Below are 57,671 nucleotides of genomic sequence, written 5' to 3'. Positions count from 1 at the left end.
AGCGACACCACCGAATCGAACCCGCGCATCACCCCCGTCGTGGTCGGCGACTCCCGATTCGACGATGACGACGAGCTGCTCGACGGGCTCAATCCCGAGCAGCGCGAGGCGGTCGTGCACCGCGGCCCCGCCCTGCTCATCGTGGCCGGCGCCGGCAGTGGCAAGACGCGCGTGCTCACGCACCGCATCGCGAGCCTCATCCGGAACAACGAGGCGTGGCCGAGCCAGATCCTCGCCATCACCTTCACCAACAAGGCTGCCGCCGAGATGCGCGAGCGGGTGGGGCACCTCCTCGGCCAGGTGGCCGAGGGCATGTGGATCTCCACGTTCCACTCGGCGTGCGTGCGAATCCTCCGCCGGGAGGCCGAGAACTTCGGCTTCACCAAGAGCTTCACGATCTACGACTCGCAGGACTCCAGGGCGCTGGTCAAGCGCATCATCAAAGACCTGCAGGCCGACGCCTTCGGCTTCACGGTGGCGCAGGTCACCGGCAAGATCTCCAAGCTCAAGAACGAGCTGAGCGACGCCGACAGCTATGCGCGCCAGGCCAACTTCTCCGACCCGCAGGACGCGATGTTCGTGGAGGTCTTCCGTGCCTACTCGCGGGCGCTTCGCGATGCGAACGCCTTCGACTTCGATGACCTGATCAGCCAGACGGTGTTCCTGTTCCGCGCGTTCCCCCAGGTGGCGGAGAAGTACCAGCGCCGCTTCCGGCACATCCTCGTGGACGAGTACCAGGACACCAACCACGCGCAGTACGCCCTCATCCGCGAGCTCACCCGGCCGCCGGAGTCCAACGAGCTCTCCGGGCTCTCCTCGTTCGGCGGCGGGGGCGCCTCGCTCACCGTGGTGGGCGACTCCGACCAGTCGATCTACGCGTTCCGCGGTGCCGACATCCGCAACATCGTGGAGTTCGAGCGCGACTTCCCCGGTGCGCGGGTGGTGCTGCTCGAGCAGAACTACCGCTCCACCCAGAACATCCTCTCGGCCGCGAACGCCGTGATCTCGAACAACTTCGACCGCAAGGACAAGAAGCTCTGGACCGCCGTGGGCGACGGGGAGAAGATCGTGGGCTTCACGGGCTACTCGGGGCACGACGAGGCGCAGTTCGTGGCCGACGAGATCGCGAAGCTGCGCGAAGGTGGGATGGCCTACAACCAGATCGCCGTGTTCTACCGCACCAACTCGCAGACGCGTGCTCTGGAGGAGATCTTCATCCGTTCGGCACTGCCGTACCGGGTGCTCGGCGGCACGAAGTTCTACGAGCGGGCCGAGATCAAGGATGCGATGGCGTATCTCACGAGCGTGGCGAACCCGTTCGATGCCCTCGCCCTCCGCCGCATCCTCAACACCCCCAAGCGCGGCATCGGCCCCGCCACCGAGACGCAGCTCGCCTCGTTCGCCGAACGCGAGGGCATCGGCTACCGGGACGCGATGCGCCGGGCGAGCGAGCTCGGGCTCGGGCCCAAGGTCACGGCCGCCATCCTGCAGCTGGCCGGGCTGCTCGACGAGGCGACGGCGCTCGCCGACCCCGAGCGACCCGGCGGTGAGGCGCCGGTGAGCGAGGTGCTCGCCCTGCTGATGGAGAAGAGCAACTACGTCACGATGCTCCGTGCCAGCCGCGACCCGCAGGACGAGGCCAGGGCCGAGAACGTGGAGGAGCTGCTGGCGGTGACCAAGGAGTTCAACCGCAACAACCCCGATGGCACGTTGATCGACTTCCTCACCGAGGTGTCGCTCGTGGCGGCGGTCGACGACCTCGACGACTCGAGCGGAACCGTGTCGCTGATGACCCTGCACACGGCGAAGGGGCTCGAGTACGACGCGGTGTTCCTCACCGGTGTCGAAGAGGATCTGCTGCCGCACCGCATGTCGGCGAGTGAGCCCGGTGGGCCGGCCGAGGAGCGCCGGCTGTTCTACGTGGGCATCACCCGTGCGCGGAAGCGGTTGTTCATCTCGCTCGCGATGACGAGGGCGCAGTTCGGCGAGACCGCCGTGGCGATGCCGAGTCGCTACCTGCAGGAGATTCCGGCCGAGCTCATGGACTGGATCCAGTCGCCCGGGATGGCGACCTCGCGCGGCGGCACGGAGCCCCGCGCGCTGAACGCCTCGCGCGGCCGTTCGTACGGCGGCTCCGGCGGTGGTTCGGGATCGCGCTGGAACAGTGACTCGACCTTCGGGCTGCCTCCCGCGCCACCCAGGCAGAAGACCGAGTGGGCCAACCGCGTGACCGGTCAGGTGCGCGACAACGGCGATCTCGAACTCGTTCCCGGTGACCGCATCACGCACACCGACTTCGGCGAGGGCCGGGTGAACCAGGTCACGGGCGAGGGCTCGAAGCGCGTGGCGCACGTCAGCTTCGAGTCGGCTGGGCCCAAGAAGCTCCTGATCAAGATCGCCCCCATCGAGAAGCTCTGACCCTCGGAGACGCGGTTGCATCGTCGCGGCCGTCATGAGCGTCGCCGAAGTGCCACGCCGAGTCCGGCGAGGCCGGCCATGATCGCGACGATCGTGACCGCGGTCGTGACTGCGGAGGGTGGAGTCGTGCCCGTGCGCGGGAGCTGTGCTCGAGCGCTCGTGGGCGGAGCCTCGGGAGGCGCCGACGGTGGAAGCACGGGCGGGACGATGGCGGGCGGTGCGTCGGCCGGGGGAGTGACGGGCGGCGACGAAGGCGGCGGAGAGATCGGCGGCGACCGGAACTCGAGCGACTCCGACTCGTGCACCCGCGTGTCGGAGAAGGGTGGCACGAGCGGCTCCGTGAAGGCCGCCGACAGGGTGGGCTCGTGCAGGGTGTTCTCGGGGGAGGCGCCGCCCGAAGCTCGGCTGGACGCGGCGCCGGATGAGCCGGGGGAGGCGAACACGAAGTAGTAGAAGCCGGGGGTGGTGACCGGGATGCACGGGGACTCGTGGGTGCCGTCGGCGGCGACCATCGTGGTGACCTCTCCCACCACCGGGGAGCTGCGCCAATCCGGCGGGGTCTCCCCGGCCGGTGGAGTCTCGGTGAGGGGGCCTATCAGAGTGGAGACGACGGCGATGGGGGTGGTGCCCTCAGGGAGCCCGCGGATAGCGAGAGCGTCACTCACGCATCCGGGAGCATCGAGCCGGTGCTGCGATGCCACCGTGCTCACCTCCGGCGAGGCCGGCACGAGGGTGGTCTCGGGGGCCGCGCCGAACTCCGAGGTCCAGGGCCGAAGCCTGTCGCCGCCCTGCGAGCGAGGTGTGCGCGCGGGATCGATCGAGTCCGTCCAGACGTAGTACCCCGGCGTGGTGAGAGTGCACGGAGGCGTGCGGTAGGTGCCGGGGCCACCCTCGATGCGGAGCTCGACGGTGCACACGCGCGGCGCATCCGCGGGAGCACGCGGTGACGGCTCCGGCAGGCTGCCGAACGGCCCCCAGAGCACGCTCTCGACCACAACCGGAATGGGCTGCAGCGAGCCGTCGCGCGCTTCGAACACACCCCACTCGGAGCCGGTGGGCGACTGCGGATGCGCCGAGACCGTCAGGATGTCGGTCAGCTCTGCGCCGGGGGCCGCCACGGCCTCGCTCGTGGCCGTGACCACCCGGGGTGCGAACGGGAGCTCGCTCGGGGCGCTCGCCGTGGCGGAAGCCTCCGCCCGGGCGTCGTAGGGCTCCGTGACCAGGAGGCTCTGCGTGTCGCCCGTGCTGCGGCCGAGTCGGTAGTCGGCCCCGAACGGCAGGCCCTCGAAGACGACGTCGATGGACACCTGCTCGGTCGCCCCGCGCTGGTCCGGGACGATGGCGAGGGCCACGCCATTGCCGATCGCGCCCGTCCTCCGGCCGTCGGGGAAGGTCGCACCGCGGAGGGTGGCCGATCCGGTGAACGACCCCGGCGCGGGTGACCGGGCACCCCCGAGGTGGTCGACGACGAGATCGGAGACCACCCGGCCGCCCGGCCCGTCGAGGTCGAGCGTCACCGAGGCCGAGACGCCGCGGGAGGCCCCGCCCGCGCCGTCGGCGACGCGCAGCATGTGGTTCGCGGCGGAGACGACGAGGTCGGCGTCGGCGTTGGCCCGCTGAGCGAAGAACGCCTGGTCGCGTCCGGCGAGGCCCGTGATCGTCCAAGTCGCGAGCTGCGCGGCGGCGGCCGTGAGCGGATCGCCCGGAGCGCCCCACTCCCGGGAGATGAAGGCGAGCCGTGCCGAGTCGTCGGCGCCGAACCACGCCGCCGAGGTGCCAGGGAGGTAGTCGACGGCCGCCCCGAGCGGCGGGGGCTTCTCGACGTCGATGCAGTAGCCGTGCCGCCCGTCGTCGAGCAGGTAGTTGCCGAGCCAGGAGGTGTGGTCCTTCGACCAGAGGACCCCCTGGCCGTGGGAGACGGCCTCCGCGGCGAAGGCGGTGCTGCTGCCGAGCGCGAGCGCGAGCGGTGCCGTCAGCAGGCCGGCGATGAGGAGGCCGACGAGACGGAGGACATGGAGGAGGGGGCGAGAGCGAGGGCGCGGGTTCATGCGGACAGCTTCGCGAGGAGACCCCGACCGTGGAGCGCTGACGCCCCTTCTGTGGAGGAACGCGTCCCGGAAGCCCGCTGGGGAGGAGCAGACGACCGCGCGGCAGCACGCGCTCCGGGGGGTAGAATGCTAGATGGTGTCCGGAGCGATGGAGGGGGCATCCCTTTCGTCGCGCCGTTTGTCATGTCCCGTTTTTCCCTCCGGGACGACGAGTTGAAAGCGGATTGGAAGACCAGCGTGGATCTATTCGAGTACCAAGCCCGAGACCTCTTCGAAAGCTACGGCGTGCCGGTTCTGCCCGGCATCATCGCCGACACTCCTGAAGACGTGAGGGCCGCAGCCGAGAAGCTCGGCGGCGTCACCGTGGTGAAGGCCCAGGTCAAGGTGGGCGGCCGCGGAAAGGCCGGCGGCGTCAAGGTCGCGAAGGACGCCGATGCGGCCGAGGAGGCCGCGAAGTCGATCCTCGGCCTCGACATCAAGGGCCACGTCGTCAAGCGCGTCATGGTCGCCGGTGGCGCCCGCATCGCCCAGGAGTTCTACTTCTCGGTGCTGCTGGACCGGGCGAACCGCTCCTACCTCTCGCTCACGAGCTACGAGGGCGGCATGGAGATCGAGCAGCTCGCCGTCGAGCGCCCCGAGGCCCTCGCCCGCATCGAGGTCGACCCGATCAAGGGCATCGACCTCGAGACCGCGAAGCAGATCGCCGTCGACGCGAAGTTCCCGGAGGAGCTGATCGAGAAGGTCGCCCCCGTCTTCGTGAAGCTGTGGGAGGTCTACAAGGGCGAGGACGCGACGCTGGTCGAGGTCAACCCGCTCGTGCTCACCGAGGAGGGCGACATCATCGCCCTCGACGGCAAGGTCTCGCTCGACGAGAACGCCGGCTTCCGTCACCCGGGCCACGAGGCGCTCGAAGACGCCGACGCGGCCGACCCGCTCGAGGCCAAGGCCAAGAAGAACGACCTCAACTACGTCAAGCTCGACGGCGAGGTCGGCGTCATCGGCAACGGCGCGGGGCTCGTGATGTCGACGCTCGACGTCGTCTCCTACGCCGGCGAGAAGCACGGCGGGGTCAAGCCCGCCAACTTCCTCGACATCGGCGGCGGAGCCTCCGCCCAGGTGATGGCCAACGGTCTCGACGTCATCCTCGGCGACCCGCAGGTCAAGAGTGTGTTCGTGAACGTCTTCGGCGGCATCACCGCCTGCGACGCCGTGGCGAACGGCATCGTCGGCGCCCTCGAGGTGCTCGGCGACACCGCCACCAAGCCCCTCGTGGTGCGACTCGACGGCAACAAGGTCGAGGAGGGCCGCGCCATCCTCGAGAAGGCCGCGCACCCGCTCGTGACCCTGGCCCTGACCATGGACGACGGCGCCGACAAGGCCGCCGAGCTCGCCCACGCTGCGAAGTAAGTAGAGGACGAGAGACATGTCGATTTTTCTGAACAAGGACTCCAAGGTCATCGTGCAGGGCATCACCGGCGGTGAGGGCACCAAGCACACCGCCCTCATGCTGAAGGCCGGCACGCAGGTCGTGGGCGGCGTCAACGCCCGCAAGGCCGGCACCACCGTGAGCCACACCGACAAGGACGGCAACGCCGTCGAGCTGCCCGTGTTCGGCACGGTGAAGGAGGCCATCGAGGCCACCGGCGCCGACGTGTCGATCGCGTTCGTGCCGCCGGCGTTCTCGAAGGACGCGATCGTCGAGGCGATCGACTCCGAGATCCCGCTGCTCGTGGTCATCACCGAGGGCATCCCGGTGCAGGACTCGGCCGAGGCCTGGGCCTACGCCAAGGCGAAGGGGAACAAGACCCGCATCATCGGGCCGAACTGCCCCGGGATCATCACCCCCGGCGAGGCGCTCGTGGGCATCACCCCCGCGAACATCACCGGAAAGGGACCGATCGGCCTCGTGTCGAAGTCGGGCACCCTGACCTACCAGATGATGTACGAGCTGCGCGACCTCGGCTTCTCGACCGCCATCGGCATCGGCGGCGACCCGATCATCGGCACCACGCACATCGACGCGCTCGCCGCGTTCGAGGCCGACCCCGAGACCAAGGCGATCGTGATGATCGGTGAGATCGGTGGAGACGCCGAAGAGCGTGCCGCCGACTTCATCAAGGCCAACGTCACGAAGCCCGTCGTGGGCTACGTGGCCGGCTTCACCGCCCCCGAGGGCAAGACCATGGGCCACGCCGGCGCCATCGTCTCCGGCTCGGCCGGCACCGCCCAGGCCAAGAAGGAGGCCCTCGAGGCCGCCGGCGTGAAGGTCGGCAAGACGCCGTCCGAGACCGCCGCACTCCTCCGCGAGGTCTACGCCGCGCTGTGATATTCCCCGGTGGGACCGTGCTTCGCGCGGTCTCACCGGGCCGCGGTTCTGGTGGGCCGCGCCGCCGCCTCTGCGGCGCGGGCGACCTGTTCGCGTGCGGCCGCGCGCTCACTCCGGGTCGTCGGGTACGGCCCGTCACGACGACAGCGGGGCCTCTGGCTGCGGGGGTCTGACAGAATCGTTGCGTGACGAAGGTGAATGAGGCGGCGGCCGTCGGGGGGCTGTGGCGGCGGCTGCGGCATGAGTTCGTGACGCCCGAGTCGATCTACGGGACCATCATCGTCAGCGCCCTGATCGTGCTGATCGAGGACGGCGAGACCGACTTCGACATGATCACCTCCGTCTCGGTCACGGTCTTCGTGTTCTGGATCGCGCACGTCTTCGCCGCGACCGTCGCCACGCACGGCCGGCGCAACGGGGTCGAGATCCCGGTGGGGGAGGCTCTCGCTCGCGCCGTGCGCCACGCGGCCGGACTGCCCGTCTCGGCCATCCTGCCGATCCTCGTGCTCTCCTTGGGAGCGAGCGGCGTGCTGCCCGAGCGCCTCGCCTACCAGCTGGCGCTCCTCGTGAGCGTGCTGCTGCTCGCGGGTCTCGGCACCCTCGCCTTCGCCGAGCGCGGTGCCCGCTGGTACGCGAGCATCGCCGGCGGGCTGGCCACGGGGCTCGTGGGACTCGCCGTCATCATGCTCAAGGTCATCCTGCACTGACGGCGGGTCTTTCGAGTGCTCCCTGACAGGGGGCGCGTGCCGCACGGGAATGGCGCGGCTCGAGAGGTAGGCTCGCCACGCATGAATCGCCCAGTCACCGCCCTGCTCGCCGCTCTCGACGCCCTCATCGTCGTCGCGATCGGAGTCGGCATCCCGCTCATCCCGCTCACGCTGCTCTGGGCCATCCAGTTCGAGCTCGCGGTCGACTGGCTCGACTTCTGGAGAGCCTCCGGCGACCTCTGGCTGCTCGGCAACGGCGTCGACCTCTCGCTCGCGATCGATCCGGCGCTCGCCCTGCAGCTCGGCGTCGCAGGCGCCGAGGTGCCGTTCACGGTGGGCATCGCACCGCTCGGCCTCGCGCTCGTGACCGTGCTGCTCGGAGTGCGCTCGGGCCGCCGGCTGGGCGGCACCCCCTATCCCGTCACCGGTGGCGCGGCCGGTGTGCTCGCCGTCGCCGGCCTCGGCCTGCTCGTGGCGCTCGGCTCCACCGCCGAGGGCGCGGCGCCCGCTCTGCCGCAGGCCGCCGTGCTCCCCGCCCTCGTCTACGCCCTCGGGCTCGTCGTGGGCTACGCGACGAACCCCCGGCGCGTCGCCTCTTCTGAGTTCGGCCCGGCGTCGGTCCTCCGGATGCGCGGGCGCACGGCGGTGGAGCGTTTCGACGAGCGGGATCGCGGCCTGCTGGGGCTGGCACTCCGGGCAGGGACGATCGCGGCCGCCGCGGTCGTGGGCTTCTCCGCCCTCGCCATGGCCCTCATCCTCGTGACGAACTTCTCGCCCATCGTCGCCCTCTACGAAGGGCTGCAGGCCGGGGTGCTCGGGGGAGTGAGCCTCACCCTGGCGCAGCTCGCGCTGCTGCCCAACCTCATCGTGTGGACGGCGAGCTGGTTCGTGGGCCCGGGCTTCGCCTTGGGCACGGGGTCGGCGGTGTCGCCGCTCGGCACCCAGCTCGGCCTGGTTCCCGCGCTGCCCGTGCTCGGCGCCCTGCCCGAGGGAACTCCGGCTCTCGGCTTCGTAGGGCTGCTCGTCCCGGTGGCCGCGGGCTTCCTCGCCGCCGCCGTGCTGCGACCGGCGCTCACACAGAGAGTGCAGGGGCGGGCGGGGGCCCTCCGGCGCACCCTCGCCACCGCCGCGCTCGCGGGAGTGGTCGGAGCGGGCATCCTCGCCCTGCTCGCCCTGGCCTCCCAGGGGGCCGCCGGGCCCGGTCGTCTCGCCGACGTGGGGCCCGATGCCGGGTGGGTTCTGCTGTGCGCCTTCGGCGAGTTCACCGTGGCGATGCTGCTCGGCTTCGCCACCGGGGCCGTGCGCCGAGCCGACGTGAGCCGGAGTGCCGCGGCCGATACACTGTGACGGTGCTCTCGCTCCTCGTGCTGATCTCCGGGGGAGGCTCCAACCTCCGGGCGCTCCTCGAAGCCTCGAGCGATCCCGGCTACCCCGCCCGCGTCATCGCGGTGGGGTCGGACACGGAGGCCGACGGCCTCGCGCACGCCGAGGAGTTCCAGATCCCGAGCTTCACCGTGCTGCCCACCGCCTTCGAGAGCCGGGCCGCCTGGGGAGACGAGCTGCTCGCCCAGATCGATCGCTGGTCGCCGGACCTCGTGGTCTGCGCGGGCTTCATGCGCATCCTGCCGCCGGCCGTCGTGACGGCCCTGGCTCCCCGCATCATCAACACCCACCCCGCCCTCCTCCCCGCCTTCCCGGGTGCGCATGCCGTGCGCGACGCCCTGGCCGCGGGGGCTCGGACGACAGGGGTCACCGTGCACGTGATCGACGAGGGCGTCGACACCGGGCCCGTCATCGTCCAGCGCGAGATCGCCGTCCTCCCGGGCGACACCGAGCACGAGCTGCACGAGCGCATCAAGGTGGTGGAGCGCGAGCTGCTGGTGCAGGCCGTGCGCGACATCGCCGAAGGACTAGTCGATCTCAAGGAGACAGCAGCACGATGAGTGGCCCCCAGCACGACCCGAGCCTCTACACCCACCGCGACGTCGTCCCCGCCACGCGGGCGCTCATCTCGGTCAGCGACAAGACCGGGCTCGTGGAGCTCGTGCAGGCGCTCGCCGCCGCGGGGGTCGAGATCGTCTCCACCGGATCGACCGCGAAGGCCATCGCCGACGCCGGCGTGGCCGTCACCGAGGTCTCGAGCGTCACGGGCTTCCCCGAGTCGCTCGACGGTCGCGTCAAGACCCTGCACCCGGGCGTGCACGCCGGCATCCTCGCCGACCTGCGCCTGGAGTCGCACAAGCATCAGCTCGAGGAGCTCGGCATCCGGGCCTTCGATCTCGTGGTGGTCAACCTCTACCCGTTCCGCGAGACCGTCGCCTCGGGCGCAGCGCCCGACACCGTGATCGAGCAGATCGACATCGGCGGCCCCGCCCTCGTGCGCGCCTCGGCCAAGAACTTCGCGAACGTGGCCATCGTGGTCTCGCCGGAGCGCTACTCCGCCGTCATCGAGGCGATCGCCGCCGGGGGCACCTCCCTCGGCCTCCGCCGGGAGCTCGCCGCGCTGGCCTTCGCACACACCGCCTCGTACGACACCGCCGTGGCCGGCTGGTTCGCCGAGCAGCTCGGCCAGACCGAGTCCCGGACCGAGACCCCGATCGGGTCACCGGATGCGGCCACCGACGCGCAGTTCCCGGCCGAGCTCGCAGTCTCGGCCACGCGCACCGCCACCCTGCGGTACGGCGAGAACTCGCACCAGCAGGCCGCCCTCTACTCGCGCCCCGAGGGCCACGGCATCGCCCAGGCCGTGCAGCTGCACGGCAAGGAGATGTCGTACAACAACTACGTCGACGCCGATGCCGCCGTGCGCGCGGCTTTCGACTTCGCCGCACCGGCTGTGGCCATCATCAAGCACGCCAACCCCTGCGGCATCGCCGTGGGTGCGGCCTCGGCGCCCGATCGGATCGCCGACGCGCACGCCAAGGCGCACGCGTGCGACCCCGTCTCGGCGTTCGGCGGCGTGATCGCGGCCAACCGCACCGTCACCCTCGCCATGGCCGAATCGGTCAAGGACGTCTTCACCGAGGTGCTCGTGGCCCCCGCCTTCGACGCCGACGCCTTCGAGGTGCTGAGCACCAAGAAGAACCTGCGGCTGCTCACGCTGCCAGAGGGCTTCGGCCGCGAGGCCGTGGAGCTCCGGCAGCTGAGCGGCGGGTTCCTCGCGCAGACCCCCGACGGCTTCGAGGGTCTCGACCGCTCCACCTGGACGCTCGCCGCCGGCCCCGCGGCCGACGAGGCCACGCTCGACGACCTCGAGTTCGCCTGGAAGGCCTGCCGCTCGGTGAAGTCGAACGCCATCCTGCTCGCGTCGCGCGGCGCATCCGTCGGTGTCGGTATGGGTCAGGTGAACCGGGTGGACTCGTGTCAGCTCGCCGTGAGCCGGGCGGGCGATCGTGCCGCGGGTTCCGTGGCCGCCTCCGACGCCTTCTTCCCCTTCGCGGACGGCCTCGAGGTGCTTCTCGCCGCAGGCGTCAAGGCGGTCGTGCAGCCGGGCGGTTCGGTGCGTGACGCGGAGGTGGTCGAGGCCGCCGAGAAGGCGGGGGTCACCATGTACTTCACCGGTGAGCGTCACTTCTTCCACTGAACTCCCCCCGATCCGAGATTCGTCCAGCCAGCTCCGCTTAAGGTCGTGACCATGTCTTCCTACCGGCTCCGCTCGGTCATCGCCTCGATCGTCGCGGCCCTCGCAGTGGCCCTCGTGGCACTCGTGGCGGCAGATCTGGCGTACTTCATCCAGAACGCGCAGAACCCGCAGGTCTTCGCGGTCTACACCGAGTACTTCCTGAACTCGACCCTCGTGCTGTTCCTGTTCACCGCGGTCTTCGGGCTGGTCGGCGCCTTCCGGCACTGGTACACGTCGGCCATCGCGGGGGTCGTCTCCGGGGCCCTCGCCGCCCTCATCGGCACCGGTCTGTCGGCACTCGCCGCCGGCATCGCCTTCGCTGACCTCCTCGCCCCCCTCGTGGGCACGCTTGTGGGGAACAACCTGATCTTCGTGCTCGGGGCGATCGTGGCCTCGGTGGCCATCGCTCCCCGGATCCACGCGCGGGTGGGCCTCAGCGAGCAGGAGGAGGTGCTGCGCAAGAAGTACGTGCTCGTGCGGCGCCCCGCGAAGAGCCTGCAGGACGGCCTCGTGACGCACATCGAGCGCGAGACCGTCGACGTCGAGCTCGCCGAGCGGCAGTGGGAGTCCTACGTGGCCGCGCTCACGGGCGCCGGCTGGGACCCGGTGGAGGTGGCGCCGGCCGGCGACCTGCCGGACTCGGTGTTCGTGGAGGACACCGTCGTGATGTTCGGCGCCCTGGCCGTGCTCACGAGCCCGGGCGCCGACGAGCGGCTCGACGAGATCGACGGCGTGGAGGAGAGCCTCACGGCCCTCGGCCTCGAGGTGCTGCGGATCGAGCGCCCCGGCACCCTCGACGGCGGCGACGTGCTGAAGATCGGCACGACCATCTTCGTGGGGCGCGGCGGCCGCACGAACTCCGACGGCATCCGCCAGCTCCGCAAGATCCTCGCGCCGCGCGGCTACTCGGTGGTGGCCGTGCCCGTGACGAAGGCCCTGCACCTGAAGAGCACGGTCACAGCCCTGCCCGACGGCACCGTCATCGGGTACCGGCCCCTCGTCGACGACCCGTTCGTCTACGACCGCTTCCTCGAGGTGCCGGAACCCAGCGGCGCCCATGTGGTCATCCTCGCCGACGACACGGTGCTCATCGCCTCCTCCGCCCCCGAGTCGGCCCGGCTGATCGAGGGGCTCGGCTACCGCGTGATCTCGGTCGACATCTCGGAGTTCGAGAAGCTCGAGGGCTGCGTGACCTGCCTCTCCGTGCGCATCCGCTGACCCCGCTTGCGGGGGAGGGGCCGGGAACGTATTCTGTAAGGCTGCTTACGAGGAAACGGACCATGCCAGAGCCCACGAACCCCCAGTCGGCCGTGGGAACGGTCGCCGTGCTGTCGCGCCTGCGACCCTACGTGCGCGAGGCCCTGCCCCGCATCTACGCCGCCATGGTGGTCTCCGTGGTCGCGAGTGCGGTGGCGCTCGCCATCCCGCAGGTGCTGCAGTGGATGGTGGACGGACCGCTCGCCGACGGCGATCCTGGACCGATCTGGGTGGCCGCGGGCATCGTGCTGGCCCTGGGAGTGCTCGAGGCCGTGCTCATCGGTGCCCGGCGAGCCCTGGTGCTGACCCCGGGCACGCACGTCGAGGCGCGGCTGCGCAACAGCCTCTACCGACGGCTGCAGAACCTGCCGGTGGCGTTCCACGACCGCTGGCCGAGCGGGCAGCTGCTCTCGCGCGCCGTGAGTGACCTCAACCTCATCCGCCGCTGGCTCTCGTTCGGTCTCGTGCTGCTCGTGGTGAACGTGCTCACCATCATCGGCGGCGCCGTCATCCTGATCGCGCTCAACTGGGTGCTCGGGCTCATCTTCGTGGCGGCCGCGGTGCCCGTCATCCTCTACAGCTTCAGTTTCGAGCGCAAGTACTCCGACGTGGCCAGGCGGAGCCAGGACCAGACCGGCGACCTCGCGACGAGCGTGGAGGAGTCCGTGCACGGCATCCGCGTGCTCAAGGCCTTCGGCCGCGGACGCTACGCCCTCAAGCGGTTCGAGTCGCAGGCCGAGCAGCTCCGCGGCACCGAGATCGAGAAGGCCAAGGCGATCGCAGGCATCTGGCTCTACCTCACGCTCATCCCGGACCTCGCCTTCGGCGTGTGCCTCGTGGTGGGCGTCTGGCTCGCCTCCACCGGGCAGTCGTCGGTGGGTGAGCTCGTGGCGTTCTTCGCCACCGGCACCGTGCTGCTGTTCCCCATCTGGTCGCTCGGCTACTTCCTCGCCATGACCCTCGACGCGAAGACCGCCACGCTGCGCTTCTTCGAGGTGATGGACGCCGAGAACACGATCATCGACCCGGAGCAGCCGGCGGCGGTGTCGCGCGGCCGAGGCGAGCTCGTCTTCGACGACGTGCACTTCCGCTACCAGGATGCGCCCGCGACGTTCCCCGACCTCGTCGACGGCGTCTCGCTCACCGTCCAGCCCGGAGAGACCATGGCGCTCGTGGGGCTCACCGGTTCGGGCAAGTCCACGCTCACGGCGCTCACCACCCGGCTCTACGACGTCACCGGCGGTTCCGTGCGGGTCGACGGTGTCGACGTGCGCGATCTCGCGCTCGACGACCTGCGCTCCCGCATCGCCATGGCGTTCGAGGAGGCGACGCTGTTCAGCCGCACCGTGCGCGAGAACGTGCTGCTGGGCCGGCCCGACGCCTCGGAGGAGGATCTCCGCGAAGCACTCAACATCGCCCAGGCGTCGTTCGTCGACGACCTGCCCGCGGGGCTCGACACGAAGGTGGGGGAGGAGGGACTCAGTCTCTCCGGCGGCCAGCGGCAGCGACTCGCGCTGGCGCGGGCGATCGCGGCGCGCCCCGAGATCCTCGTGCTCGACGATCCGCTCTCGGCGCTCGACGTCGACACCGAGGCGCTCGTGGAGGCCGCCCTCCGGCGCGTGCTCGCCACCACCACGGCGCTCATCGTGGCCCACCGGCCCTCGACCGTGGCGCTCGCCGACCGGGTGGCGCTGCTGGAGAACGGCCGCATCACGGCTGTGGGCACGCACTCCGAGCTGCTCGCCTCGAGCGCGCACTACCGCTTCGTGATCTCGAGCTTCGACAGCCCTGAGGTCCCCGCCACCGAGGAGGTGTCCCGATGAGCGACTCGACCGATTCCCGCGACTCCACCGTCTCGGGTGTCGCGGGCGAGGAACGCGACGACTTCTCGCGCGACGAGAGCCGGCAGATCCGCCGCCGCTCCCTGCGCCTGCTCGGCTCGCTCATCCACCCCCTGCGGGCGCGCCTCGCGCTCAGCATCGTGGTCGTGGTCATCAGCACGGTCTCGCAGGTCGCCGGCCCCTCGATCATCGCCTATGGCATCGACACGGGACTGCCCGCCCTGCTCGCGAACGACTGGATGCCCGTGGGTCTCGCTGGCCTCGCCTACCTGCTGGCCGGCATCCTCGGTGCCGGACTCATCGCCTGGTTCACCGTGCTCTCCGCACAGATCAGCCAGGCCATCCTGTTCGACCTGCGCCGGCGGGTGTTCCTGCACACCCAGCGGCTGAGCCTGGAGTTCCACGAGAGCTACACGTCCGGCCGCATCATCTCGCGGCAGACGAGCGACCTCGACGCCATCAGCGAGCTGCTCGACTCCGGCATCAACCAGCTCGTGCAGGGCGTGCTCTACATGGTGCTCACCGCCGTCGCGCTCTTCCTGCTCGACGTCGAGTCCGGCTTCATCCTTCTGGTGGCCCTCGTGCCGCTGGCCATCCTCACCCGCTGGTTCCAGGTGCGGTCGCAGCGGATGTTCCGGCGCACGCGCGTGGCGTCGGCCCGGCTGATCGTGCGCTTCGTCGAGACCATGACGGGCATCCGCGCCGTGAAGGCGTTCCGCACCCAGAAGGCCGACGCGGCGGAATTCGCAGGCCTCGTCGAGGACAACCGCGAGGCCAACGCCAAGGTCATCCGGCTCTTCGGCATCTACGACCCCGGCCTCGTGCTCATCGGCAACGTTGCGGTGGCCGTGGTGCTGCTCGTCGGCGGCTTCCGGGTGATCGACGGTGGCATGGAGATCGGCGTGCTGCTGGCCGCGGTGCTCTACACCCGCCGGTTCTTCGACCCGATGGAGGACATGGCGATGTTCTACAACAGCTACCAGAGCGCCACGGCTGCGCTGGAGAAGATCTCGGGGGTGCTCGAGGAGCGGCCGAGCGTGCCCGACCCGGAGCATCCGGTCGACCTCTGGACCTCGAAGGGCGCGGTGGAGTTCGAGGCCGTGGCGTTCGGTTACGTGGCGGGCCGGCCGATCCTGCCCGAGTTCGACCTCGACATCCCCGCAGGCCAGACGATCGCGCTCGTGGGCTCCACAGGTGCCGGCAAGTCGACGCTCGCCAAGCTCATCTCCCGGTTCTATGACCCCACGGCCGGGCGCATCACCCTCGACGGCATCGATCTGCGGGAGCTCCACCCGAAAGATCTTCGGCGTGCGATCGTGATGGTGACCCAGGAGGCTTATCTCTTCTCCGGCACGGTGGCCGACAACATCGCGATCGGCCGCCCGGAGGCGTCGAGGGACGAGATCGTGGAGGCCGCGAAGGCCGTGGGTGCCGACGAGTTCATCCGCGGGCTCCCGAACGGCTACGAGACCGACGTGAACAAGCGCGGCGGGCGGGTGTCGGCCGGCCAGCGGCAGCTGATCTCGTTCGCGCGGGCCTTTCTCGCCGACCCGGCCGTGCTCATCCTCGACGAGGCGACCGCCTCGCTCGACATCCCGAGCGAACGGCTCGTGCAGGAGGCGCTGCAGACCCTGCTCGCCGACCGCACGGCCGTGATCATCGCGCACCGGCTCTCGACCGTCTCGATCGCCGACCGCGTGCTCGTGATGGAGCACGGGCGCATCGTGGAGGACGGCACGCCAGACGAGCTGATCGCGGGCACCGGGCGCTTCGCCCAGCTGCACGCGTCGTGGCGGGAGTCGCTGGTCTAGGGCCGCAGGCCCCGAAAGAGAGGGGTCAGGGCTTCCAGGCGAAGAACTGCGAGCCGTAGAGGAAGGCGACGTGCCAGCCGTCCTGGCAGGTGATCTCCTCGGGCGGCGGCAGGGTCTGCGGCCACCAGGTGTCGTCCAGCGGCGCCGTGTTGCCGGCGACCGAGGCATCGCACGCCGTGCCGATGGCCTCGGGTGCGGGGTCGCCGAACTGCATGATGGCGGCGCCCGTCTCGGCGTTCTCCTTGATGCGGATGCCGACGGCGTCCTCCGGCACCCAGGAGGGGATCTCGATGGTCGCGTCGGCTCCGCGGGCATCGGCGACGGTCGGGTAGAGCTGCGATTCGACCGGAGGGGTGATGGCGCTCGCGAGGGAGCAGCCGGAGAGCGCGGCCAGGAGGCCTGCCGCCGTGATCCCGGCGAGGAGTGCGCGCTTGGTCATCTGCTGTGGTCGGTCCTCTCGTGCAGAGCGGCCGGATGCGACGGCCGCCACCGTGCTACAGCGTAGTCGACCGCATAACCCGGTTCCCGCGAGATCGCCCGGAGCGGGGTTCCCTCGCTGTCGTAGTGCAGACGGGCGGATGCCTCGTGCCCGATGGGAGGGAGGCCCCCGGCGCGCACGACGCGCCACCACGGATGGGCGTGGCCGTAGGAGCGCATGATGCCCCCGACGGCTCGCGCTCCTCGGCTGCCGAGCAGGGCGGCGACGTCGCCGTAGCTCAGCACCTGGCCCGCGGGGATCGAGTCGACCACCTCGAGCACGTCGTCGACGAAGCTCACGCCTGAGCGGTGGCGCCGTCAGGGCTCACAGGGTGAGTGCGGCGATGGTCTCGCCGTAGGGCGTCTCGCCGATGGTCTCGAAGCCGATCCGCTCGAAGAAGGCGGCCGGACCGTCCTCGCCCGGCTCGAACATCACCGTGATGCGCTCGAAGCCGCGCGAGCGCGCCTCGTCGGCCAGCGCGAGCACGGCGAAGCGGCCGACGCCGCGGCCCTGGGCGCTCGCGGCCACGTTGATGCGCCAGATGCAGCCGCGGAACACGTCCTCGGTCGCATCCGGATCGAAGTTGCCCATGATGAAGCCGACGACCTCGTCGTCTTCGAGCACCACCCGGGGCCACGCCGTGTTGGGGTTCACGTAGGCCTCGGCGATGGAGTGCGACACCGGTGCCACGTACTGCTCCTGGCCGGGCTTCAGCGTGAGGGTGTTCGCCGCGACGATGTTCGATGCCGCGAGTTCTTCCAGCCTCAGTTCGCTCATGCTGACAGGGTATCGGCTGCCCTCCGGCCGCGCCAAGATATCTCGATGTCGAGATAACTGGAGGACAAGGTAAACTGGCTGACGGCCCACTTTCGAACAGCTGTCAAGGAGCTGAATTGCAGAAGATCAAGGTTGAAGGCACGGTCGTCGAACTCGACGGCGACGAGATGACTCGCATCATCTGGCAGGCCATCAAAGACACGCTGATCCACCCGTACCTCGAGGTGAACCTCGAGTACTACGACCTCGGCATCGAGTACCGCGACCAGACCGACGACCAGGTCACGATCGACGCGGCTCACGCCATCCAGAAGCACGGTGTGGGGGTCAAGTGCGCCACCATCACGCCCGACGAGGCCCGGGTGGAGGAGTTCGGCCTGAAGAAGATGTGGAAGTCGCCCAACGGCACCATCCGCAACATCCTCGGCGGCGTGATCTTCCGCGAGCCGATCATCATCTCGAACATCCCGCGCCTCGTGCCCGGCTGGAACAAGCCGATCATCATCGGCCGTCACGCCTTCGGCGATCAGTACCGCGCCACCGACTTCGTGTTCAAGGGCAAGGGCAAGCTCACGGTCGAGTTCACGCCCGAGGACGGCTCCGAGCCGATGAAGTTCGAGGTCTACGACGCTCCCGACGACGGCATCGCCCAGGTGCAGTACAACCAGGACGCCTCGATCCGCGACTTCGCGCGCGCCTCGCTCAACTATGGCCTCACCCGCAACTACCCCGTCTACCTCTCGACGAAGAACACGATCCTGAAGGCCTACGACGGCCGGTTCAAGGACATCTTCCAGGAGATCTTCGAGACCGAGTTCAAGGAGCGGTTCGACGCCGCCGGCCTCACCTACGAGCACCGTCTCATCGACGACATGGTCGCCTCGGCCATGAAGTGGGAGGGCGGCTACGTCTGGGCCTGCAAGAACTACGACGGCGACGTGCAGTCCGACACCGTGGCTCAGGGCTTCGGCTCGCTCGGCCTCATGACCTCTGTGCTGGCCACGCCGGACGGCAAGGTCGTGGAGGCGGAGGCCGCGCACGGCACCGTGACCCGCCACTACCGCCAGCACCAGGCCGGCAAGCCCACGTCGACCAACCCGATCGCCTCGATCTTCGCCTGGACCCGTGGGCTCGCCCACCGCGGCAAGCTCGACGGCAACCAGGAGCTCATCGACTTCTCGCTCACCCTCGAGGACGTCGTGATCAAGACGGTCGAGTCGGGCAAGATGACGAAGGACCTCGCGCTGCTGGTGGGCCCCGAACAGGGCTACCAGACCACCGAGGAGTTCCTCGCCACGCTCGACGAGAACCTCAAGGAGCGCATGGGCGCGTAAGCACCCCGAGCGTTGTCGCAGAGCCCCCGCCCCGGTCAGTCCGGGCGGGGGCTCTGCCGTTCTCCGGCGGCCACGACGAGCACGACCTCGAAGGCCGAGGTGAGCAGCACGAGATCGGCGAGCATGCCAGGGCGGAGGGCCCCCAGCTCGTGCGAGCGGCCGATCGCGCGCGCCGGGGTGGCCGTGAGCGCCTCGACGGCCTGCACGGGGTCGACCCCTGCCGTGATGGCGGTCCGCAGAGCGGCATCCTGGGTGAGGGTGGAACCCGCGATGGTGTCGGTGCCCCGGAGCACGGCGTGGCCGCCCGCGACCGTCACCTCGAGCGAGCCGAGACGGTAGTCGCCGTCGCCGGCGGCCGCTGCGGCCATGGCGTCGGTGACGAGGGCGATGCGTCCGGGAGCGCTGCGGAAGGCGAGCTCGAGCACGGCCGGATGCACGTGCTCGCCGTCGGCGATCAGCTCGAGCACCACGCGGTGGTCGTCGAACGCGGCCACGACGGGGCCGGGGGATCGGTGGTGGATGCCGGGCATCGCGTTGAAGGCGTGGGTGAGCAGGGTGGCCCCGCGGTCGAAGGCGTCGCGCGCCTGGTCGAACGTGGCCTCGGTGTGGCCGAGGGCGACCACGACGCCCGCCTCGGCGAACGTCTCGATCGCACCGAGCGCATCCGGGAGCTCGGGGGCGAGCGTGATCTGCAGCAGGCTGCCCTGGCCCGCGGCCACGAGGTCGCGCACGAGGTGCGGAGTGGGGTGGCCGAGGAACTCGGCACGGTGGGCGCCCTTGCGGGTCGGGGCGAGGAAGGGCCCCTCGAGGTGCGCCCCGAGCACGAGCGGATCGGCCCGGGCGAGGCGGGCGACCGCGTCGAGGCTCGCCTCGAGCTCGTGCGGGGGGTTCGCCACGAGCGAGACAGCGGATCGGGTGGTGCCGTGGGCGCGCTGCACCGAGAGCCCCGCGAGCATCGCGTCGTGCCCGTCGTCGAAGGCGTGGCCGCCCGCGCCGTGCACGTGAAGGTCGATGAAGCCGGGGGTCAGCCAGGCCCCGCCGGCGTCGACGACCTCGACAGATGGCGCCTCGGAGGGCTGGGACGACGGAGTTCCGGGGGAGTGGTGGGAGACGACGGATGCCCGGCCGTAGGCGGCCTCGGGGCTCCGTCGTTCCGGAGCTCCCGGACTCCGTCGTTCCGGCGGCACCAGGGCGCGCCAGCCGTCTCCTGTGCCCACCGCGGAGATGCGCTCACCCTCCACGGCGAGCCAGACGTCGTCGACGATGCCGTCGGCGTCGAGCTTGCGGGCTCCGTGGAGAACGAGGCTCACGTCAGGGCCTTGCGCCCCGCTATGACTCCACTGCCGATGGCGAGAACCGCGAACACGACGGCCACGATCGGCTGCCCGAGGGTGAACCATGCCAGCGCCGCGGCCATGACGAGGGCGATCTCGACGAGTGCCCGCCCGAACGAGTCGATCGCGATCACGGCGCGGGGCGACAGGAACAGGGCCCAGATGAGGATCGCCAGAAGCGGTGCCACGATTCCGACGACGATGTTCCAGGGGAACGGCCAGGTCAGGAAGCCCCAGATCCCGAGGCTGACGAACAGGAAGATCTCGAGCACGAGGTGGAGGACGTCGTTGACGCCGAGACGGATCGGGCGGGACTGATCGGACACGGACTCCATGCTAGGCGCTCCGGCGACGCCATGTTACGGGTTTGTAAAGACCGTGCACAAAAGCGCTGAAGGTCTTGATCCGAGTATGTTCGTAAGCTTTACTAACAAACATGACGCAGCTGCGGAAGGCATTGAGGCCGAGCACGAAGGCCCTGCCCGAATACACCCGGGGGCACAACCGCTCCCTCGTGCTGCAGACCCTCTACCGCGACGGCCGGCGCAGCCGAGCCGACATCGCCCGTGAGACGGGCCTCACCCGGGTGACCGTGAGCGCGCTCGTGGCCGAGCTCATCGCCGAGGGCCTGCTCGTGGAGCTGGGCCAGCGGGAGGAGACCCGACCGGGCAAGCCCGCGACCCTGCTCGATCTCGACCGCAGCGCGTTCGTGATCGTGGGGCTCGACCTCTCGGAGCACTCCGTGTTCACGGGAGCGCTGCTCGACCTCGACGGAGCCATCTCGACCCGAGTCGAGGTGGAGCTCGCGGGCTCCACCGGCGACGAGGCGCTCGCGAAGGTCGTGGACCTGGCCGAGCAGCTCGTCGCCGCGGCCACCGCGCCCGTGCTCGGAATCGGCGTCGGCTCGCCCGGTGTCGTGGATCTCGGCGGCGTGGTGCTCTCGGCCCCCAACCTCGGCTGGAACGGCCTGCCCCTGCAGGCGCTGCTCGCCGAGCGCTTCGGGGTGCCCGTGGTCGTGGCCAACGACGCCAACGCGGCCATCCTCGCCGAGCACAGTTTCGGCGGAGCCGCGAGCGACGCGATGCTCGTGAAGATCGGCCACGGTGTCGGTGCCGGCCTCCTGCTCGGGGGCACGCCTCTGTTCGGCAGCCGCTTCGCCGCGGGTGAGATCGGGCACGTCGTGGTGGGCACCGACGGCGGGGCGGTCTGCGCATGCGGCAAGCGGGGATGCCTCGAGACCTGGCTCAGCATCCCGAACCTCCACGCGAGGCTCGACCGACCGGAGAACGCCGACGCGCGCGAACGCGACGTCGTGCTCCGCGAGGCGGGGGAGCGGCTCGGCATCGCGCTGGCTCCCGTGGTGGGAGCGCTCGACCTCGGAGAGGTCATCCTGAGCGGCCCCACAGATCTTCTCGACGGAGCACTCGCGAGTGCCACCGTCGAGACGCTCCGGAACAGGACGATGGCCGAGTTCCACGGCTCCGTCACGCTCCGGATGACCGCGCTCGGGCCGGACATCGTGCTCCGAGGCGCCGCCGTCATGGTGCTCTCCTCGCGCCTCGGAGTCTCCTGACGGAACAGCACCACCTGCAGTCACCCCAGCCGGTGCCCAGCCGGCGACCATCGCCCTAGGAAAGGTAGAACACCATGAGGAAGACGACTCTCGCCGTCACCGCTCTCGGCGTCACGGCAGCACTCGCGCTCACCGGGTGCGCCGGAGGATCAGGATCCGGGGACTCCGGCTCGGGCGGCGACGACGCCGACATCCGGGTCTGGCTGAACGGCACCGACACCCCGGATGCCGCGCGTGACTACCTGAAGACCACCTTCGAGACCGACCACCCCGGCAGCACCCTCACCATCGAGGAGCAGAGCTGGACGGGCCTCGTCGACAAGCTCACGACCAACCTCTCGGGATCGGACAGCCCCGACGTGGTCGAGGTGGGCAACACGCAGGCCGCCGCGTTCACCTCGGCCGGCGCGTTCCTGCCGCTCACCGACGTCTACGACGCGATCGGTGGAGACGACCTCCTGCCCGGCTTCGTCGAGGCCGGGAGCTACGACGGCACCCTCTATGCCGCTCCCTACTACTCCGGTGCACGCCTGGTGTTCTACAAGAAGGACCTGCTCGCCAACGCAGGACTCTCGGTGCCCACGACCCTCGACGAGTACGTCTCCAACGGCATCGCGCTCGCCGAGGCCAACCCGGGCGTCTCGGGGATCTACTTCCCCGGCCAGGACTGGTACAACGCCCTGCCCTACATCTGGGAGGCCGGCGGCGAGATCGCCGAGCAGGACGGCGACACCTGGACCTCGACGTTCTCGAGCCCGGAGTCGATCGAGGGACTGAAGCAGGTGCAGGAGGTCATGACGAAGGCCTCGGTGGCGGCCAAGGACGGCAACGAGACCGACCCGCAGGTGCCCTTCTGCGAGGGCGTCGTGGCCAACCTCTCAGCGCCGAGCTGGCTCAAGGGCTCGATCCTCGCCCCGGCCGACGCCGACGCCCCCGGCTGCCCCGACCAGGAGCCGAATCTCGGCGTCTACGCCCTCCCCGGCGCCGATGGCGGCGCGGCGCACGTGTTCGCGGGCGGCTCGAACATCGCCGTGGCCGCGAAGTCGGCCCATCCGGAGCTCGCCACCGACGCACTCGAGATCATGCTGAGCGATGAGTACCAGTCGATCCTCGGCGAGAACGGCCTCGTGCCCGCCAAGCTCTCGCTCGCCGGCACCCTCGGCACCGACGAGGTGGCCACCGCGATCGCCGAGGCGGCCGCCAACTCCAAGCTCACCCCGGCCTCGCCGAAGTGGGCCGACGTGGAGGCCTCGGGCGCTCTGCAGGACTTCTTCGTGTCGATCGCCCAGGGCGGCGACGTGGAGCAGCTCGCGGCGGACCTCGACGAGAAGATCGACGGGATCCTCAACTCGTAGAGCGAGAGAAATGACGGTGGCCGTGCGCGAACACGGCCACCGTCAGCCCAGATGCCCATCGCCCTAGGAAGGTGGTGAGCACCCTTCGATCGTACTGGGAGTACCCACCATGACCTCCTCTGTGATGCTGGTCCGGGAGCACGAGTCCGGAGGCGTTCAAGAGCTGCCGCTCGCGCCGAAGAAGAACGGGAAGCGGGGCCCCTCGAGGGCGCGACCGGGCCGCTTCACCCCGGGCGTGCTGCTCCTGCCCGCGCTCCTCGTCCTCGCCGTCGTGATCGGCTGGCCGCTGATCCAGCTGTTCGTGATGTCGTTCCAGGAGTTCGGCCGCGCCCAGGTGTTCGGGGCGCCGGCGCCGTTCATCGGCTTCGACAACTACACGCGCGTGCTCGGCGACCCTCAGTTCTGGGCGGTGCTGGCGCGCAGCGTGCTGTTCTGCCTCGCCAACGTCATCGCCGCCATGGTGATCGGCACCCTCGTGGCGCTCCTGATGAACCGGGTCAACCGGTTCTTCAAGGTGCTCGTGAGCGTGGGGCTGCTGCTGGCCTGGGCGATGCCCGCCCTCACCGCCACCATCGTCTGGGGCTGGATGTTCGACACCCAGTACGGCGTGGTGAACTACCTGCTCGAGGCGGTCTCGGGCCAGGACTACACGAACCACTCGTGGCTGATCGACCCGTTCTCGTTCTTCGTGGTGGCCACCATCATCGTCACCTGGGGCGCCGTGCCGTTCGTGGCCTTCACGATCTTCGCGGGCCTCACCCAGGTGCCCGAGGAGGTGCTCGAGGCCTCGCAGCTCGACGGCGCGGGCGCCTGGCAGCGGTTCCGGCTGATCGTCTTCCCCTACCTGCGCTCGATCTTCGTGGTCGTCATCATCCTGCAGGTCATCTGGGATCTGCGGGTCTTCACCCAGATCTTCGCGCTGCAGGGCATCGGCGGCATCAAGGAGGAGACCTCCACGCTCGGCGTGTACATCTACCAGACCTCGCTCGGCCAGGGCGACTACGGAACGGGCGGCGCCATCGCCGTGATCATGGTCATCCTCATGGTCGCCATCTCGGTGCTCTACGTGCGCCGCAGCCTCAAGGAGGAGGAGCAGTGACCCTGTCCCGCAAGCGACTGACCGGCATCCTGCTGGGCGCCGCCTCGATCGTCGTGTTCGCGTTCTCGGTGTTCCCCGTCTACTGGATGGTCAACACCTCCCTGCAGCCCAACAACGAGATCCGCGGCAGCGTGCCGAACTTCGTTCCGCAGAACCTCACCCTCGCCAACTACGAGACGGTGATCTTCGATCCGGGCCGGGCGCCCTTCCTGCCCGCGCTCGGCAACTCGCTCATGGTGACCGGCTCGACGGTCGTCATCGCACTCGTCTTCGCCTTCCTCGCTTCGCTCGCGGTCACCCGCTACCGGTTCAGGAGCCGCAAGACCTTCATCTTCGTCATCCTCATCATCCAGATGATCCCGGCCGAGGCCATGATCGTCTCGACCTACCGGGTGCTCGACGGCTGGGGGCTGCTCAACACGATCGTGGGCCTCACCCTGGTCTACGTGGCCACTGTGCTGCCCTTCACCATCTGGACCCTCCGCGGCTTCGTGAACGGTGTGCCCGTCGAGCTCGAGGAGTCGGCCATGATCGACGGCTGCTCGCGCACCGGCGCCTTCTGGCGCATCACCTTCCCGCTGCTCGCACCCGGCCTCGTGGCCACGGGAGTGTTCGGGTTCATCCAGGCCTGGAACGAGTTCCTGCTGGCCCTCGTGGTGAACTCGCGGCCCGAGATGATGACGCTGCCGGTGTGGCTGCGCACCTTCCAGCAGGTCACCGGCACCACGAACTGGGCCGCCATCATGGCGGGGTCGACGCTCATGGCCATCCCCGTGATCGTGTTCTTCCTGATCGTGCAGGGCCGGATGACCTCCGGTCTCGTCAGCGGGGCGGTGAAGGGATGACCGGCGACACCAGAGCTGTCGTGCTCGGAACGCTGCTGCCGGGTTTCGAGGGCACGACACTGCCCGCCTGGGTCGAGCGGATGCTCCGCGAGGGTCTCGCAGGGGTGTGCCTGTTCGGCGAGAACATCGTCGACGACGCGCAGCTGCGCGCCCTCACCGCCGCGATCACGGCGGCCAACCCGCTCGCGCTCATCGCCATCGACGAGGAAGGCGGAGACGTCACGCGCCTCTACTACGACCGCGGGTCGCCCTTCCCCGGCAACGCGATCCTCGGCCGGATCGACGAGGAGGAGACGACGAGGCGGGTGGCGGTGGCCGTGGGCCGGGAACTCCGCCGGGCCGGCATCAACCTCGACTTCGCCCCCGACGTCGACGTCAACTCGAACCCGCTCAACCCGGTGATCGGCATCCGGAGCTTCGGCGCCGATCCGGTGCTGGTGGCGCGGCACGCTGCGGCTTGGACGCAGGGGCTGCAGTCGACGGGCGTGGCCGCGAGCATCAAGCACTTCCCGGGGCACGGCGACACGGCGGAGGACTCCCACCTCGCCCTGCCGTCGATCGCGGCCGACACCGACGAGCTCCGCCGGCGCGAGCTCCTTCCGTTCCGGGACGCGATCCGTGCGGGAGCGCTCACGGTCATGACGAGCCACATCCTCGTGCGCTCGATCGATCCCTCCTCGCCCGCGACCTTCTCGAGCCCGATCCTCCAGGGGATCCTGCGCGAGGAGCTCGGGTTCACCGGCGTCGTGGTGTCGGATGCGCTCGACATGGCGGGCGCGAGTGGCGACATCGGCATCCCGGCCGCCGCGGTGCGGGCGCTCGCCGCGGGCTGCGACCTGCTCTGCATCGGCACGAAGAACACCGAGGCGCAGCTCGAGGAGATCGCCGAGCTCGTCGCCGCCGAGGTCGATCCCGCGCGGCTCGACGACGCCGCGTCGCGCGTGCGGTCGCTCGCGGCCGGCCTGGCGACGGAACCCGTTCGGGCGGCTGACGCCGAGCTGCCGGGCAGCGACCGCATCGCAGAGGCCTTCGCCATCTCGCCTGAGGCCGACTCCGCTCTGGAGGGCCCCGGATGGGTGGTGCTGCGGGTCGACGCCGAGCCGAACGTCGCCATCGGCGAGGTGCCCTGGGGGCCGTTCCGGGCGTGGGCCCGGTCGGGGTCGCCCGCCCCGGTCGTGTCCGTCTCCGAGGTGGACTCGGGCGAGGCGGCGGCGCGCATACCGCCGGAGGCATCTGTGCTCGTGATCGGTCGGGACAACCAGCGGCGTCCGGCCGTCCGCTCGCTCATCGACGCTCTGAGCAACCGCCATGAGCGCGTCGTCGCGATCGACATGGGCTGGCCGGGGGACGATCCCGTCTACGCAGGCGTCGCCACCTACGGGGCGTCGGACGCTGTAGGAGAGGCGCTCGTCGCGATGCTGAACGCACGTGGGGTGAGGGCATGAGGCTGGGCCTCGACATCGGCGGCACGAAGACCGACGCGGTGGCGCTCGACGACGACGGCGCGATCGTGGACCGCGTGCGCCTCGTGACGGGCTTCGGCGCCGAGGCGGTCATCCGCACGGCCCTCGACGGCGTCGAGCGGGTCGCGGCGGCGACGGGTCTCGACCCCCGGCAGTTCGCCTCGATCGGTGTCGGCATCCCGGGCCAGGTCGACGCGGCACGCGGGACCGTCACTCACGCGGTGAACCTCGGCTTCGACGAACTCGACGTGGGCGGGCGGCTCTCGGCTCTCCTGGGCCGGGAGGTCAAGGTGGAGAACGACGTCAAGGCCGCCGCGCTCGGTGCCTACCGGCTCCTCACCGCGGGGCCGGACGCGGCGTCGCCCGGCACTGCATTCTCGGGCGAGGCATTCTCGGGCGAGCCGTCGGCCTGGTCGTCGGCCCGTTCGCTCGCGTACCTCAACCTCGGGACCGGGCTCGCCGCCGGCCACGTCATCGAGGGAGCCCTCTGGCGCGGAGCGCGCGGCGCGGCGGGCGAGATCGGTCACATCCCCTTCGACCCCGCCGGTGCGCTGTGCCCGTGCGGTCAGCGGGGGTGCCTCGAGACCGTGGCCTCCGGATCGGCCATCGCGCGGCAGTGGGCCACCGACGACCCGTATCCGGTGCGCTCGCTGCTCGCCGCGGCCGAGGGCGGTCATGCGGGGGCGACGCGCATCCGGGACCGTTTCGTCGACGGTGTGGCGGCGGCGGTGCGGATGCTCGTGCTCACCCTCGACGTCGAGATCGTGATGATCGGGGGAGGGCTCTCCAACCTCGGGCCGTGGCTGCTCGACGAAGTGCGCCGGGTTCTGGCATCCTGGGCCGTGGAGTCGCCGTTCCTCGCGTCGCTCGGGCTCGACGAGCGGGTGCTCCTCGTGCCGGCGGGCTTCCCCGCCGCGGCGGTCGGCGCCGCGCTCGTGGGTGCGCCGTCGGCGCCCGAGGTGGAGAGGATCCCGCATGGCTGAAGTGATCATCGTCGGGTCGCGGCGTGCCGCCGGCGCCCTCGTGGCCGAGGCGATCGAGCGGCTCGTCGCCGCGAAGGCCGACTCGGTGCTGGGGCTCGCCACCGGCGACACCCCGCTCCCGGTGTACCGCGCCCTCGCGGAGCGCGTGCGGGCCGGACTCGACCTCTCGTCGCTCCGTGGCTTCGCGCTCGACGAGTACGTGGGGCTGCCGGTGGCGCACCCGCAGAGCTACCACAGCGTGATCGCGAACGAGGTGGTCACGCCGTTGAAGCTCGACCCGGCGGCCGTGCACGTGCCCGACGGTCGCGCGCTCGGCATCGAGACCGCGGGCGAGCGCTACGAGGACGCCATCCTGGCCGCGGGCGGAGTCGACCTGCAGCTGCTCGGCATCGGGACCGACGGGCACATCGGCTTCAACGAGCCGGGCTCCTCGTTCGCCTCGCTCACCCGCGTGAAGACCCTCACCCGGCAGACGAGGGCCGACAACGCGCGCTTCTTCGACTCGATCGACGACGTGCCCGTGCACAGCATCACGCAGGGCCTCGGCACCATCCTGCGGGCGAAGCGGCTCGTGCTGCTGGCCTTCGGCGCGCAGAAGGCCCACGCCGTCGCGGCGGCGGTGGAGGGACCGCTCACCGCGAGCCTGCCGGCCTCGGCCATCCAGCTGCATCCGCGTGCCACGGTCGTGGTCGACGAGGAGGCCGCGAGCATGCTCGTCGAGCAGGAGTACTACCGCGACGCGTTCGCGCAGAAGCCCACCTGGGGTCCCGTCATCGTGTGAGCGGCTGCGTCAGCGGAAGATGATCGTTCGGGCGCCGTCCTGGAGCACGCGGTCCTCGGCGAACCACTTCACCGCTTGGGTGAGGGTGCGGCTCTCCTCGTCCTGACCGATCGAGACCAGCTCGGCGGGTGTGCGCGTGTGGTCGACGCGCACGACGTTCTGCTCGATGATCGGACCCTCGTCGAGGTCGCTCGTGACGAAGTGGGCCGTGGCGCCGATGAGCTTCACACCGCGGGCGTGCGCCTGCTTGTAGGGGTTCGCGCCCTTGAAGCCGGGCAGGAACGAGTGGTGGATGTTGATCAGACGGCCCGCGAGGCGGTCGCAGAGCTCCGGCGAGATGATCTGCATGTAGCGGGCGAGCACGACGAGCTCGATGTCGTGCTCGTCGACGGCGCGGACGACGCGCTCCTCGAACGCGGCCTTCGACGCGGCATCCGTGACCGGCAGCGACTCGAACGGCACGTCGTAGAAACCCGCGAGATCGCGCAGCACCCCGTGGTTGGAGAGCACGAGCGGGATCTCGACCGGCAGCTGACCGGCTCTCTGGCGGAACAGCAGGTCGTTGAGGCAGTGCGCGGCGGTCGAGACGAGCACGAGGGTGCGCAGCGGCCGCCCCACCTCGTCGAGCCGCCACTCCATGCCGTAGCGCTCGACCACGGGCGCGAGCGCCGCCTCGAAGACGTCGCGGCCGGCCTGCGCCTCCACCTGGAGCCGCATGAAGAACCGGCCGGTGTCGGCCGAGGAGAACTGCTGGCTCTCGGTGATGTTGCCACCGGACTGCACCACGGCGCCGCTCACCGCGTGCACGATCCCGGGCAGGTCGGCGCAGACGAAGGTCAGCACCAGATGGTTGTGCGGCAGCGTCATGGGGTCTCCTCTTGCCAGCGGGCGGCTCTCAGCTAGAATAGTCAGTGGTCGCACGGTCATCGTCCGGCCACGGGCATGTACGAAGTCGTCGCCGAGCAGATCACGTCGCAGGCCGACGGGGGTCCCCGCCGAGAAGGCGGTTCGGTGCTTCAGGTCGTCAGGAACGGCACTCGAGCCTCCTCTGTCCGCCGAATGTCGAGTTGTCTTCGAATGGTGCGCCCTCCGTGACCACATTTCTGCCCAAGACGGGCTCCGTCCCCGCTGTGAAACCCTTCCCCTGGGGCGGCCTGCTCGTGCTCGCCGTCTCCGTCTTCCTCTCGGTCACCGCCGAGATGATCCCCACGGGCCTCCTGCCCGAGATGAGCGCAGGCCTCGGCGTCTCCGAGTCCCAGGTGGGTCTGCTCATCAGCTTCTTCGCGTTCGCTGTCGTGCTCACGAGCGTTCCGCTGACATTCCTGTTCCGGCGGGTGCCCCGGCATCTGCTGCTCATGATGGTGCTCCTGGCCATCGCCGCCTCGAGCATCGTCGGCGGCCTCGCCCCGAGCTTCGAGGTTCTCGTCGTGGCCCGTGTGGTCGGCGGCATGGCACACGGCGTGTTCTGGGGCGTCGTGGGCGCCTACTCGGCCCACCTCGTGCCCAAGGAGCAGATCGGCCGCGCCGTCGCCATCACCACGGGAGGCGGCACGCTCGCCTTCGTGCTCGGGGTGCCGCTCGCCACGACGGTCGGCCACGCCTTCGGCTGGCGGGTGCCCTTCCTCGGCATCGGTGCGCTCGCGGTGCTCGGCGCCGTCTTCATCTGGCTGCTGCTGCCGCGCGTCGACCACCGCAAGCACCTCGAGGTCTCCACCGACACCAAGGCGCTCCGGGCCGAACGCCGTCGCGGCCCGCTCGACCCCACGATCCCCGTGGTCGCGCTCATCTGCATCCTCGTCGCCGTCGTGATGATCGGCAACTACTCCTTCTACACCTACATCGCGCCGTTCATGATCAGCGAGATGGGGATTCCGGAGGGCCAGATCGGACTGCTCCTGCTCGTCTACGGCGCGGCCGGAGCCCTCGGTGTGCTCGCGGCCGGAGCCGTCTTCGGTCGGCGCCCGACCACGGGCCTCCTGATCGCGCTCGGAGCAACCGGCGCCTCGGTTCTCCTGATCGCGCTCTTCGCGGCGAACCCGGTCGTGGCGATCGGAGCGTTCTTCGTCTGGGGTGTCGCGTTCGGGATCATCCCGACCCTGCTGCCCACGCGCCTCATGCACGAGGCGTCGCCCGCGATCCGCGACTCCGCCAGCGCCTTCTACTCGACCGCGTTCAACGCCGGCATCGGGCTGGGAGCGCTCGTGGGTGGGATCTTCCTCGACTCGTTCGGCCTCGCCTCCCTGCCGTGGATCTACCTGGTCGGGCTCGCCGTGGGAATCGGGCTGCTGCTCGCGACCCCCGCACTCACTCGCCGCGCGCAGCGCTCCTGAGGTAGGCTGGCCGCGTCGCAACTGGCGTTCAGATGGCTCACCATCGGGAAGCGACGGACAAGGGATTCGGCCGCGCGCCTGGGTCGATACGGATCCCGACACACGTAGTCCGTCACGCCGAAAAGGAGCCCGTCATGTCCGACACCTTCACTGCGCCACCCTCCAACTTCAATGCTCCGCTGAGCGAAGTCGATCCCGAGATCGCCGAGGTGCTCAAGCTCGAGCTCGGCCGCCAGCGCGGCACCCTCGAGATGATCGCCTCCGAGAACTTCGTGCCTCGCGCCGTGCTCGAGTCGCAGGGCTCGGTGCTCACGAACAAGTACGCCGAGGGCTACCCGGGCCGCCGCTACTACGGCGGCTGCGAGTTCGTCGACGTGGCCGAGCAGCTCGCCATCGACCGCGCCAAGGCCCTCTTCGGCGCCGAGTACGCCAACGTGCAGCCCCACTCCGGCGCCACCGCGAACGCGGCCGTGCTGAGCGCGATCGCCACCCCCGGTGACACCATCCTCGGCCTCGAGCTCGCGCACGGCGGCCACCTCACGCACGGCATGAAGCTCAACTTCTCGGGCAAGCTCTACAACGCCGTCTCCTACGGCGTCGACCCCGAGACCTTCCTGGTCGACATGGACGTGGTGCGCGACAAGGCCCTCGAGCACAAGCCGCAGGTGATCATCGCCGGCTGGTCGGCCTACCCCCGCCAGCTCGACTTCGCCGCCTTCCGCGCCATCGCCGACGAGGTGGGCGCCAAGCTCTGGGTCGACATGGCGCACTTCGCCGGTCTCGTGGCCGCCGGGCTCCACCCCTCGCCCGTGCCGTTCGCCGACGTGGTCTCCTCCACCGTGCACAAGACCATCGGCGGCCCCCGCTCGGGCTTCATCGTGAGCCGCGACACCGAGCTCGCGAAGAAGCTCAACTCGAACGTGTTCCCCGGCCAGCAGGGCGGACCGCTCATGCACGTGATCGCCGCCAAGGCCACCGCGTTCAAGCTCGCCGCCGAGCCCGAGTTCAAGGACCGCCAGCTGCGGACGCTCTCCGGAGCCCGCATCCTCGCCGAGCGCCTCACCGCCGACGACGCGCGCGCCGCCGGCGTCGACGTGCTCACGGGCGGCACCGACGTGCATCTCGTGCTCGCCGACCTCCGCAACTCCGCCCTCGACGGCCAGCAGGCCGAGGACATCCTGCACGAGGTCGGCATCACGGTGAACCGGAACTCTGTGCCGTTCGACCCGCGCCCGCCGATGGTCACCTCCGGTCTCCGGATCGGCACGCCGGCCCTCGCCACGCGTGGCTTCGGCGACACCGAGTTCGTCGAGGTCGCCGACATCATCGGCAGCGCGCTCACGCCCTCGCCCGACGTGGAGGCGCTGCGTGCCCGCGTGCTCACGCTCACCGACGGGTTCCCGCTCTACCCGGGCCTCGAGCAGTGGTAGCCACGAAGCTCGACGGCAACGCCACCGCTGCGGCGCTGAAGAGCGAGATCGCCGAGCGCGTGTCTGCGCTGAAGGCCGAGGGCATCGTGCCCGGTCTCGGCACGCTGCTCGTGGGCGAGGATCCGGGATCGATCTCGTACGTGGCGGGCAAGCACCGCGACTGCGCCGAGGTGGGCATCGAATCGGTGCGCGTCGACCTCCCGGCCTCGGCCACGGAGCAGGATGTGCGCGACGCGATCGCCGAGCTCAACGCGAACGACGCGGTGACCGGATACATCGTGCAGCTCCCGCTGCCCGCCGGCATCGACGAGAACGCCATGCTCGAGCTGATGGACCCGGCGAAGGACAGCGACGGCCTGCACCCCACGAACCTCGGCCGGCTCGTGCTCGGCGTCTCGGGCGAGCTGCACTCACCGCTGCCCTGCACCCCTGCCGGCATCGTCGAGATGCTCGGCAGGTACGGTGTGACCCTGCCGGGCAAGCACGTCGTGGTGGTCGGCCGCGGCCTCACGGTGGGCCGCCCGCTCGGGCTCCTGCTCACCCGCAAGGGCATCGACGCCACGGTCACCCTCACGCACTCGCGCACGCCGAACCTGGAGAAGGAGGTGCGCCGGGCCGACGTCGTGATCGCCGCCGTGGGCGTGCCCGGCCTCATCAAGGCCCACTGGGTCAAGCCCGGAGCCGCCGTGCTCGACGTGGGCATCACCCGCGTGGTCGACGACACCACCGGAAAGGCCCGGCTGATCGGAGACGTCGACTCCGGCGTGGCCGAGGTCGCGGGCTTCCTCTCACCCGTTCCCGGGGGAGTGGGCCCGATGACCCGGGCGATGCTCGTCGAGAATGTCGTGGCCGAGGCGGAGCGCCGGGCCGGGCTCTAGCGGGCCTCTGGCTCCGGCGCGGCGTCGGCGAACTGCGCGGCGTAGAGCGCCGCGTAGGCGCCGCCGGCCGCCAGCAGTTCGGCGTGGCTGCCCTGCTCGACGATCGAGCCCGACTCCATCACGAGAATGAGGTCGGCGTCGCGGATCGTGGACAGACGGTGCGCGATGACGAAGCTCGTGCGGTCGGCTCTGAGCGCCGACATGGCCTTCTGCACGAGCTGCTCGGTGCGGGTGTCGACGGACGACGTGGCCTCGTCGAGGATGAGCACGCTCGGCTCGGCGAGGAACGCTCGGGCGATGGTGAGCAGCTGCTTCTCGCCGGCCGAGACGTTCGAGGCCTCGTCGTCGAGCACCGTGTCGTAGCCGTCCGGCAGGGAGTGCACGAAGCGGTCGACGTAGGTCGCCCTCGCGGCGGCGAGGATCTCCTCCTCGGTCGCGTCGGGGCGGCCGTAGGCGATGTTGTCGCGGATCGTGCCGCCGAAGAGCCACGTGTCCTGCAGCACCATCCCGGTGCGGGAGCGCAGGTCGTGGCGTGTCATCCTGGCGATGTCGACCCCGTCGAGGGTGATGCGGCCGGCATCGAGCTCGTAGAACCGCATGATGAGGTTCACGAGGGTCGACTTGCCTGCGCCCGTGGGCCCCACGATCGCCACGGTCTGACCGGGCTCCGCCGTGAGCGAGAGGTCGTCGATGAGGGGCCTGTCGGCGACGTAGCGGAACGAGACGCCCTCGAAGCGGAGCCGGCCGGGGCCGTCGGCCGGCGGCGTCTCGGCGGGCGCCGCATCCGGTGTCTGCTCCTCGGCGTCGAGCAGCTCGAACACGCGCTCGGCGGAGGCCACCCCCGACTGGAGGAGATTGACCATCGAACCGAGCTGGGTGAGCGGCTGGGTGAACTGGCGGGAGTACTGGATGAATGCCTGCACGGCACCGATGCTGAGCGCCCCCGAGGCCACCTGCAGCCCGCCCACCACGGCGATGACGACATAGACGAGGTTTCCCACGAACATCATGGCGGGCATGATGATGCCCGAGACGAACTGGGCACCGAAGCTCGCGCGGTAGAGCTCGTCGTTCTTGGCGCTGAAGGCGGCCTCGGTCTCGCGCTGCCGGCCGAAGACCTTCACGAGGGCGTGCCCGGTGAAGTTCTCCTCGACCTGCGCGTTGAGCTCGCCCGTGGCCTTCCACTGGGTGACGAAGAGCTTCTGCGAGCGCTTGGCGATGAGGGCGGTGATGACGACCGTGAGCGGGATCGTCACGAGCGAGATCACCGCGAGCAGCGGCGACGTGATGAACATCATGACCAGGATGCCGACGACGGTCAGGAGCGAGGTGAGCAGCTGGCTGAGCGTCTGCTGCAGGCTCTGCGCCACGTTGTCCATGTCGTTCGTGACCCGGCTGAGCAGCTCGCCCCGTGGCATCTTGTCGAAGTACGACAGGGGGAGGCGGTTGATCTTGGCCTCGACCTCCTCACGCAGAGTGAACGTCGTGCGCTGCACGACCGTGTTGAGGAGCCGCCCCTGCACCCAGGAGAACACCGAGGCGAGCACGTAGAGCACGAGCACCGTGCCGAGCACGACGGCGAGGGCGTTGAAGTCGATGTGCTGACCGGGAACGAGATCGATGCCGCTGATGAGGTCGGCCTGGGCGCTCTGCCCGCTCACCCTGAGGCCCTCGACCACCTCCTCCTTGGTGGAGCCGGCGGGGAGGGTCTGGCCGATCGCACCCGCGAAGATGAGATTCGTGCCCTGGCCGAGCAGCCACGGGCCGACGACCGTGAACACCACGCTGATGGCGCCGAGCAGCACCACCGCGAGCACGGGTCCGCGGTGCGGTGCGAGGCGCCGCAGCAGCCGGAGGGCCGACGGACCGAAGGTCATCGACTTCTCGGCCGGCAGCTGGGCTCCGCCGAACGGGCCGCCGCCCGGGCCGCCGCGGCGCACGGGGCCGCGCGTCGCTCCAGGCCCGCTCATGCCGCTTCCTCCGCGCTCAGCTGGGAGGCCACGATCTCGGCGTAGGTCTCGCTCGTCGCGAGCAGTTCCTCGTGCGTGCCACGGCCCACGATCGCGCCGTCCTCCAGCACCACGATGACGTCGGCGTCGACGATGGTCGACACCCGCTGGGCGACGATGATCATCGTCGCTCCCTTCACATCGGCACGGAGGGCCCGTCGGAGCCGCGCATCCGTCGTGAGGTCGAGTGCCGAGAACGAGTCGTCGAACACGTAGATCTCGGGCCGCTTCACGAGTGCGCGCGCGATGGCGAGCCGCTGCCGCTGGCCGCCCGAGACGGTGGTGCCGCCCTGCGCGATCTCGGCGTCGAGCCCGCCGTCCATCGAGCGCACGAAGTCGGCGGCCTGAGCGACCTCGAGCGCGTGCCAGAGCTCGGCATCGGTGGCGTCGGGCTTGCCGTAGCGGAGGTTGGAGGCCACGGTGCCCGAGAAGAGGTAGGGCCTCTGCGGCACGAGGCCGATGCGGCTCCAGAGCAGATCGGGGTCGAGCTCGCGCACGTCGACACCGTCGACGAGCACCGAGCCTGCCGTGGCGTCGAACAGGCGCGGGAGCAGATTGACGAACGTGGTCTTGCCCGCGCCCGTCGATCCGATGATCGCGAGGGTCTGGCCGCTCTGCACGGTGATGTCGAGGTCGCGCAGCACGGGCTGCTCGGCGCCGGGGTACGAGAACGAGGCGCCGCGGAGCTCGACGACGCCGTGCAGCGGGAGCTCGTGCACGGGGTGAGCGGGCGGCGTCACGGAGGTCTCGGTCTCGAGCACCTCGGTGATGCGATCGGCGCAGACCGAGGCGCGCGGGATCATCATGGCCATGAACGTCGCCATCATCACCGCCATCAGGATCTGCACGAGGTAGCTGAGGAACGCGATGAGTGTGCCCACCTGCATCGAGCCCGAGTCGATCCGGAAGGCACCGAACCAGATCACGGCCACGCTCGACACGTTGAGGATGAGCATGACCGTCGGGAACATGAGAGCCATCAGCCGGCCCGCCCGCAGCGCCGAATCGGTGACGGCGGCGTTGGCCTCGGCGAAGCGCTCGGTCTCGACGCCCTCTCGCACGAAGGCGCGCACCACGCGGATGCCCGTGAGCTGCTCCCGCAGCACCCGGTTGACGGTGTCGATACGGGTCTGCATGCGGCGGAACTGCGGCACCATCCGCACGATGATGAGGCTCAGCGCGATGAGGAGCACGGGCACGCTCACCGCGATGATCCAGGAGAGCTCCAGATCTTGCTGCAGGGCCAGGATGACGCCGCCCACGGCGAGGATGGGCGCGGAGACCAGCAGCGTGAACGTCATGAGCGCGAGCATCTGCACCTGCTGCACGTCGTTCGTGGAGCGCGTGATGAGGGAGGGGGCGCCGAAGCCCGAGACCTCGCGCTCGCTGAAGCCGCTCACGCGGTGGAAGATGGCGCCGCGGAGGTCGCGCCCGAGTGCCATGGCGACCTTCGCCCCGAAGTAGACGGCGGTGATCGACGCGGCGACCTGCAGGACGGTGATGCCGAGCATCACGAGGCCGGTCGAGAGCACGTAAGCGGTGTCGCCCCTCGCCACGCCCTGATCGATGATGTCGGCGTTCAGCGTGGGGAGGTAGAGCGAGGCCACCGACTGGATGAGCTGGAACAGCACGATGAGCGCGATCGGGCGCCCGTGCGGGCGGAGGAAGCGCCCGAGAAGTCTCAGGAGTGTCATGCGGCCGTGCTGCTTTCTGCGAGTCGAGGAGTGCAGTCTAAGCGCGACGGATGACATCCGGGAGAGCCCTGCGACCGCCGTCGCTAGGCTGGGCGGCATGCGAGCGCCCACCGGCCATCAGTATCCGCTCCGGCTCGAGTCGGAGGGCTCCGTCGTGACCGCCGTCATCACCGAGGTGGCGGCCGGCATCCGGGCCCTCGAGGTCGACGGCGCCGCACTCGTCGAGACCTTCGCCGAGACCTCGTCGCCCCCGGGGGCCGCGGGCATCGTGCTCGTGCCCTGGCCCAACCGGGTGGCCGACGGGCGATGGATGCTCGACGGCGAGCCTCAGCAGCTCGACCTCACCGAGCCGGCCAAGGGCAACGCGACCCACGGCCTGCTGCGGAACACGGGTTACCGTCTGCTCGAGCACGAGGCGCACCGGGTGCTCCAGGCGGCCACGGTGTTCCCGCAGCACGGCTACCCGTTCCTGCTCGAGACCACCGTGCAGCACGAGCTCGTGCCGGACGGCCTGCAGGTCACGCACACCGTGCGGAACGACTCGGCGCGCTCGGCCCCCGTGGCCGTGGGCGCGCATCCGTATCTGCGGATCGGGGACGTGCCGACCGCCGACCTCGTGCTCACGGTCGACGTGGAGACCCGGTTCCTCACCGACGAGCGGCAGATCCCCGTGTCGGAGGAGAAGGTCGCCGGGACCGACTTCGACCTCACCCAGGGGCGACGGCTGGGCGACATCGCGATCGATCACGGCTTCGGCGGGGTGCGGGTCACCGACGGCCGCAGCAGGCAGACCCTCGACGCACCCGACGGGAGGCGGGTGGAACTCTGGGCCGACGAGAACTTCCGCTACCTCCAGGTGTTCACGCCGCCCGCATTCGCGTCTGTCGACGGGCCTCGGCTCGCGGTGGCTCTCGAGCCCATGACCGCGCCCGCGGACGCGCTGAATTCCGGTGAAGGCATACGCTGGCTCCAGCCGGATGAGACCTGGACCCTCCGGTGGGGGATTCGCCGTTGTCAAGCCCCATCTTCAGATTTTGGCGCGCATTTGCCCTCGATTAAGCTCGGATCCTGAGAGTTCATACGGCTCTGGAGGACTGTCAGGGAGCGTCGGTTGGGCTTATTGATCTACGGACCGAGCGGGTCCGAGATCGAGATGGACGATCGCCTGCTCGCGCACCTGCGGATCGTGATCGTGACGAAGATGCGCAATCACGAGTCGTTCTCCCTCTCCTGGATCGTCGACGCCAATCAGGGCAGCGGGCGTGAGACCCTCTGGGTGCACCCGTCGATCCCGCTGCGGTTCCGTTTCTACGGGAGCCGGCCGCCCGCGATCAACCGGGCCTGGATCGATCAGATGATGACGGCGGCTCACCGTGGCGACCTGCGGATCATGCCTGAGCCCCCCGGGGAGCCCGAGGGCTGATCGGCCCCCCGCCTGCTGGCTATGCTCGACTCGTGGGAACGACGGGGGAGCGGGTGAGCACCGGGCGGCGGAACCTGCGGCGCGGTGTCGTCGCCGGGATGGTCGTCTTCGCCGTGCTCGCGTACGTGGCCGTCGTGCTGCTCTACGCGGCGGGCGGGCGCGGGTCGGATGTGCAGAGCCGGTTCCTCGGCGTCCCCGACCCCGAGGTGACCACGATCACCTTCTCGCCGATGGCGGTGATCGGGCTGACCCAGCGCATCGAGGTGGATGCGCGCATCTCGCCGGCGGCCGAGTTCCGAGACGCGGACGGCGTCGGCATCACGCGGGAGATCGGCTTCATCATCACGCCCGTCGACGGCGAGCAGTCGTTCGTGGTGGAGGAGGGCTCCCTGCTCGAGCTCACGAAGTCGCTCACGATCGTCGCGTCGAGCGGGGCCATCGAGAACTGGCCGCTCGACCGCTACACCGCGGCGGTAGGCGTCCTCGCCTACATCACCGACGAGAACGGCGAGAAGCAGGTCATCCCCACCGAGGTGAAATGGGAGGGCTTCCTCACGGGCTGGGACTTCACCGTCGCCGAGGACTACGACAACCCGGTCGGGACGGTCGACACCGCCGACGGTCGCGACGACCCCGTGCCCTCGATCTCCATCCAGGCCAACCGCTCGCTCAGCACCATCGCCTTCGGCGTCGTGCTGCTCGGCCTCCTCGTCGTGATGCCGGCGCTCGTGCTGTTCGTCGCGATCCGGGCCTTCACCGGCCGGCGGAAGGTCGAGGCCACGCTCACGAGCTGGATGGGGGCGATGCTCTTCGCCACGGTGCCGCTTCGCACCTTCCTCCCGGGGTCGCCGCCGATCGGCTCCTGGATCGACTACCTCATCGTGCTCTGGGTCGTCGTGGGCCTCATCACGGGCCTCGTGGTCTATGTGCTCGCCTGGAACCGCTGGGGCACCCCCACCCCGCAGCTCGAAGAAGCCGATGCCGACGGCGGTGGAGGCGACTAGATTCGCACCCACCGGCGGGATGCTCCTGCGCCAAGTGGTGCTCGACGCAGAAGACGCCCGCGGCAGCAGCTGCCGGAGCCAGGTGGGCCCGGAGGGGCTCGAACCCTCGACCCGCGGATTAAAAGTCCGATGCTCTGCCAACTGAGCTACAGGCCCTCGTTTCCAGCCTAGCGCCTGATGCTGGGTCCGGCGTCCGGCGGAAAGGGGCAGGATGGACGCCATGGCCGACGACTTCCACAAGCCCGCGCTGTTCGACAGCGGCGCGCTCGACGCGTTCAAGGGCGGCGAAGACCCCGCCCAGATCAACCGGGTGGCGCACGAGACCGCGGGCGCCCTGCTCAGCCGCGTGCGCGACGACCCGCAGCCCGAGATCGTCGAGAGGCTGCTCGCCTTCACCGACGACCACGGCATCGACACCGTGGCCGAGTTGTGGTCGCGCGCGAGCGCCCACAGCCTGCCGGGGAGCCTCTGGCGCATCTACCTCCTCCGGGTGCTCATCCGTCAGGACCCCGAGCAGACGAGCTACTTCTACGAGCGCGGCAGCACCGTGCTCCGTGGAATCGACCCCGTGGTGGCCGGCGCGGAGTCGCCGACCGGCCCGAAGGAGATCACCGATCTGGCCGATCGCATCCTGCGCGGACTGTTCACAGGGGATTTTGCGGTGGCCCTCGATCGTGCCGCCGCCTTCTGCCGGATCATGGCGCAGGGATGCGCCGCGATCGCCGACGAGGCGGAGATCGGAGCCCCTGAAACCGCCTCGACACTGACCACCCGAGCCCTCCGTTTCGAGAGCATCGGAGCCGATCTCACGCAGTCGGCGACGCTCTGGCGGCACGACACCCTCGACTGATCGGTACAATTGAAACCGCCGGGCCGCAGTAACCCCGGGCTCCAAAATTCGCCGCTTCGAGCGGCCTTCCGCCGAGAGGCGTTTCTGCGGCCCGGTCTCTCTCCTCTCGAGAATCCTCGAGCTGGGCCAATCCGTTCCGTCGGGCTCTCCGAACATCAGATGTGCGCATCGAGCGTCGTCGGATCACCCAGAGAGAGCGAGTCCTGTCATGCTGGAGCTCGTGACCGCCGACCGAGGACCGATTGACGTGCCAGAACCCGAGACGCCGCTCGAGGAACTGCTGCACGCCGTTGCGACGGGTGACCAAGCGTCGTTCTCCGAGCTCTACGACCGCACCGCGCCCAGGGTTCTGGGCCTCGTGAAGCGCGTGCTCGTCGACCACGCGCAGTCAGAAGAGGTCACGCAGGAGATCTTCCTCGAGATCTGGCGCACCGCCACGAAGTTCGAGTCGGCCCGCGGCAGTGCGATGTCGTGGATCCTGACGATGACCCACCGCCGCGCCGTCGACCGAGTGCGCTCCTCGCAGTCCGGACACGATCGCGACGAGCGGATCGGGCTCCGCGACATCGAGCCCGCCTTCGACCACGTGAGCGAATCCGTCGAGATCCGGATCGAGCACGAACGGGTGAAACGGGCCATGGCCCAGCTCACCGAGCTCCAACGCCAGGCGATCTCACTCGCCTACTACGGCGGCTACAGCCACACCGAAGTCGCGGGCCTGCTGGGGATACCGGTCGGCACAGTGAAGACGCGATTGCGCGATGGAATGATCAGACTGAGAGACGAGATGGGGGTGGCATCATGAGCGATCGACGAGACGACAACGACCCACGCGAACTCACTGGCGCTTACGCCCTCGACGCGGTCGACACCGGCGAGCGGGAGGCCTTCGAGCGGGCTGCCGGTCGCAGCGAGAACCTGCAGGCCGAGGCCGACGAGCTGCGCGAGACCGCGCTCCTGCTTGCCCTCTCGGCCGATCCTGTCGCGCCGTCGGAGCGGCTCAAGATCGACCTGATGGCGAAGATCGCCTCGACACCGCAGGAGATGCCGACGCGTTCCGAGTCGCGCCCTGCCGAGTCCGCGCCGGTTGATCCGCAGCCCCAGGTGGCGCAGTCCGCAGAGGCCCTCCCCCTTGCCGCATCCTCGACACCTGCCGAGCTCAAGGCATCACGCCGCTGGTTCAGCGGTCCGATCGGCCTCGTGGCCGGAGTGGCTGCCGCGGCCGCACTGTTCATCGGTGGCGGATTCGTGGGCGGGGCGCTGTCGCCCGATGCGCCCGTGGTGATCGACGCCTCAGCCACGGAACTCGCCGAGATCACGGCGGCCTCTGACTCCCAGCGAACCACCGTCGAGCTCGACGGCGGAACGACCGCCACGCTCGTCTGGTCGGAGGAGCTCGGCCGTTCGGCCGTGGTCACCGACGGGCTCGAGCCGCTGCCCGACGACAAGGTCTACGAGGCCTGGTACATCGACTCAGAGGGCGCCGTCCCCGCAGGCACCTTCACCGCAAGCGGTGCCGGCACCGCTTGGCACGTGCTCGAGGGCACGATGGCCGCCGGTGCGACCGTGGGTGTGACCGTCGAACCGGCCGGCGGATCCGAGACCCCCACCACCGACCCCGTCATCGTGGTCGAGTCGGCCTGATCCACCTGCAGCGCACAGCACAGAACCCCCTGCACCCGAGAAGGTGCAGGGGGTTCTGTGCTGTGCGAGCGGGGCCGCGGATCAACCGAAGCGGCCGCTGACGTAGTCCTCGGTGTCCTGCACCGACGGGTTCGAGAAGATCGTGGTGGTGTCGTCGTACTCGATGAGCTTGCCGGGCTTGCCCGTGCCCGCGATGTTGAAGAACGCGGTGCGGTCCGAGACACGCGAGGCCTGCTGCATGTTGTGGGTCACGATCACGACCGTGTACTCCGACTTCAGCTCCTCGATGAGGTCCTCGATCGCGAGGGTCGAGATCGGGTCGAGCGCGGAGCAGGGCTCGTCCATGAGGATCACGTCGGGCGAGACTGCGATCGCCCGCGCGATGCACAGTCGCTGCTGCTGCCCGCCCGAGAGACCGGAGCCCGGGAGGTTCAGGCGGTCCTTGACCTCGTTCCAGAGGTTCGCGCCGCGCAGCGACTTCTCGATCAGGTCGTCGGCATCCGACTTGGAGATGCGCTTGTTGTTGAGCTTGACGCCCGCCAGCACGTTCTCGCCGATCGACATCGTGGGGAACGGGTTGGGGCGCTGGAACACCATGCCCACCTGGCGGCGCACGAGCACGGGGTCGACGCCCTGACCGTAGAGGTTGTTGCCGTCGATCAGCACCTCGCCCTCGACGCGGGCGCCCGGGATGACCTCGTGCATGCGGTTGAGGGTGCGGAGGAAGGTCGACTTGCCGCAGCCCGACGGGCCGATGAAGGCCGTGACGGTGCGCGGTTCGATCCGCAGCGAGACGCCTTCGACGGCGAGGAAGCTGCTGTAGTAGACGTTGAGGTCGTTGACTTCGATGCTCTTTGACACGAGGGTTCCTTCGGGTTCAGTTCCGCGTCAGCGGCCGAGTTTGGGGGAGAAGACTTTGGCGACGATGCGGGCGATGAGGTTCAGCAGCATCACGATCACGACGAGGGTGAGCGCACCGGCCCAGGCCCGGTCGATGTACGCCTCGGCCGGGATGCCCTGGTTGGCGTACTGCGTGTAGACGAACACTGGCAGTGTCATCATGCGCTCGTTGAAGAGGTTGTAGTTCATGCTCTGCGTGAAGCCCGCGATGATCAGCAGGGGGGCCGTCTCGCCGATGACGCGGGAGATGGCGAGCATGACACCGGTCGTGATGCCGGCGATCGAGGTGGGGAGCACGACCTTGACGATCGTGAGCCACTTCGGCACACCGAGCGCGTAGGAGGCCTCACGGAGCTCGTTCGGCACGAGCTTCAGCATCTCCTCGCTCGAGCGCACGACCACCGGGATCATGAGCACCGAGAGCGCAACCGCGCCACCGAAGCCGAAGCGGATGCCGGGCTGGTTGAGGATGAGCGCGAAGAACGCGAAGGCGAACAGGCCCGCCACGATCGAGGGGATGCCGGTCATCACGTCGACGAGGAACGTGATGCCGCGGGCCAGGTGGCCGCGGCCGTACTCCACGAGGTAGATGGCGGTCAGGAGGCCGACGGGCACCGAGATGAGCGTGGCCATACCCGTGATCTCGAGCGTTCCCACGATCGCGTGCAGGGCGCCGCCGCCCTCGCCCACGACGTTCCGCATCGATCCGGAGAAGAAGCTCAGGTCGAAGCGCGGGATGCCGTTGGAGATGGTGGTGAACAGCAGCGAGATCAGCGGCAGCAGGGCCACGAGGAACGCGAGCGAGACGAGCGAGGTGACGAAGCGGTTCATCGCGGGCCGCGCGCCCTCGTAGGAGCGGGAGACGATGTAGTTCACGATGACCCACAGCACGGTGCCGAAGAAGATCGCACCGATGATGTTGAAGCTGTCGTTCACACCGGCGGCGAGGAGGATGCCGAACACGGCGCCCACGATGAGCCAGCAGACCCCGAGGAGGATCCACGGCACGGGCTTCGGCAGGATGCCCGTGGTGAGCGTGTTGGCGATCGGGGCCTTGGTGGCCGGCGGGGGAGTGGTGATCGTCGACATGATCTAGTTGGCTCCCGAGAAGGCCTTGCGGCGGTTGACGATGGCGCGAGCGATGAAGTTCACGGCGAACGTGATGACGAACAGGATCAGGCCGGTCGCGATCAGCACGTTGACCCCGACGCCGTGGGCCTCGGGGAAGTTGAGCGCGATGTTCGCGGCGATCGTGGTGGGGTTCGTCGACTGAAGCAGGGCGAAGGAGATGAGCACCTGGGGCGAGAGCACCATGGCCACCGCCATCGTCTCGCCGAGCGCGCGGCCGAGGCCGAGCATCGACGCTGAGACGATGCCGGGGCGGCCGAACGGCAGCACCGCGGTGCGGATCATCTCCCAGCGGGTCGCGCCGAGCGCGAGAGCCGCCTCCTCGTGGAGCTTCGGGGTCTGCAGGAAGATCTCGCGGCAGAGGGCCGTGACGATCGGCAGGATCATGACGGCGAGCACGATGGCCACGGTGAGGATGGTGCGGCCGGTGCCCGAGACGGGGCCGGCGAAGAGCGGGAACCAGCCGAAGAGGTCGACGAGGGTCGACCAGAACGGCTGCACGAACGGTGCGAGGACCGTGATGCCCCAGAGGCCGAACACGACGCTCGGCACGGCGGCCAGGAGGTCGATGATGTAGCCGAGACCCTGCGCGAGCTTGCGCGGCGCGTAGTGCGAGATGAAGAGGGCGATGCCGATCGCGAGCGGCACGGCGATCAGGAGCGCGAGGAACGCGGCCCAGACGGTTCCGAAGACGAGCGGGCCGACATAGGCCCAGAAGTTCGGCGCTCCGCCTTTGAGGTCGTCGGAGCCCGCGGTGAAGGCGGGGATGCTCTGGGCGACCAGGAAGATGGCGACGGCGGCCAGGACCACGAGGATGAGCGAACCCGCCACCACCGTGCTCGCCGAGAAGATGGCGTCGCCTGGTCGCTGTTTCGCTCTGATCGGACGCGGCGCTTCCGGCTTGGCGGGGGCGGTGGTCATAGGACCTGGTCTCCTGTCATCGGGCTAGGAGCGGGTGGTGCGGGACGGTCGGGTCGGGGGTGGGCCCTGACCCGGCTCTGTCCGGTCCCGTGTCTCGAGGAGAACGGAACCGGACAGAGTGGATGGAGCGTTGTTACTTGATCGTCTCGATCGCGGCAGCGACCTTGGTCGACAGGTCGGCCGAGAGCGGTGCGGCGCCGGCGGAGGTCGCGGCCTCCTGCTGGCCCTCGTCCGAAGCCATGTAGCCGAGGTAGGCCTTCACGAGCTCACCCTGAGCGGCGTCGGCGTACTCCTGGCACGCGATGGCGTAGGAGACGAGCACGAGCGGGTAGTGCGTCGGGTCGGTGGTCTCGCGGTCGAGCTTGATCGCGATGTCGTTGGCCTCGCGGCCCTCGACGAGCGGCGAGCCCTCGACGACGGCGGCAGCACCCTCGGCGGTGTACTCGACGAACTCCTCGCCGACCTTGATCTTCGCGACACCGAGGTCGCCGGCCTTGGAGGCGTCGGCGTAGCCGATGGTGCCGTCGCCACCGGTGACGGCCTGGATGACACCGGAGGTGCCCTGAGCGCCCTCACCCGACTGGAACGGGAAGGTGTCGGAGGCCTCTTCGGCCCAGGCATCGGGAGCGACCTTGCCGAGGTAGTCGGTGAAGTTCTTGGTGGTGCCCGAGTCATCGGAGCGGTGCACGGCGGTGATGGCCGTCGTCGGCAGCGTGGCCTCCGGGTTGAGCGCGGCGATGGCCGGGTCGTTCCAGGTGGTGATGGTGCCGCTGAAGATGTTCGCCAGCGTCGTGGCGTCCAGGTTGAGCTCGTCGACGCCGGCGACCTTGAAGACCACGGCGATGGGCGAGATGTAGACGGGGACGTCGATCGCCTTGGTGTCGGGAGCGCAGGAGCCGAACTCGCCCTCGAGCTCCTCGTCGCTGAGCGCGGAGTCGGAGCCGGCGAAGGCGGCGGCACCCGAGATGAAGGCCTCGCGGCCGGCGCCGGAGCCCTGGGGGTCGTAGTTGATGGTGACACCATCGTTGGCGGTCTGGAACGCTGCGATCCAGGCCTCCTGGGCGGAGCCCTGCGAGGAGGCGCCGATACCGGTCAGGGTGCCGGTGAGGGCGGAGCCGGAGTCGGCTCCTTCGGCGGCGGGAGCGCCGCCTTCGTTCGAGGCGCACGCGCTCAGGGCGAGGGCGGCGGTGAGGGCGATGACCGCGGGGGCGGCATAGCGCTTGAGCTTCACGAGGAATCCCTTTCGGAGTGATTTCAGTTCGAGCCGGTGCGGGCCCGTCCTAGACGCTAAGCGGCGTTGCTTAAGACACTGCCGCCCCGCGGTGAACGGAAGGTGAACAACCGGGTGCCGTCGTGAAGGGGTGGTGCGGGCTACTGCGGGACGTGGGTCTCGATCGCGACGATGCCGGAGCCCGGCCGGTCGACAGAGAGGTGAAGCACCGAGAAACCGGCCACCGGCAGGTCGCCCGCGCGCGAGAGTGTGGCGGCGGGGGCTGTGCCGGTGGCCAGTGCCACTTCGCGCACGATGTCCGGGAGAACGGGGCCGTGGCTGCAGAGCACGGTGGTGACGCGTTTGCGCACCCGCTTGCCGACGACGGCGCGCACGTCGCTCGTACCGTCCTCGTATGCATCCTGACTGATGCGGTCGGTGACCTTGGGCTCGAGCCGCAGCAGCTTGGCGAAGGGCTCGACGGTCTGCCGGCAGCGCTTGGCCGAGCTCGTCACGATCTTCTCCGGCGAGAACGCCAGGAGGCTGGGCACGATCGACTTCGCCTCGCCGAGACCGCGCTCGGTGAGCGGACGATCGGCGTCGCGGCCCGCGAACTGGTAGGGCGGCGTGGCCTTGGCGTGCCGGAGCGCGATGATGGCGAAGGTGCGGGTCACGCCGTCGTCCACCAGCATGCCGAACCTCTCCACGATCTCGGCGTCGCGTTCGTAGGTGAGCGCCCCGCAGGCCTTGCGCACCGACAGCCACTCGAGCGCGGCGACCTCGTCGCCCGGCAGGAAGGTCGACGAGCGCACCGCGTCGTCGGTGGCCTCGGCCGCCCAGTAGTGCACGGTCTTCTCCCGGCCGTTGGGCATGGTGTAGTTCGTCATGCCGAGCGGCACCCCGAGGGTCACGGCGAGTCCGGTCTCCTCCGAGATCTCGCGCACGGCGGTCTGCGGCAGTGTCTCGCCCGGGTCGACCTTCCCCTTGGGCAGGGAGACGTCGCGGTGCGCCGAACGGTGGATCACGAGCACGAGGACCTTGCCCTCGACGATCCGCCAGACCACGGCTCCGGCGGCGAAGACGGTCATCGCGTGGTTCCGGGCCGCTTGCGCCGGCTGATCCGCTGCATGAGCTCGTCCTGGAGGTCGATGCGGGGCGCGCCGTCGGGATCGACGTCGTTGCGGGTCCATTCGCCCGAGGCCGCGAGCGACCACGAGGCGACGGAGTCCGACATCGCAAGCGTGAAGAGGTCGTCGACCTCGGCCAGGTGCTGCGGGTCGACGAGGCGCACGAGCGCCTCCACCCTGCGGTCGAGGTTGCGGTGCATCATGTCGGCGCTGCCGATGAACACCTGCGGGTCGCCCTCGTTGTGGAACGAGAAGATGCGCGAGTGCTCGAGGTAGCGGCCGAGGATGGAGCGCACCTGGATGTTCTCGCTCAGCCCCGCCTGGCCGGGCTTGAGCGCGCAGATGCCGCGCACCCAGACCTCCACAGGCACCCCGGCCTGGCTGGCGCGGTAGAGGCCGTCGATGATGGCCTCGTCGACGATCGAGTTGACCTTGATCCGGATGCCGGAGGGCAGCCCCTTCCGCGCGTTCTCCGCCTCGGTCGCGATGCGCTTGAGCAGACCCTTCCGCAGGTGCAGCGGTGCCACGAGCAGGCGCTTGAACTTCTTCTCGATGGCGTAGCCCGAGAGCTCGTTGAACAGGCGCGTGAGATCCTTGCCCACCTGGTCGTCTGCGGTGAGGAGCCCGAGGTCCTCGTAGATGCGCGAGGTCTTGGGGTTGTAGTTGCCTGTGCCGATGTGGCTGTAGCTCTTCAGCCGGCCCTTCTCCTGACGGATCACGAGGGCGAGCTTGCAGTGCGTCTTCAGCCCCACGAGCCCGTAGACCACGTGCACGCCGGCCTTCTCGAGCTTGCGGGCCCAGGAGATGTTGGCCTGCTCGTCGAACCGCGCCTTGATCTCCACGAGGGCGAGAACCTGCTTGCCGGCCTCGGCCGCGTCGATGAGCGCTTCGACGATGGGGGAGTCGCCGCTCGTGCGGTAGAGGGTCTGCTTGATGGCGAGCACGTTGGGGTCGGCGGCGGCCTGCTCGAGGAAGGCCTGCACGCTCGTGGCGAACGACTCGTAGGGGTGGTGCAGCAGGATGTCGCCGCGCGAGATCGCCTTGAAGATGTCGGGCTTCGCGTTGGCCTCGGGCGGGAGGAGTGCGGCCGCGGTCGTGGGCACGTGCTTGGGGTACTTCAGGTCGGGCCGGGGGATCCGCGTGAGGTCGAAGAGACCGCCGAGGTCGAGCGGCGACGGCAGGCGGTAGACCTCCTGCTCGGTGATGTCGAGCTCGCGCACGATCAGCTCCAGGGTCACCGGATCCATGTCGTCGCTGATCTCGAGACGGATGGGCGGACCGAACCGGCGCCGCAGCAGCTCCTTCTCGAGCGCCTGCAGCAGGTTCTCGGTCTCGTCCTCCTCGACCTCCACGTCTTCGTTGCGGGTGACGCGGAAGACGTGGTGCTCCACGATCTCCATGCCGGGGAAGAGGTCGCCGAGGAAGCTCGAGATGAGGTCCTCGAGCGCGATGTAGCGCAGCTCGTCCGGAGTCTCACGTGTGTCGACGCGGATGAATCGGTTGAGCACCTGGGGCACTTTGAGGCGCGCGAACTCCTCCTTGCCCGTCTTGGAGTTGCGCACCCGGATCGACAGGTTGAGCGACAGGCCCGAGATGTAGGGGAACGGGTGGGCTGGGTCGACCGCGAGCGGCATGAGCACCGGGAAGATCTGCTGCGAGAAGATGTCGTGCAGGTTCTCGCGGTCGGCCGCGTCGAGGTCGTCCCAGGTGATCACCCGGATGCCGGACTCGGCGAGGGCGGGCGACACCAGGTTCTTCCATGCCAGTGCGTGCCGAAGCTGCAGTTCGTGCGCCTTCACCGAGATGTCCTCGAGCACATCGGTGGGGCGGCGGCCGACGTTGGTGGGCACCGCGAGGTCGGTGAGGATGCGGCGCTTCAGGCCCGCGACCCGCACCATGAAGAACTCGTCGAGGTTGGAGGCGAAGATCGCGAGGAAGTTGGCGCGCTCGAGCACCGGCAGCGTGGGATCCTCGGCGAGTTCGAGCACCCTCGTGTTGAACGCGAGCCAGCTGAGCTCCCGGTCGAGGTAGCGGCCCTCCGGCAGGGCCGGGCCCGCCGAGGTCACGGCCAGCTCGTCGTAGTCGTCATCGAAGTCGGTCACGACTCCGGCATCGAGCGAGATCATGTCGTCGTCCATCCCCACATCATCGCACCCGCAGGTGAAGCCCGAACCAACGGGAGGGTGAAGAGCGGTCGGAGGCGCCCGTTCGGGGAGCTAGCGGGCGAGGAAGGCGGCGAGGCTCGAGGCGACGGCGTCGGAGACCGTGGCGGTGCCGCCGAGGACGACGATGCGGCTCGGGGCGAGGCGCCTGAGCTCGGCGGCGGTGGCGGCCGGGACTGAGTCGCGGGTGACGAGGAGCACGGGGGCGTGGTTCGCGACCGCCGTGGCCGAGGCCGAGAGGGCGTCGGGGAAGACCGCGCCGGATGCGACGTAGACGGTGCGCACGCGGGACGGCTCGAACGTGCGGGCCGAGACGGCCGCTGCGACGGCGTAGCGGTCGGTGCCGCCCACGCGGGTGGCCGGAGCCGTGCGGTCGAGCGCCGCGAAGGTGCTCGCCGAGACGGTGTTCGAGCCGCCGAGCACGAGCACGGAGTCGGCGTCGAGGCGGCCGAGCTCGGTGGCGATCGGCGCGGGCACCGAGTCGCGGGCGACGAGCAGCACGGGTGCGCCGTCGGCACCCGCGGCGGCGGAACCGGACAGGGCGTCGGGGAAGACCTGGCCGGAGGCGGCGTAGGCCACCCGGGGTGAAGCGTCGTCGAAGGTGCGCGAGGAGACGGCCGCCGAGACCGCGTAGCGGTCGGCGCCGCCGATGCGCACGACCTCCGCTCCCGTGGGGGCGAGCGAGGACACGACGGCTTCGGAGACCGTGGCCGGGCCGCCGAGGACGATGATGCGGTCGGGCGCGAGCCGGGAGAGCTCGGCCGAGACGTGTGCGGGGATCGCGTCGCGCGGCGTGAGCAGCACGGGGGAGCCCTCGGCTCCCGCTGCCGCGGAGGCCGAGAGGGCGTCGGGGAAGACCGCCCCGGAGGCGAGGTAGACGGTCGCGACCCCGGGCGCGAAGGTGCTCGCCGAGACGGCCGCCGAGACGGCGTAGCGGTTCTCGCCACCGATCCGCTGCACACCCGAAGGCGCCTCGAGCGCGGGCAGCCAGGAGTTGTTCGACATCAGCAGCATCGACTGCAGCGCGAGCGAGTCGGAGTAGTAGCCGGCGGCCGGGGCGGTGCGGATGGCCGTCCAGACCGCATCCACCCACCCCTGCCGGCGGGCGTCGGGCATCGCGCCGGCGCCGAACTGGGCGGTGAAGGCGAGGTCGCCGTAGGTCTGCAGCGGGGTGCCGTCGAGCTCGTAGCCGGCCCGCACGCGATCCGGGCGGCCGCCGGTGGCCTCGATGATCCACGAGCTCACGCGCCCCGTCGCGGCGCGGGAGGCAGCGTCGCCCACGAGGAGCGCGCTCGAGGCGAGACGCCAGGGGGTGCGCACGGCGTTCCAGTTGTGGTCGCCGTCGTAGGGCGACTCGAGGTAGCCGGGGGGTGCAGGCGCGGGCACCGTGTCGGTGTTCACGGCGAAGTCGGGGAGGAGGCCGGTGCCGGGGCTCGCCGTCTCCTGGAGCTCGGCGACGAGGGCCGAGCTCGCCCTGGCCACCTGGCCCCAGAACACGTCGCCGGTGGCGTTCTCGAACGCCGTGAAGTGGTCGACCATGAGGTCGGAGGTGCGCGTGCCGTAGAGGTAGCCGCTCTCGGCCGAGACCCAGTCGCCGAGCTCGGGCAGGAACGTCTGCGGGTTGATCGCGCTGCGCTTGAGGGCCGCGATGATGCGCAGGGCCTCGCCGGCGTAGTCGATGGTGCCGGCGGAGCCCCATTGCGTGTCGGCCAGCAGGAGGCCGAACGCGATGTCGAGGTCGCCGTCGGTGGCCGAGCTGTCGTTGCCGGGGATGCTCGCGCACGAGGTGCTCTGGTTCCAGGCCATGAGATCCGGATCGGTCGCGCTCGGATGCGCATCGGCATAGCGGAACAGCCCGTCGAACACGGTGCGCGCCTGGGGGTCGTGCCCGGCCATGAGTGCCGTGATCACCATCCCGTAGCCCTGGCCCTCCGACACCACCCTGGTGCCCGGTGCGGTGGAGCTCGAGGCGTCGACGTAGTAGCTCCCGGTGCCGCACCCGGCCCGCACGTACGCGGCCTTCCACCTGTCGTAGGCGGCAGCCGTGGCGGCGTCGGCGGCCGCGACCCCTCCCGGAGCCGCCGCGGCCCCCGCGGGGTGCACCACCGGATGCGTCCCGAACGGCCGCGCGGCCCCAGCGGCGGCCGCCTCCGGCTCCATCGCCGAAGCGCCCAGAAGGAGCGTGCACGCGGCAGCGATGGCTGCGGCTCGCAGGAATGTGGCTGCTTTCATCGGTGCCTTTCCTCTCGGGATGAGGCTAGCTCCCCGCCGCTCATCTCACCGGAACAAGAAATGAGGTATATTCAGCGACACGTCCTCTTCCAGCTTGGAGACCTATGCGACCCATGACGTTCGGTGCGATCGCCCTCGCGGTGATCACGGCGGCCACGCTCGTGTCGGTGCCCACGGTCGGCAGCTCTGCAGCCGTTCCCGGGGCCTCCCAGACCGTCCTCGTCAGCGCCACCGCTGCCGGTGCGGCCGGCGGGGCGGAGTCGTCGCGGCCGTCACTCTCGGCCGACGGGCGGTGGGTGGCCTTCGAGTCCGCGGCCGCCCTCACCGCCGTGCCGCACACCGTGGGAACGAAGCAGGTCTACCTGCGCGACGTGGCGAACGACACGACCACGCTGGTGAGCCGTGTCGGCGTCGTTTCGGCGTCCGCGGACGCCATCCGTCCCGTGGTGTCGAACGACGGACGCTACGTGGCCTACATCTCGGGGGCGGACAATCTCGGGCCACGCGGAGGGATCTCTCAGGCGGTCATCTGGGACCGGAACACGGGAGCGAACCGGGTCGTCACAATCAGCGCAGACCCGGTGCCCAATCAGGCGAACGCTCCGATTCAGGAACTCGACCTCTCTGCCGATGGCTCCACTGTGGTCGTGGCCACGCGGGCCACCAACCTGACGCCCGTGGACACGCGCGGCAAGACCCAGATCTATTCGATCGATCTGGCGACCGGGCGCACCACCCTTCTGAGCGCTGAGAAGTACGCACCAACGCCGGTCGGCGGCAACCTCGATTCGGCTGCGCCGTCGGTGGCCGATGACGGGAGGGCGACCGCTTTCGCCACCGCATCCGACCTGATCGCTCCAGGCATCAACCGTGGCCACTGGCAGGTCTACCTGCACACGAGGGGAGGGCTCTCGGAGGGCGTGCAACTCATCAGCTACGCGGTCGACACCAATGCCGGCGTCGAACAGGACGCTTACGCCCCGGACGTGTCCGGTGACGCGCGAGTGGTCGCGTTCGTCACCTCCGCTCGCGATGCGACCAGCGACACGACTGCCGGGACGGAGCAGGTCTACGTCAGATCGGTCGATTCAAGTCGCACCCGGTTGGCGAGTTACAGTGCGCGCACCGGCGAGGGAGCGGATCGTGCCAGCGGTGCACCGGTGCTGTCGCGATCCGGGGATGTCGTGGTCTTCGAGTCGGAGGCTTCCGACCTCACCGATGCGGGGGTCCCGGGGTCCGTCCAGGTGTACCGACGGGATCTGAGGAACGGAAAGCTCGATCTGCTGAGCGCCTCTCTCGTGGGTGATGCGGGGGACGACCACGCCGTGGCGCCGAGAGTCAGCGCGGATGGCACGATCATCGCGTTCCAGTCGGCCGCTGCGAACCTCACCGACCCGTCAGCGCCGGGGGTCAGCCAGGTCTACCTCCGCAACGCACGCCGTGCGTCGGAGCTGGTTCGATTGAGCGCCGAGGACCGCTACGGAGTGTCAGCGCGGATATCAGCCGTATCGTTCGCCCCGCACGTCGACACCGCCTATGTGGCGTCCGGCCTCGCCTTCGCCGATGCGCTCACAGGCTCGGCGGCGGCCGGTTTCGAACGGGCACCCGTTCTTCTGGTGAGAAAGGACGGCATCCCGCCCGCGATCGCCGATGAACTGCGGCGCCTGAAGCCGAGGAGGATCGTCATCCTCGGAGGCGAGAGCTCGGTGAATGCAGCGACGGAGCTCAGCCTCAAGGACTTCGCCGGTCAGGTGGCCAGGGTTTCCGGAGCTGACCGCTACGAAGTGGCTTCCGTCCTCTCGTCACTCGTGTTCAAGCCGGAATCGAGTGGCCAGGGCGTCGCGTACCTCGCATCAGGGGCCGTCTTCCCTGACGCCCTGTCGGGTTCTGCGGTCGCCGGCGTCCAGGGGGGCCCGGTGCTCCTCACGACGAAGGATTCCGTGCCTGATCTGGTGATGGCCGAGCTGCGTCGGTTGAAGCCGAAGACCATCGTGGTGCTCGGTGGGCGCAACACGGTGTCCGACGCCGTGCTCGCGCAGGTGCGTGAACTCGGTGCAGACGTCTCGAGAGCCGGAGGAGCGGATCGCTACGAGGTCTCCGCCAACGTCTCACACTGGCTTCTCAAGAGCACGGCAGGCGAAACGGTCTACATCGCGTCGGGGCAGAAGTTCCCTGACGCTCTATCGGGGGCGCCCGCGGCGATCCGTGACGGCTCGCCCGTGCTGCTGGTGTCGTCGGCGAGCATCCCCGGCCCGGTCGCGGACGAGCTGGCGAGGCTGCGGCCGCGGCGGATCGTCGTGCTGGGCGGAGAACAGACGATCTCCGAACCGGTCGTCGCCGCGCTGCGGGCCTATGTGGCGAAATGACCCTGTCGGTCACCGGCCTCGCCCGCCTGCGGACGCCGCCGGAGGAGGGTGAGGCGGCTGGCGAGGCGGGCTGCGGCGGGGAGGGAGCGGACCTCGGCGAGGAAGGCGGCGGGGTCGGCCTCGGTGACGAGGTAGGTGGGGATGTCGGCGTCTGCCAGCACGTCGATGGCCGCGAGGAAGCGGAGGCGGCCGGAGCGCGAGGCGCGGGAGAACGTGGGGACGGCCGTGACGACCCAGCGCTCGCCGAAGCGGCGGGACCAGTCGATGTACTCCATCGTGGAGAGCGGATGCTCGCACAGCTCCGCGAACGACACCCACAGCTCGCCGGGACGGGCCGCCTCGACCGCGAACCGCCGGCCGCCCACGGAGAGCTCGGTGCGCTCATCCGGTGAGGGTGCTCGGAGGCCCTCGTTCGAGAGCTGGGAGGACGTCAGCCACGCACCTGAGCGGAAGCCCGAGCCGTGCTCGGAACCGGGGTGGGCGAGGGCACGGTAGTCGACGGGTCCCGCCAGCTCCGCGACGTCCATCCGCTCGAGGATGAGGCGGATGCCCGGCTCGAAGACGCGATGCCAGACCGGATCGGGCAGCAGATCCTGCGGCGCCGAGTTCGACGACACCAGGAACGCGACACCGCGCTCGCCGAGGTGCTCGAGCAGTCGCGTCATGAGCGTGGCGTCGCCCGGGTCACCGATCTCGAGCTCGTCGAAGACCAGGAGCGGCGCCCCGCCCACGAAGCCGTCGACCGCGTGGTCGAACGCCTCCCGCTCGAGCCGTGCGCGATCGCCCTCGCTCGCCACGCGGTACTCGTGCATGCGGCGGTGCAGCTCGTCGAAGAACGTGTGGGAGTGCACGCGTCGGGCGGTGCCCTCCGGCAGCGCCCGCACGAACGCGTCGAGCAGCCAGGTCTTGCCCCGGCCCACCCGGCCCCAGACGTAGACGCCGGTCGCCGTCTCCTGCTCACCCGCCTCGGGGGCGGGGGCAGATGCAGAAGCGGGTGCACCGGCACTCCCCTCGAGCTCGCGGGCGAGGCGCACCAGTCGCGACAGCACCACGAGCTGACCCGGGCCGAGCTCGAAACCGGCACGGCGGGCGTCGTTCTGCACGAGCTCGGCGAGGGAGCGGGAACTGATCGCGGCGCCCGTCAGAGCGCGCCGCGGCGGGGGAGGGGGCGGTGCAGGTACTGCACGTCGATCGTATGGTCGGCGAAGCCGAGCGATCGGTAGAGCGCGACGGCGCGCTCGTTGTCCCCGTCGACGTAGAGGGCCGCGTGCGTGCAGCCGCGCTCCTCGAGGCGTGCGAGCCCCGCGTTCATGAGCGACCGCCCGAGCCCGCGGCCTGCCTGCCCCTCGTCGACGCCGATCACGTAGATCTCGCCCACGCGGGTGTCGTTCGGCTCGACCTTCAGCCAGTTGTAGGCCACCAGCGCACCGTCTGCGTCGCGCAGCAGCAGGAAGTCGTCCGGGTCGAACCACGGCTCCGAGAGCCGGAACAGCAGGTCGTCGCGGGTGAGCGAGCCCTGCTCGTCGTGCTCGGCGAAGACCCGGGCGTTGAGGGCGACCCAGTCGTCGACATCCGGGCCGCCGCGGAAGCCCGTGAGCGAGTAGCCCGACGGCAGCACGACCTCGCCGGGTGCCGCGGTACCCGCTCCGAGCTCGCGTCGCAGCTGCAGCAGAGTGCGGATGGCCTCGAACCGGTGCGTCTTCGCCAGCCGGCGGCTCGCGGGGTGGTCCCCGTGCGCCCACGCCCTGAGCGCATCCGGAGCCCCGGCGCCCGCGCCGGACCCGGCCCCGGTCGGTGCCGGCGGATTCTTCAGCACGATCTCGAGCAGCTGCCGGCCGAGGCCCTCGCCCCGCCACTCCGGATCGATCACGAACTCGAGCTCGCCCTGCCCCACGATGGCCGCCCCCGCGACGGCGACCCCGCCTTCGGCGATGCGCCGCTCGGCGAGCAGCAGCGAGCGGGTGCCCTTGCCGATGTCGATGAGCGCCTGGTCGTTGAACGGCGGCTGCCCGTCGACGAGCGCCGCGCGCGCCACGAGCCGGAGGAAGGGCTCGCGCGCCTCGTCGGGACTACTGACCGAGAGTGTGAGCGAGCCGCTCATTGTCGTCCTCGAAGAAGTTGAAGCGGTAGCCGACGTTCCGCACGGTACCGATCAGCGATTCGAGGTCGCCGAGCTTGGCCCGCAGTCGCCGCACGTGCACGTCGACCGTGCGGGTTCCGCCGAAGTAGTCGTAGCCCCACACCTCGCTCAGCAGCTGCTCGCGCGTGAAGACGCGGGAGGGGTGCATGGCGAAGAAGCGGAGCAGCTCGAACTCCTTGAACGTGAGGTCGAGCGGCCGGCCGTGCACCCGGGCCGAGTAGCTGGCCTCGTCGATGACCACGCCCGAGGCCTGGATCTTCGACGTCGACTGATCCTGCACCTGGCGCCCGATGGCGAGCCGGATGCGCGTGTCGACCTCCGCGGGCCCCGCCGACTCGAGCACCACATCGGCCGCGCCCCACTCGGCGCTCACCGCGGTGAGCCCGCCTTCGGTGAGGATGAGCACGACGGGGACGCCGATGCCGGTGGTGCTGAGGATTTTGCAGAGCGAACGTGCGGAGGCGAGGTCGTGGCGGGCGTCGACGAAGATGAGGTCGCTGTTCGGGGTGTTCACGAGCTGCGAGGCTTCCGCCGGGATCTGGCGTGTGCGGTGACTCAGCAGAGAGAGCGCGGGCAACACCTCTCGGTCGACCGCAGAGGTCAGGATCAACAACTGCGCCACGTAAGATCCTCCAGAGAACGCCTGCGGTACATACTAGTCGGGCAGAATGGCGGGTATGAGTCTGCTCATGAGAAGCGTAGTCCCGGTCTGGATCCTCACGATCATCGGGGTCGTCGCCGTGGGAGTCTTCGTCTCGGCTCCGAGCTACCTCGTCTTCCTCCCCGTGGTGCTCGGGGCAGCCCTCGTGGTGACCTTCGGCATCCAGCTCATCGTTCCGGTGCGGAAGGGCTTCGTGAACCGCGTCTCGGCGAGCCTCGGTGGCGCCGTGCTCATCCTCGCCCTCGCCACCGTCGTGCTCGGTCCCCTCGCGTTCGCCGCGAGCGCTAGGATCTAAGCCATGTCCTACGTTGCGCTCGAACTCCTGTTCATCGGCCTCCTCGGGCTTGCGTCTCTCGCAATCGCCTGGGTCTCCGGGGTCGTCGTCTACAAGCTCTTCCGCGGCCAGCGCTGATCCGCTGCCCGGCTGGAGACCGCCCGTGATCGAGATCCCCACCGGCCTCCCGGCCGAACTCGTCCCCCTCTCCTGGCTCATCGGAGTATGGGAGGGCACAGGCGTGCTCGACTACACGATCGGGGAGGGCGAGTCGGCCGAGCGGGTCTCGCGGGAGTTCGGCCAGCGCGTGAGCTTCAGCCACGACGGCCTGCCCTACCTCAACTACAGCTCCTACACGTGGCTGCTCGGCGACGACGGCAATGACGGCGACGACGCCGACGCCGACGCCGACGCACACGATGTCGTCGCACACGATGCCGACCGACAGGCCGGAGACGGCGATGAGCCCGCATCGGCACGCCGCCCCATCGAGCCCCTCACCGCCGAGACCGGTTACTGGCGCCTCAGCCGCCTGCACATCGAGGGCGACGTCGGCCCGGGCATGCTCCCGGGCGTCGGCCCCCGCCCCTTCAACACCGCTCAGTCGGTCGAGGCCCTCCGCAATTCCGCCGAGGGCTTCGACATCGAGGTCTCGATCGTGCACCCCACCGGCGTGAGCGAGCTCTACCTCGGCCAGGTGAAGGGCCCGCGCATCGACCTCGCGACCGACGCCGTGGTGCGCACCCGCACCGCCAAGGAGTACGCGGCCGCCACGCGCATCTACGGTCTCGTCGACAACCACCTGCTCTGGGCCTGGGACATCGCGGCGCTGGGGCAGGACCTCCGCACCCACGCCTCCGCCCGCCTGGCGAAGGTCGACTGAGCCGCGTGAGCGAGTTCGCGGCAGCACCCGAGACACCGGCAGAGCCCCTGCCGGCTCCCTTCGCCACCTCGGCCCTGCTCTCCCTGCCGGGGGCGGTCGCCGGCTCCGGTGCCGACGCCGGCGTCGCGGCGCACTACGGCAACCCGCTCGGTGAACAGCGGATGCTCGACGCGGCACGCTCGGCCGGCACCGGCACCGGCACCGGTGGCGAGGGCGCGACGGAGATGCCGCGCGATGCCGGTGCCCCGGTGATCGTCGACCTCTCCGACCGCGGAGTCATCTCGGTCACCGGCCCCGACCGCCTCAGCTGGCTCGACTCGGTGACGAGCCAGAGCATCCGCGGCCTCGCCCCG

At 69.8% G+C, this 57,671-nt stretch carries 50 protein-coding genes, 1 tRNA gene and 1 riboswitch (2 of these 52 only partly in view); of the genes, 31 read left to right on the top strand and 20 right to left on the bottom strand.

The window, feature by feature from the left end:
• Positions 1-2,418, top strand: the 3' portion of a protein-coding gene (locus N1028_RS02750) for an ATP-dependent helicase (RefSeq protein ID WP_259525240.1). It extends 3 nt beyond the left edge of the window; 2,418 of the gene's 2,421 nt are visible here — the last part of the coding sequence; the start codon falls outside the window, past its left edge; its stop codon occupies positions 2,416-2,418.
• 32 nt (positions 2,419-2,450) lie between these two features.
• Here N1028_RS02750 and N1028_RS02745 read toward each other — a convergent pair whose 3' ends face one another.
• A complete protein-coding gene (locus tag N1028_RS02745; protein WP_259525237.1) occupies positions 2,451-4,466 on the bottom strand; it encodes an LPXTG cell wall anchor domain-containing protein in 2,016 nt (671 codons plus the stop codon).
• Positions 4,467-4,703: 237 nt separating this feature from the next.
• On the opposite strand from N1028_RS02745, the gene sucC reads away from it, so the two are divergent.
• The 9 genes from sucC to N1028_RS02700 all read left to right on the top strand — a co-directional run bounded on the left by sucC (position 4,704) and on the right by N1028_RS02700 (position 16,030).
• Positions 4,704-5,873, top strand: a complete 1,170-nt coding sequence (sucC, locus tag N1028_RS02740; RefSeq protein ID WP_259525236.1) for an ADP-forming succinate--CoA ligase subunit beta — start codon at positions 4,704-4,706, stop codon at positions 5,871-5,873.
• A gap of 16 nt (positions 5,874-5,889) precedes the next feature.
• A complete protein-coding gene (gene sucD / locus N1028_RS02735) occupies positions 5,890-6,792 on the top strand; it encodes a succinate--CoA ligase subunit alpha (protein ID WP_259525235.1) in 903 nt (300 codons plus the stop codon).
• Between the two features lie 185 nt (positions 6,793-6,977).
• A complete protein-coding gene (locus N1028_RS02730; protein WP_259525234.1) occupies positions 6,978-7,499 on the top strand; it encodes a hypothetical protein in 522 nt (173 codons plus the stop codon).
• Positions 7,500-7,580: 81 nt separating this feature from the next.
• Positions 7,581-8,846, top strand: coding sequence for a cell division protein PerM (locus tag N1028_RS02725; RefSeq protein ID WP_259525233.1), 1,266 nt, complete (start codon positions 7,581-7,583; stop codon positions 8,844-8,846).
• 2 nt (positions 8,847-8,848) lie between these two features.
• A complete protein-coding gene (purN, locus tag N1028_RS02720; protein ID WP_259525232.1) occupies positions 8,849-9,442 on the top strand; it encodes a phosphoribosylglycinamide formyltransferase in 594 nt (197 codons plus the stop codon).
• On the top strand, positions 9,439-11,082 hold the full coding sequence (gene purH / locus N1028_RS02715; protein ID WP_259525231.1) for a bifunctional phosphoribosylaminoimidazolecarboxamide formyltransferase/IMP cyclohydrolase: 1,644 nt from the start codon (positions 9,439-9,441) through the stop codon (positions 11,080-11,082). Before purN ends, purH begins: the two co-directional genes overlap by 4 nt.
• 51 nt (positions 11,083-11,133) lie before the next feature.
• Positions 11,134-12,339, top strand: a complete 1,206-nt coding sequence (ddaH, locus tag N1028_RS19730; protein ID WP_310795561.1) for a dimethylargininase — start codon at positions 11,134-11,136, stop codon at positions 12,337-12,339.
• Between the two features lie 62 nt (positions 12,340-12,401).
• Positions 12,402-14,201 carry an ABC transporter ATP-binding protein gene (locus N1028_RS02705; protein ID WP_259525230.1) on the top strand — a complete coding sequence of 600 codons (1,800 nt, stop codon included), beginning with the start codon at positions 12,402-12,404 and terminating at the stop codon, positions 14,199-14,201.
• The gene (locus tag N1028_RS02700; RefSeq protein WP_259525229.1) at positions 14,198-16,030 is read left to right on the top strand and encodes an ABC transporter ATP-binding protein; all 1,833 of its coding nucleotides are present in this window, start codon (positions 14,198-14,200) and stop codon (positions 16,028-16,030) included. Before N1028_RS02705 ends, N1028_RS02700 begins: the two co-directional genes overlap by 4 nt.
• Positions 16,031-16,055: 25 nt before the next feature.
• Here N1028_RS02700 and N1028_RS02695 read toward each other — a convergent pair whose 3' ends face one another.
• The 3 genes from N1028_RS02695 to N1028_RS02685 are packed head-to-tail and all read right to left on the bottom strand — an operon-like array spanning position 16,056 to position 17,285.
• Positions 16,056-16,469, bottom strand: coding sequence for a hypothetical protein (locus N1028_RS02695; protein WP_259525228.1), 414 nt, complete (start codon positions 16,467-16,469; stop codon positions 16,056-16,058).
• Positions 16,466-16,807 carry an MGMT family protein gene (locus N1028_RS02690; protein WP_259525227.1) on the bottom strand — a complete coding sequence of 114 codons (342 nt, stop codon included), beginning with the start codon at positions 16,805-16,807 and terminating at the stop codon, positions 16,466-16,468. Before N1028_RS02690 ends, N1028_RS02695 begins: the two co-directional genes overlap by 4 nt.
• Before the next feature lie 25 nt (positions 16,808-16,832).
• Complete coding sequence (locus N1028_RS02685) at positions 16,833-17,285, bottom strand: GNAT family N-acetyltransferase (RefSeq protein WP_259525225.1); 453 nt, start codon at positions 17,283-17,285, stop codon at positions 16,833-16,835.
• Between the two features lie 116 nt (positions 17,286-17,401).
• On the opposite strand from N1028_RS02685, the gene N1028_RS02680 reads away from it, so the two are divergent.
• A complete protein-coding gene (locus N1028_RS02680) occupies positions 17,402-18,619 on the top strand; it encodes an NADP-dependent isocitrate dehydrogenase (RefSeq protein ID WP_259525224.1) in 1,218 nt (405 codons plus the stop codon).
• A gap of 35 nt (positions 18,620-18,654) precedes the next feature.
• On the opposite strand, the gene nagA is transcribed toward N1028_RS02680, so the two are convergent.
• Together nagA and N1028_RS02670 are read right to left on the bottom strand one after the other, a co-directional pair.
• Positions 18,655-19,929 (bottom strand): N-acetylglucosamine-6-phosphate deacetylase, encoded by a 1,275-nt coding sequence (gene nagA / locus N1028_RS02675; RefSeq protein WP_259525223.1) that lies wholly within the window; start codon positions 19,927-19,929, stop codon positions 18,655-18,657.
• Entirely contained in the window at positions 19,926-20,288 is a 363-nt protein-coding gene (locus N1028_RS02670) for a YrdB family protein (protein ID WP_375163397.1), read from the bottom strand. The genes nagA and N1028_RS02670 overlap by 4 nt, the downstream gene beginning before the upstream one ends.
• A gap of 101 nt (positions 20,289-20,389) precedes the next feature.
• Here N1028_RS02670 and N1028_RS02665 point away from each other — a divergent pair, with 101 nt between their 5' ends.
• The 7 genes from N1028_RS02665 (at position 20,390) to N1028_RS02635 (ending at position 28,052) form a co-directional block, all read left to right on the top strand.
• The gene (locus tag N1028_RS02665; RefSeq protein ID WP_259525220.1) at positions 20,390-21,526 is read left to right on the top strand and encodes an ROK family transcriptional regulator; all 1,137 of its coding nucleotides are present in this window, start codon (positions 20,390-20,392) and stop codon (positions 21,524-21,526) included.
• A gap of 74 nt (positions 21,527-21,600) precedes the next feature.
• Positions 21,601-22,881: an extracellular solute-binding protein gene (locus N1028_RS02660; protein ID WP_259525219.1), complete on the top strand. Its 1,281-nt coding sequence runs from the start codon at positions 21,601-21,603 to the stop codon at positions 22,879-22,881.
• 109 nt (positions 22,882-22,990) lie between these two features.
• Entirely contained in the window at positions 22,991-23,980 is a 990-nt protein-coding gene (locus N1028_RS02655) for a carbohydrate ABC transporter permease (protein ID WP_259525218.1), read from the top strand.
• Complete coding sequence (locus N1028_RS02650) at positions 23,977-24,825, top strand: carbohydrate ABC transporter permease (protein ID WP_259525217.1); 849 nt, start codon at positions 23,977-23,979, stop codon at positions 24,823-24,825. The genes N1028_RS02655 and N1028_RS02650 overlap by 4 nt, the downstream gene beginning before the upstream one ends.
• Positions 24,822-26,270 (top strand): beta-N-acetylhexosaminidase, encoded by a 1,449-nt coding sequence (nagZ, locus tag N1028_RS02645; protein WP_259525216.1) that lies wholly within the window; start codon positions 24,822-24,824, stop codon positions 26,268-26,270. The genes N1028_RS02650 and nagZ overlap by 4 nt, the downstream gene beginning before the upstream one ends.
• Entirely contained in the window at positions 26,267-27,271 is a 1,005-nt protein-coding gene (locus N1028_RS02640) for an ROK family protein (RefSeq protein WP_259525215.1), read from the top strand. The genes nagZ and N1028_RS02640 overlap by 4 nt, the downstream gene beginning before the upstream one ends.
• A complete protein-coding gene (locus N1028_RS02635; RefSeq protein WP_259525214.1) occupies positions 27,264-28,052 on the top strand; it encodes a glucosamine-6-phosphate deaminase in 789 nt (262 codons plus the stop codon). Before N1028_RS02640 ends, N1028_RS02635 begins: the two co-directional genes overlap by 8 nt.
• A 9-nt stretch (positions 28,053-28,061) precedes the next feature.
• Here N1028_RS02635 and purU read toward each other — a convergent pair whose 3' ends face one another.
• The gene (gene purU, locus N1028_RS02630) at positions 28,062-28,919 is read right to left on the bottom strand and encodes a formyltetrahydrofolate deformylase (RefSeq protein WP_259525213.1); all 858 of its coding nucleotides are present in this window, start codon (positions 28,917-28,919) and stop codon (positions 28,062-28,064) included.
• A 224-nt stretch (positions 28,920-29,143) separates the two neighbouring features.
• Between purU and N1028_RS02625 the strand changes: the two genes are divergently transcribed.
• The 3 genes from N1028_RS02625 to N1028_RS02615 all read left to right on the top strand — a co-directional run bounded on the left by N1028_RS02625 (position 29,144) and on the right by N1028_RS02615 (position 32,690).
• Positions 29,144-30,382 (top strand): MFS transporter, encoded by a 1,239-nt coding sequence (locus tag N1028_RS02625; protein ID WP_259525212.1) that lies wholly within the window; start codon positions 29,144-29,146, stop codon positions 30,380-30,382.
• A 7-nt stretch (positions 30,383-30,389) separates the two neighbouring features.
• A riboswitch (ZMP/ZTP riboswitch) is annotated at positions 30,390-30,473 on the top strand.
• 43 nt (positions 30,474-30,516) lie between these two features.
• Positions 30,517-31,812: a serine hydroxymethyltransferase gene (gene glyA / locus N1028_RS02620; protein ID WP_259525211.1), complete on the top strand. Its 1,296-nt coding sequence runs from the start codon at positions 30,517-30,519 to the stop codon at positions 31,810-31,812.
• Complete coding sequence (locus N1028_RS02615; protein ID WP_259525210.1) at positions 31,806-32,690, top strand: bifunctional methylenetetrahydrofolate dehydrogenase/methenyltetrahydrofolate cyclohydrolase; 885 nt, start codon at positions 31,806-31,808, stop codon at positions 32,688-32,690. Before glyA ends, N1028_RS02615 begins: the two co-directional genes overlap by 7 nt.
• Here the strand turns inward: N1028_RS02615 and N1028_RS02610 are convergent.
• Together N1028_RS02610 and N1028_RS02605 are read right to left on the bottom strand one after the other, a co-directional pair.
• Positions 32,687-34,660: an ABC transporter ATP-binding protein gene (locus N1028_RS02610; protein WP_259525209.1), complete on the bottom strand. Its 1,974-nt coding sequence runs from the start codon at positions 34,658-34,660 to the stop codon at positions 32,687-32,689. The two genes, N1028_RS02615 and N1028_RS02610, sit on opposite strands and share 4 nt — an antisense overlap.
• Positions 34,657-36,393: an ABC transporter ATP-binding protein gene (locus N1028_RS02605; protein WP_259525208.1), complete on the bottom strand. Its 1,737-nt coding sequence runs from the start codon at positions 36,391-36,393 to the stop codon at positions 34,657-34,659. Before N1028_RS02605 ends, N1028_RS02610 begins: the two co-directional genes overlap by 4 nt.
• A 97-nt stretch (positions 36,394-36,490) precedes the next feature.
• On the opposite strand from N1028_RS02605, the gene N1028_RS02600 reads away from it, so the two are divergent.
• Genes N1028_RS02600 through N1028_RS02590 form a run of 3 tightly spaced genes read left to right on the top strand, consistent with a single transcriptional unit; the run spans position 36,491 to position 38,820 of the window.
• A complete protein-coding gene (locus N1028_RS02600; protein ID WP_259525207.1) occupies positions 36,491-37,465 on the top strand; it encodes an aldose 1-epimerase family protein in 975 nt (324 codons plus the stop codon).
• 39 nt (positions 37,466-37,504) lie between these two features.
• Positions 37,505-37,816 (top strand): DUF7882 family protein, encoded by a 312-nt coding sequence (locus tag N1028_RS02595; protein ID WP_445727699.1) that lies wholly within the window; start codon positions 37,505-37,507, stop codon positions 37,814-37,816.
• Positions 37,817-37,848: 32 nt separating this feature from the next.
• A complete protein-coding gene (locus N1028_RS02590) occupies positions 37,849-38,820 on the top strand; it encodes a DUF8686 domain-containing protein (protein ID WP_259525204.1) in 972 nt (323 codons plus the stop codon).
• An 83-nt stretch (positions 38,821-38,903) separates the two neighbouring features.
• On the opposite strand, the gene N1028_RS02585 is transcribed toward N1028_RS02590, so the two are convergent.
• Positions 38,904-38,976: transfer RNA gene (locus N1028_RS02585), tRNA-Lys, on the bottom strand.
• Between the two features lie 64 nt (positions 38,977-39,040).
• Here N1028_RS02585 and N1028_RS02580 point away from each other — a divergent pair.
• From N1028_RS02580 to N1028_RS02570, 3 genes are all read left to right on the top strand, one after another.
• Positions 39,041-39,670 (top strand): DNA-directed RNA polymerase subunit beta, encoded by a 630-nt coding sequence (locus N1028_RS02580; protein ID WP_259525203.1) that lies wholly within the window; start codon positions 39,041-39,043, stop codon positions 39,668-39,670.
• Between the two features lie 208 nt (positions 39,671-39,878).
• Entirely contained in the window at positions 39,879-40,475 is a 597-nt protein-coding gene (locus N1028_RS02575) for a sigma-70 family RNA polymerase sigma factor (protein WP_259525202.1), read from the top strand.
• Positions 40,472-41,314: an anti-sigma factor gene (locus N1028_RS02570; RefSeq protein WP_259525201.1), complete on the top strand. Its 843-nt coding sequence runs from the start codon at positions 40,472-40,474 to the stop codon at positions 41,312-41,314. The genes N1028_RS02575 and N1028_RS02570 overlap by 4 nt, the downstream gene beginning before the upstream one ends.
• An 81-nt stretch (positions 41,315-41,395) precedes the next feature.
• On the opposite strand, the gene pstB is transcribed toward N1028_RS02570, so the two are convergent.
• The 7 genes from pstB to N1028_RS02535 form a co-directional block, all read right to left on the bottom strand.
• A complete protein-coding gene (gene pstB / locus N1028_RS02565; protein WP_259525200.1) occupies positions 41,396-42,175 on the bottom strand; it encodes a phosphate ABC transporter ATP-binding protein PstB in 780 nt (259 codons plus the stop codon).
• A 27-nt stretch (positions 42,176-42,202) separates the two neighbouring features.
• Positions 42,203-43,303, bottom strand: a complete 1,101-nt coding sequence (gene pstA / locus N1028_RS02560; protein WP_259525199.1) for a phosphate ABC transporter permease PstA — start codon at positions 43,301-43,303, stop codon at positions 42,203-42,205.
• A gap of 3 nt (positions 43,304-43,306) precedes the next feature.
• The gene (gene pstC, locus N1028_RS02555; RefSeq protein ID WP_259525198.1) at positions 43,307-44,263 is read right to left on the bottom strand and encodes a phosphate ABC transporter permease subunit PstC; all 957 of its coding nucleotides are present in this window, start codon (positions 44,261-44,263) and stop codon (positions 43,307-43,309) included.
• Positions 44,264-44,396: 133 nt separating this feature from the next.
• Entirely contained in the window at positions 44,397-45,494 is a 1,098-nt protein-coding gene (gene pstS / locus N1028_RS02550; protein ID WP_259525197.1) for a phosphate ABC transporter substrate-binding protein PstS, read from the bottom strand.
• 140 nt (positions 45,495-45,634) lie between these two features.
• Entirely contained in the window at positions 45,635-46,561 is a 927-nt protein-coding gene (locus tag N1028_RS02545; RefSeq protein ID WP_259525196.1) for an NUDIX hydrolase, read from the bottom strand.
• On the bottom strand, positions 46,558-48,738 hold the full coding sequence (locus N1028_RS02540) for an RNA degradosome polyphosphate kinase (protein ID WP_259525195.1): 2,181 nt from the start codon (positions 48,736-48,738) through the stop codon (positions 46,558-46,560). Before N1028_RS02540 ends, N1028_RS02545 begins: the two co-directional genes overlap by 4 nt.
• Before the next feature lie 78 nt (positions 48,739-48,816).
• Complete coding sequence (locus N1028_RS02535) at positions 48,817-50,994, bottom strand: glycosyl hydrolase family 8 (RefSeq protein WP_259525194.1); 2,178 nt, start codon at positions 50,992-50,994, stop codon at positions 48,817-48,819.
• A gap of 341 nt (positions 50,995-51,335) precedes the next feature.
• Between N1028_RS02535 and N1028_RS02530 the strand changes: the two genes are divergently transcribed.
• The gene (locus N1028_RS02530) at positions 51,336-53,360 is read left to right on the top strand and encodes a cell wall-binding repeat-containing protein (RefSeq protein ID WP_259525193.1); all 2,025 of its coding nucleotides are present in this window, start codon (positions 51,336-51,338) and stop codon (positions 53,358-53,360) included.
• On the opposite strand, the gene zapE is transcribed toward N1028_RS02530, so the two are convergent.
• From zapE to N1028_RS02515, 3 genes are read right to left on the bottom strand one after another with little or no spacing between them, the layout of a single operon-like run.
• Positions 53,345-54,463 carry a cell division protein ZapE gene (gene zapE / locus N1028_RS02525; protein WP_259525192.1) on the bottom strand — a complete coding sequence of 373 codons (1,119 nt, stop codon included), beginning with the start codon at positions 54,461-54,463 and terminating at the stop codon, positions 53,345-53,347. The genes N1028_RS02530 and zapE overlap by 16 nt on opposite strands.
• Before the next feature lie 38 nt (positions 54,464-54,501).
• The gene (gene mshD, locus N1028_RS02520) at positions 54,502-55,461 is read right to left on the bottom strand and encodes a mycothiol synthase (RefSeq protein WP_259525190.1); all 960 of its coding nucleotides are present in this window, start codon (positions 55,459-55,461) and stop codon (positions 54,502-54,504) included.
• Positions 55,430-56,122, bottom strand: coding sequence for a response regulator transcription factor (locus N1028_RS02515; RefSeq protein ID WP_259525189.1), 693 nt, complete (start codon positions 56,120-56,122; stop codon positions 55,430-55,432). The genes mshD and N1028_RS02515 overlap by 32 nt, the downstream gene beginning before the upstream one ends.
• Positions 56,123-56,189: 67 nt before the next feature.
• Here N1028_RS02515 and N1028_RS02510 point away from each other — a divergent pair, with 67 nt between their 5' ends.
• The 3 genes from N1028_RS02510 to ygfZ form a co-directional block, all read left to right on the top strand.
• On the top strand, positions 56,190-56,456 hold the full coding sequence (locus N1028_RS02510; protein WP_259525188.1) for a hypothetical protein: 267 nt from the start codon (positions 56,190-56,192) through the stop codon (positions 56,454-56,456).
• A 142-nt stretch (positions 56,457-56,598) separates the two neighbouring features.
• A complete protein-coding gene (locus tag N1028_RS02505) occupies positions 56,599-57,318 on the top strand; it encodes a nitrobindin family protein (protein WP_259525187.1) in 720 nt (239 codons plus the stop codon).
• A 5-nt stretch (positions 57,319-57,323) separates the two neighbouring features.
• A protein-coding gene (ygfZ, locus tag N1028_RS02500; RefSeq protein WP_259525186.1) for a CAF17-like 4Fe-4S cluster assembly/insertion protein YgfZ crosses the window boundary here: on the top strand, positions 57,324-57,671 show its beginning. It continues 942 nt past the right edge of the window; 348 of the gene's 1,290 nt are visible here — the first part of the coding sequence; the start codon lies at positions 57,324-57,326; its stop codon lies beyond the right edge, outside the window.

The sequence above is a fragment of the Herbiconiux oxytropis genome, assembly GCF_024979315.1.
Taxonomy (GTDB): domain Bacteria; phylum Actinomycetota; class Actinomycetes; order Actinomycetales; family Microbacteriaceae; genus Herbiconiux; species Herbiconiux oxytropis.
The sequence above is the reverse complement of the archived record's forward strand: the minus strand, read 5'-3'. Positions and strand labels throughout refer to the sequence as shown.

Bases quoted from the DNA above. Each gene is read 5' to 3' on its own strand.
- N1028_RS02575 (WP_259525202.1), top strand. From the start codon at position 39,879: ATGCTGGAGCTCGTGACCGCCGACCGAGGACCGATTGACGTGCCAGAA.
- pstA (WP_259525199.1), bottom strand. From the start codon at position 43,303: ATGTCGACGATCACCACTCCCCCGCCGGCCACCAAGGCCCCGATCGCC.
- N1028_RS02745 (WP_259525237.1), bottom strand. From the start codon at position 4,466: ATGAACCCGCGCCCTCGCTCTCGCCCCCTCCTCCATGTCCTCCGTCTC.
- N1028_RS02545 (WP_259525196.1), bottom strand. From the start codon at position 46,561: ATGACCGTCTTCGCCGCCGGAGCCGTGGTCTGGCGGATCGTCGAGGGC.
- N1028_RS02665 (WP_259525220.1), top strand. From the start codon at position 20,390: ATGACGCAGCTGCGGAAGGCATTGAGGCCGAGCACGAAGGCCCTGCCC.
- N1028_RS02695 (WP_259525228.1), bottom strand. From the start codon at position 16,469: ATGACCAAGCGCGCACTCCTCGCCGGGATCACGGCGGCAGGCCTCCTG.
- N1028_RS02705 (WP_259525230.1), top strand. From the start codon at position 12,402: ATGCCAGAGCCCACGAACCCCCAGTCGGCCGTGGGAACGGTCGCCGTG.
- mshD (WP_259525190.1), bottom strand. From the start codon at position 55,461: ATGAGCGGCTCGCTCACACTCTCGGTCAGTAGTCCCGACGAGGCGCGC.
- N1028_RS02655 (WP_259525218.1), top strand. From the start codon at position 22,991: ATGACCTCCTCTGTGATGCTGGTCCGGGAGCACGAGTCCGGAGGCGTT.
- nagZ (WP_259525216.1), top strand. From the start codon at position 24,822: ATGACCGGCGACACCAGAGCTGTCGTGCTCGGAACGCTGCTGCCGGGT.
- N1028_RS02640 (WP_259525215.1), top strand. From the start codon at position 26,267: ATGAGGCTGGGCCTCGACATCGGCGGCACGAAGACCGACGCGGTGGCG.
- N1028_RS02635 (WP_259525214.1), top strand. From the start codon at position 27,264: ATGGCTGAAGTGATCATCGTCGGGTCGCGGCGTGCCGCCGGCGCCCTC.
- glyA (WP_259525211.1), top strand. From the start codon at position 30,517: ATGTCCGACACCTTCACTGCGCCACCCTCCAACTTCAATGCTCCGCTG.
- N1028_RS02600 (WP_259525207.1), top strand. From the start codon at position 36,491: ATGCGAGCGCCCACCGGCCATCAGTATCCGCTCCGGCTCGAGTCGGAG.
- N1028_RS02570 (WP_259525201.1), top strand. From the start codon at position 40,472: ATGAGCGATCGACGAGACGACAACGACCCACGCGAACTCACTGGCGCT.
- N1028_RS02510 (WP_259525188.1), top strand. From the start codon at position 56,190: ATGAGAAGCGTAGTCCCGGTCTGGATCCTCACGATCATCGGGGTCGTC.
- ddaH (WP_310795561.1), top strand. From the start codon at position 11,134: ATGTCTTCCTACCGGCTCCGCTCGGTCATCGCCTCGATCGTCGCGGCC.
- purU (WP_259525213.1), bottom strand. From the start codon at position 28,919: ATGACGCTGCCGCACAACCATCTGGTGCTGACCTTCGTCTGCGCCGAC.
- N1028_RS02580 (WP_259525203.1), top strand. From the start codon at position 39,041: ATGGCCGACGACTTCCACAAGCCCGCGCTGTTCGACAGCGGCGCGCTC.
- N1028_RS02700 (WP_259525229.1), top strand. From the start codon at position 14,198: ATGAGCGACTCGACCGATTCCCGCGACTCCACCGTCTCGGGTGTCGCG.
- N1028_RS02610 (WP_259525209.1), bottom strand. From the start codon at position 34,660: ATGAGCGGGCCTGGAGCGACGCGCGGCCCCGTGCGCCGCGGCGGCCCG.
- N1028_RS02725 (WP_259525233.1), top strand. From the start codon at position 7,581: ATGAATCGCCCAGTCACCGCCCTGCTCGCCGCTCTCGACGCCCTCATC.
- N1028_RS02670 (WP_375163397.1), bottom strand. From the start codon at position 20,288: ATGGAGTCCGTGTCCGATCAGTCCCGCCCGATCCGTCTCGGCGTCAAC.
- purH (WP_259525231.1), top strand. From the start codon at position 9,439: ATGAGTGGCCCCCAGCACGACCCGAGCCTCTACACCCACCGCGACGTC.
- N1028_RS02660 (WP_259525219.1), top strand. From the start codon at position 21,601: ATGAGGAAGACGACTCTCGCCGTCACCGCTCTCGGCGTCACGGCAGCA.
- N1028_RS02605 (WP_259525208.1), bottom strand. From the start codon at position 36,393: ATGACACTCCTGAGACTTCTCGGGCGCTTCCTCCGCCCGCACGGGCGC.
- pstC (WP_259525198.1), bottom strand. From the start codon at position 44,263: ATGACCACCGCCCCCGCCAAGCCGGAAGCGCCGCGTCCGATCAGAGCG.
- N1028_RS02535 (WP_259525194.1), bottom strand. From the start codon at position 50,994: ATGAAAGCAGCCACATTCCTGCGAGCCGCAGCCATCGCTGCCGCGTGC.
- N1028_RS02685 (WP_259525225.1), bottom strand. From the start codon at position 17,285: ATGAGCGAACTGAGGCTGGAAGAACTCGCGGCATCGAACATCGTCGCG.
- N1028_RS02540 (WP_259525195.1), bottom strand. From the start codon at position 48,738: ATGGACGACGACATGATCTCGCTCGATGCCGGAGTCGTGACCGACTTC.
- sucD (WP_259525235.1), top strand. From the start codon at position 5,890: ATGTCGATTTTTCTGAACAAGGACTCCAAGGTCATCGTGCAGGGCATC.